The organism is Candidatus Seribacter sulfatis, assembly GCF_964187635.1.
GTDB lineage: Bacteria > Verrucomicrobiota > Verrucomicrobiia > Opitutales > Seribacteraceae > Seribacter > Seribacter sulfatis.
In genome coordinates this window covers 1-57671 of the sequence record NZ_CAXLMO010000015.1, presented here as the reverse complement: position 1 = coordinate 57671, position 57671 = coordinate 1, and the positions used below count along the sequence as shown (strand labels likewise).

Sequence of the window (57671 nt, the reverse complement as noted above, 5' to 3'; positions counted from 1 at the left end):
CATTTTTTAGTTCTTTCCTTTCTTTTATTCGCAGTGGGGTTTTTGGGAGTGGTTATTCGTCGAAATCTGCTCTTAGTTTTAATGTCTCTTGAATTGATGTTGAATGGAGTCAATGTGGCTTTGGTTTCATTTTCCCGTACCAGTCTAAATTTGGACGGCAGCCTGTTTGTATTTTTTATAATGACTGTTGCCGCTACTGAAGTCGCGGTTGGATTAGCTCTGCTTGTTGCCCTTTACAAGAAAAGACAAAGCGTTTTTTCTGAAGATATTTCTCTTTTGAAAAACTAATACTATGGAAACCGTTGCTTTCAGTATTCTTCTTCTCCCGCTTCTTTCCGCGCTGATCACTCTATTGTTTCTTCGTAAGTCAGGAAATATAGCCTCGTTGCTATCTGTCGCCACATCAGGTGGAATTCTTGTATTTGCTCTGTATTTAATTTTTAACGGGGAAAACGAGGTTTTTACATGGCAGACAACTTGGATGAAAATGGCGGGGTGGGAATTGAGCTTTGGCTTCCTGATTGATGCGCCAGCCCGACTTCTTTTATTCGTAGTTTCTTTTGTCGGATTTCTTATTCATGTTTTTAGCTTGGGCTACATGGCGGATGATGAGGCGAAGTCTCGCTACTTTGGAGGGTTATCAATTTTCATGTTTTCAATGATTGGAATTACAGTCGCTGATAATTTGATTATGATTTTTGTGTTTTGGGAATTGGTGGGATTTAGTTCCTATCTTTTAATTGCCCATTACTTAACCACTGATGAAGCTGCTCAGGCATCCAAGAAGGCGTTCATTGTAAACCGAGTGGGTGATTTTGGATTTTTAATCGGAATCGTTCTCACTTATTGGGCCTTTGGTACTGTAAATCTCCTCGAACTTGCCGATTTAGTTGATTTCGACCCGAGCTTGATCTCTACTTTCCTTGGACTTGCACTTGCTTGTGGCTTTATCGGGAAATCCGCACAGTTTCCATTACATGTCTGGCTTCCAGATGCCATGGCTGGTCCCACACCAGTATCTGCACTTATTCATGCGGCCACAATGGTTGCCGCCGGAATTTACCTCTTATTACGGATTGACTTCATGTTTACCGAACATGCCCTTTCACTCTTGGCAATTCTGGGTGCGGGGATGGGACTGTATGCCGGTTTCTGTGCCCTTGTTCAAAGGGATATTAAGAAGATATTAGCCTATTCCACCCTTTCGCAACTGGGGTACATGGCAGCCGCTTTTGGCTTGGGAATGCCTGGGATCGCGCTTTTTCATTTAATGACTCATGCTTTTTTCAAAGCATTGATGTTTTTGGGTTCGGGATCAGTCATTCATGCCTGTCATCACGAACAGGACATTTTTAAATACGGTGGATTACGGAAGAAAATGCCGATTACTGCAATCACCTTCCTGATCGGTGTACTAGCGATTTGCGGAGTTAATTTTCTATCAGGATATTTTAGTAAGGATGCAATCCTTCTTACTGCTTATAATGTGAATATGCCTGTATTTATATTATTATATGCAGGAGCAATTTTGACCGCGCTTTATATGTTCCGCCTTTACTTCATCACATTTGAGGGATTGGCTCGTTCAGATAAGGCAGCACATGCCCATGAGAATGGAGCATTGATGACGGGACCTCTCCTATTACTTTCAATCTTAGCTGTGGTTGGAGGCTATCACTCACTTTACCCGTTTGCCATTGTGGAGTCGATCTTACCAGATATTGAATTGGTTGCGGCGATGCCCAACCATTTATGGATGATTGTACTGGGCACTTTTGCTTGGATTGTAGGAGCAATCACTGCACGAAATTTTTATGGTCGGGTTGGAGATGTGGACCCATTATCCGAAAAGTTCCCCACATTCTTCTCACTCTGCAAGAGCAAGCTCTTTTTTGATCAGATGTATGGTTTTTATATCAAGAAAATTCAGGACCCAATGGCTCGTTTCCTTGAGGTTATGGAATTACTCTTTATTTCCGGGTTAATGGTTCGAGGTTCAGCGGGAGTGGCCGCTCTTCTAGGGATGCTGGGAAAAGTTTGTTATATCGGAAAGATCCATGCCTACACTTTTTGGTTCGTTGCCGGGACGATTGGATTTCTTGCCTACGCATCGGGAATATTTGGAAATTAAGCAATAGATTACAATGACTCTTGATCAAATTTTACTTCTCGGTTCCATAATTGTTCCCGCCCTTACATCCGCATTGTTATTTGCGGGTATTGGAGGAGGAGATGACTGGGCCAAAAAATTAGCATACATTGGCTTTGGATTTCCTTTTATTGCAGGCATCGTACTCTTCTTCAATTTTGACGGTTCAAATGGCGGGTATTGCTTTGAAATTTTCCACCCACGGATGGGATTGCAGGAACTAAAGATTACTTTTCATCTAGGACTAAACGGAGTCTCTTCCCCCTTATTTGCGATGGCCGGTGTGGTTGGACTTGCTGCAGGCTTGACTGCCATTCGCTCCGGGGCTGAAAGACTGCGTTTATACTTGGCATTATTATTGGTCATGCAGTCCGGGCTGATGGGCCTGTTTGCCAGTATTGATTTATTTTTTTACTACCTCTTTCATGAATTTGCATTAATCCCCACCTTTATAATGATCGGATTATGGGGGGGACGAGATCGCAGAAGTATTGCTTTGGAAATTACGATTTATTTAACCTTGGGGGCACTGCTTTCCCTTGGTGGATTGGTCGCCTTAAATGTAATGGTCGACGCGGAAAAATTTGATTTTCCATCACTCTCACATGCTCTTGCCAATACCGAGATGCTCGAGTCTACACAAATTAAGATCTTTGGTCTTCTATTAATTGGGTTTGGTATTTTAGTTGCCTTGTTTCCATTTCACACATGGGCAGCAAAAGGGTATGAAGCTGCCCCGACTTCGGTGTCTATGTTGCATGCCGGGGTTCTGAAGAAGTTTGGACTTTATGGATTGATTCAAATTGCCGCACCTTTGTTACCGGAAGGTGCCCTTGCTTGGAGTCCCTATTTATTATGGCTAGCCTTAGGAAATGTATTACTGGTTGGATTTGTAACGATTGCTCAGACTAATTTAAAAAGCATGGTAGGGTATGGTTCAGTCATGCATATGGGGTATTGCTTTCTTGGCTTAGCAGTATGTTCATCCCTGGGAGCAGGATCTGCCGTGATGCTTATGGTTGCACATGGATTATCGGTGGCCTTGATGTTTTTACTTTCAACATACATACAAAAGAGAAGTGGAACTTTTGAAATGGATGAAATGGGTGGTCTTGCCACCAAGACTCCAGTCCTGGCCTGTTTTTTTGTAGCAGCTTCTTTGGCCACGATCGGTCTACCCGGGTTTGGCAATTTTTGGGGCGAATTTGGAGTATTTTTATCCCTCGGCGAAAATCCAGATCATCGATTGTTTTTAGTTTTAGCAGCCCTGGGTATCATTATTTCTGCCATATTTGGATTGCGAGCAGTAGCTAAAATATTTTTTGGTACCGGTTCAGATGAATTAATTAAGCATGAAAAAGAAAATCCAATCTCAGATTTAAAACCGGCCGAAATTATCCCTGCGGGAATTATTTTATCTGCACTTTTATTTTTGGGATTATGGCCGAGAGGGGTTTCGGACCGAATTGACCAAGAGATTGGAACCCGATACGAAAAAATTGATTTTGCCGCATTGTCTCAATTTACACCCGCATGTTGTTTACCGAATGCGGAAGGTGTTGGTTTAGACAATAACCAGACTTCCTACGATTCATTACAAAAGAGTCTTCCAGTTAAACCGATTTCTGATCATTGAGATGGAACATTATTTAAATTTCTCAAACACAAACATTTGGTCTGAAATTTGGCCTGAATTAGCACTTGCACTTGCTGCAATTGTATTACTGGGAATCGATCTTTTTCGAAAATCAGATAAACCCATTGTTTCGATTGGTAGTCTGGCAATCGTTTTTCAAGCAGGCCTTCTAATTTTTCACCTTTTTGATTACCTCGCTTGGCACCATACTTTTGACCGGGAAACTTTTTCTGGCATGCTTCATCAGGGAATTCAGGGTGATGTGATGAGAACTTTTTTCTTATTATCCTCTCTTCTTGTCTCCGTTCTTGGGCATCAATATTTAAAAAACAAAAAATTACGGGCAGGTGAATTTCATCACCTTACCATGCTTGCTACTGCTGGTTTGATGTTATTGGTTCAGAGTAATCATTTCATAATGCTTTTTGTAGCATTAGAAACGGTTGCGGTTTGTTTTTACACCCTGGTTGCGTATAATCGGGAATCAGCGAAGTCATTAGAAGCGGGTATTAAGTATTTAATCTTTGGCGCGTTGAGTTCCTCCCTACTTCTTTTTGGGATCGTTCTTCTTTATGGTGTCGCAGGAAACCCGGAGGCATGGGGTGCAAACTACATCGGTTATGAAGGGCAGGACCCATTAGGATTTCAATACCTTGGGAATTTATTGGAAGCAAATCCTGACCATTTATTACTTCGTGCGGGAGTGGTTCTTATTATTGCAGGAATTGCGTTTAAGATTGGTGCAGCTCCTTTTCAAATTTGGGTGCCTGATGTTTATCACGGTTCTCCAATGCCCATTACTGCATTTCTTGCCGTGTCATCAAAAGCCGCTGGTTTCTTTGTTCTTCTCAATTTAGTCAATGGGCCATTTTTAGGAATGTCGGAATTTCTAATGCCACTGCTTGGATTTGTGGCAACTTTTACTATTTTCTTTGGGAACTTAGCTGCCTGTACGCAAAGAAATATTAAAAGGATGCTCGGTTTGTCTGGTGTCGCCCATGCGGGTTACCTTTTGGTCGCGATTATGGCTTCCATGCAATTTGCGGGGGATAGCGATCGAGCAGTTTGGGTACTCTTCTTTTACCTCTTCATATACCTACTTGCTTCTTTCGCGGTGTTTGGGGTGATGACTATTGCCCGATTGAATGATGAAACCGAGCATGAATTCTCCCATTATGAGGATTTAGCGAAAAAGCACCCTTGGCTTGGCTTTGTTTTAGTATCTGGGATTGGTTCCCTTGCAGGAATACCTCCCTTTGCGGGATTTGTGGCCAAACTTCTTTTAATCTCAATTGCGTACGAAGCCCAACTGTACTTTTCACTTGCTGCAATGGTAATCGGGGTTGTGATTTCTATTTTCTATTATTTTGGTTGGATGCGAGAAATTACCTTTCATCCCAAACCCTCCTTTTCTGATGAGGAGGAAGAGAAGGAAGACCCATGGTTAAATGTTCCGCGTATGGGCCTGTTTAAATTCTGCATGCTTGCACTTGCTGTATCTTCAATTGTGCTAGGCATTTGGCAGGGCCCCTTTGGGGATGCGTTTTAAACTGTTTTTTTAATGGTGCCCGAGGAGAGACTCGAACTCTCACGCCCTAAGACAATAGATCCTAAATCTATCGCGTCTACCAATTCCGCCACCCGGGCTAAAAACTTGAAAGTAAATGATTATTTCAAGGAACTCAATTCTATATTTATGTTTAACGATTTTTATTATAAATGATTCTGATCATGCTCATAATTTTAAATCAAATCCGGTCTTGCTTCCTGTTTATTGCATCGCATAATTAAATTTATGATATCCACCTGTTTATCCGTATGCAGGCAAGGTTGGTTTGGTGTCCCATTGTTTCTTTTGGGTATTGCCAGTCTTGCTTTCAGTCAACTTGTTCAAGAAGCTGAAACTGAATCACTCCCACCTGATCAACAAGCTCAATACATAGAATCCAAACTGGGTCTGTTAGATGAGCGCCTTAAGGAGGTGAAGAAAGAACAGGGAAGTAATCAATTTAGTGCAAATAGAAGTTCTGCAAATGGAGATTTAAAACAACTTGTCTCTGCCTATGGTGCTAATGATTCTAAGTCCATTTCGATTCGCAATCAATTAGATGTCGCAGATCGGAATTGGAAGGTCCGTTCTGAAGAGATTGCTCAAGGTATTTCATCGGTAGATAGTCGTTTGAACGAAGCAACTCTTATCTTTGATGATTTGAAGGAAAACTTCGCCGGGCGACTTGAAGAAGCAGCTCCGGCCTTGCGAGTACTTCAAGAAAATTTGATGCGAACTGAAACGGAAGTGGATGCGCTCACCAATTTATCCCGAAATGCGGTATCTGAGGCCATTCAATCTTATTCCAATATTCAGGCTGAGAGTAACTTACTCGCTATTCGAGCAGTTCCTACAGCACCTAAAACTAGCAACGGTGGAAGTGCTTACTCACCCAAAGCCCAACAGGTGGCAAATGTAATTAAAGCCAAAGAAGCAGTTGCCTTAGGTTCCTCAGGTCGTTTTTCACCTTCGATTAATACAGATGCAGGGTTCGTACAGGTGAGGAGTGAACAAAATAATGGATATGAGTCATCTGAGATCATTGATCGTTTAAAAACTGAACTTGCGACTTCAAAATCTGTTCAGAGTGAACTTTCTGCCGATACTGCTGATATGCAAGGAGACTTAAGGAAAGCCTATCGCGAAATTGTCTCATTGCAGAATAATTTAAAAGAGACTCAAATGTTAGCGAGAAGTTTAGAGGAGTCTAAAAATTCTCTTTGGGCCACGGAAAATGGCCAAGTACCTACTGCCCGGAGTGTGAGCGGTAAAATTAATAAACTGGAACAAGATTTGCAACTTGCCCGTGAAGATCTTCGGTCTTCCAGGCAAACTTTGCTAGTGGAGCAAGAGCGTTCCAATGCGATGATTCGCTCGGTAACAAATGAGCTCGAAAGAACGCGGTCCGACCTTGATGCTGCCAGAACAGCTACTATGTCATCAGGGAGTGATTCGATACGGCTTGCCTCTCTTGAGCGTGAGCTCAATGAGGCGAGAAGAGCACTACAGATGGCACAAATGGCACCAATGGACTCCACCCAAGAATCTTACTTAACCCTGCAAAACGAATTAAGGAAATCATTGGGGGAAATTACCCGAATGCAAATTGAGCTCAATGAAAAAGACGAGCTTGAAGCTCAACTAGTAAAGCTGAAAAGTTCTATGGAAGGATTTGGTGATTCACCGAACCGAAATAACAGTTCGGAATATGTAAACAAACTTTTGATCGATCTTAATGCAGCAAAACGTGAAGTAGAAAAGGCAAAATCTCTGAATAGGGCAGGTCGGCAGGATCTTGTTGAACGCGTTGCATCGTTAGAAGATGAATTGAAAATTTCTAATCTAAAATTAAAGAAGACACAGACTGAGTTTGAAGCGTCACAGGAAAAGATTGCTCGTCGGGAATTCGAATACGCAACGACAATTCAACGACTGGAAGAAGATGCGCAAGTCGCCCAGGATTCATTGCGAGATGCATCACTCGGTAAATTACCTGCCATTCCATTTGTGGATGAAATGGAAAGAAATCTCGCAGACTCAGAAGCTCGGATTAAAACTTTATCCAACCGTTTTGAATCTGAACAGAGTAAAGCCACAGAATTAATTGATGGATTACAGGTTGAACTCGATTCTGCTGTGGTTCGGCAAAAACGTGCGTTAGATCAATTAGCAAGGAGAGAGCTCGATTTAGAGGGCAAGGATTTGGAGTTAAAACAAGCCCAGGCTGATGCAAAAAAACTCAAGGAAGAACTGGAGGTGGTAAAAGTAATTGCAGGTCAACTCGAAGATTTGAATACTGTGCTAGAGGAGACTAAAAGAACACAAAATTCACAATCTGGTAGTTTAGATCAGGTAGTGGAATCACTACGCGAAGAATTAAATCAAGCGAAAGTCGAGCTTGTCTTTACCAATGAAGACAAGGAAAGATTTATGCAGGATTCAGCAAAAATAATTAGTTCCTTGGAATTACAGCTCGAAAATACCCGTAATCAATTACTTGCTGAGCAAGAAAACCAAGCGGATCAGTCCAATGAATCAAAAGAACTTGTTCTTGATTTAAAAAGTGAACTCGATGTTGCTCGAACCGAAATTTCTCGGATGAAATCGGCTGGATTAGGAGAATCTGTGGAAACTAAGCAAGCAGTTTCCCAACTCCAAGAGGCACTTGGTACGATCAGGATTTTGCAGGAGAGTTTAGAAGAAGCTGAACAGGTAAACTTAGAAGTTGATAATTTACGCACCGAGTTGGCTAATTCGATGGAATCTCAATTATTGTCACTGCAAAGAGCAGATGATGAAAAAAGAATTCTTCGACAACAGGCAGAAGATCTAGAGTCGGAGATTGTTATTTTGCGCAACCAAGGATTAGGTGCAGGGGTTCAATTTCAGAAATCGAATGCTTCCTTAATGGAAGAATTGGAAGTTTCGAACGCTCAAATTGTTGAATTAGAAAAACGATCCGCAATGGTGGAGGATAATGAGGTCTTATCATTGATTGATTTGGAGGAGGAATTAGCCAGTGAGAAACTTCGCAATCAAGAATTACAACAAGAATTGTCCCAAAAATCAATCGGACGGAGCAAGACTATCGAAATTTTAGAAAACGAGTTAGCGAGTGCCTTACAAAAACTCGATAACTTGGAAAACAACGATGTCATTCGAAATAGAAAAATCGCCAGCCTTGAACAAGAAATTATAGAAACTAAAGCAATACTGGATACAGAATCTGAAAAAGGTTCAACCGATGATGAACAGGTTGCCATTGTGACACAACTAGAGGAACAACTAGTCAATGCCCAAAATAGATTAGACCAGATTGAAAAGAGCCCACAACCGCTTGCTTCAGGATCGCAAGATTCCCAAGTATTTGAAAAACTTGAAATGGAACTTTCCCGAGCCGAGCAAACAATTGATGCGTTGCAAGTTTCTTTAGATTCACAAGATGAAAAGCGAATTAATTTGCAAGAGCAGTTGGATGACGCAGTGCAGAAGTTAAATGAGATTGCTCAAAACGGAGATCAATCCCCAAGGAGTCTTCCACAGGGTTCTGAAAAAGATGCGGAAGATTTTATTCGTTTGGAAAATGAACTTCTAGCCGCTCAGAATACGATCAATGATTTACTTGAAAAAACAAATTCAGAAGAAGTTGAAAGAGGAAAGATCGAAGAACAACTAGCTTTGGCAATGGAAAGCATCGAGAAAATTGAGAGCGACTCTATACCAGGTAAACGTACAGATTCTGCACCGGATGACACCGCCCTTGTAAAGGACCTGAATGCTTTATTGGAATCCAAAGATAAAAGACTCAAGGAATTAGAAGAAGAGTTAAGTAATGCCATTGTGGAGATGACTGACAAAGAAGCAGAACTTGAGATCGCATCATCACTTCGAGAGGAGATGGAACTTTTGGCGAGTAAGTTAGAAAGTGCTGAAAAAAAGTTAAATGAAATGAATCTAGAAAATACAAACCTTGATTCAACTCCAGTGATCCCAACCCTGAGCGACTCGGAGAAAAATGATTTATTGAATGAAATCAGTCAGTTAAAAGCAGATCTGGATAAAGCCAAGTCAGAGACTTCCTCAGCACCACAGGATGATCAATTGTTAGCACTCCAGAGCCAGTTGCAGGATGCAGTTTCTGAAACTATAGAAATGCAGACCGAATTAGAGGAAACACAGGCCAGGTTGGCTCAAATGGAATCCAGTGTTGGTAATTCTTCTTCCCCCGAAATTAATCAAGTGATTGAAAATGCCAAGCAGGCCGAAAACCAAGCTCTCCAAAGGATAGGCAATCTAACTGCTGCGCTACGTAATTCCGAGCAATTGAGGAAGGAGATGGAGTCGTTACTTTTGGAGTCAGACCAATCAAATGAAGTGGCACCAGTTCCTAACTTTGCCAGCGATCCACGATTTATCGAGTTACAGAAAGAACTCCTTCTTCTTCAACAAGATTTACTTGCTGCTCGAGGTATTGAAGAACCTCGTTTTCAAGAGTTGCAGTCCGAATTAGAGGCAAGTCAAAATGACAGTTTAAGATTAAATGATGAATTTAAATCTGTTTTTTCGGAATTTGGAAGAATTAAGGAACAGGTGGCGATTTTGGAAGAAGAAAATCGACGCTTGCAGGGCTCAATTTCATCTTCTGGTTCCAATCAGAATCGTGAATTAAAAGCAAACTACCAGACTCGTGTGAATGATTTGTCAAAAGAGAATGCCAATCTTAGAATGCAAATCGGAGAAAGAGATAACCGAGTCACTGGATTAAGAGAGGATTTAGCGAGAGCACAAATGACTGTTCCTGGAATAAAGCCAGATAATGCCGCCCTGAGAGCACAGATTGTCCGTTTGGAAGGAGCAGAGCAAAGTGCTCGAGATTCGGAGGCAAGGGCGAAAATGGAGGCTCAACGATCGATGGCAGATATTGCATCCCTCAATCAAAAAATAAATATATTGGAAGAAAATTTAAGACAGTCCCAATCCCAATCCCGTGGAACGCCTTCAACATTTACCACTTATAACCCACCCCCTGTTGTAGTTACTAATCTATCCAATGCAGCAGATGGTGCAGAAATTCAAAGATTGCGGGAACAAAATCAACGATTACAAACACAACTTCTTTCCAACAATACAATTCCACAAAGGGATCAGTTGGACAGAAAGGTTCGGGACTTAAATCAGAAAAACCTTACCGCCCAAATTCAACTCGATCAAGAGAGGGCACGGGTTGAAGATTTGAGACGACAATTATCAGATGCACGAGATATAAAGCAGGAAGTGGTGGAGAGAGGACAATCAGCCAACATGAAAGTTAATCTATTAAATGGCGAGTTATCAGATGCTCAAAATCGAATTTCTTCTTTAGAAAACGCATTAGTTGCTGCCAGGGAAGCAATTCGTGTCTTGAAAAAGGGAGGCAGTGGTGGAAGTACAATGCAAGTTTCTGTACCCCGAACTTCTAGAAGTTCGAGTAATTATGTAAGTTCTCCGATTCGCTCAACTCCTGCTCCCCGGACCTTAACAAGTACTTACACTCCAAGACCGTTGCCTTCCTCGACATACCGTCCTTCTCCTTCTTCGAGCAACATGTTACCTAATTCTTCACTTACATCTCCCGGTATCCAAAAGATTCCCGACGGTGATTCAAGTATTCAACTCCGCGCTCAAGTCCAGTTTCTTAACAATAAAAACCGACCTGCTGGATTCACTGAGTTCTTCTTGGTAAAAAATGACCTTGAAAGTATTTTAAACTCTTCGAGAGTACGAATCCCGCCTGGCCAGGGGATTGATACTGGAGCAGAGCTTTGGGCAAGATCAGTGCAAAGGGGATACCGTTTTCCAGGTATTGCTTCCGCGATTAGAAATGCATTAGCAACTAACAGTCTTGCCCGGATCAAGACCAATTCAATGGGAGAGGCTAACCTCGAAAATATTGAGGCAGGGAATTACTTTATTGTTGGTTCTTCACCACTTGGACAGGTTGGAGTTGTTTGGTCCAAACCAGTGGAATTAAAGCCCGGAACAAATGGTATTGTTTTAGATTTGAGAGACGCGGCTTGGGCAGAATAATTAATCCATCGATTCATTTTTCGTGTTGTCCAATTTACACTCGTGTAAACTGATTTTGTCTGCTGGTTTTTGATTATTTAATCCAAAATTATACCCCTAGTCCGAGTATTCAACAGCTAGGCTAATTTATACTTTTCCTTACTTCTCTATTACCTAGAAGAGAAGTTCGACTTTTTTGTATTTCTTATGTGATTCTTGTTACCACTCTCAGAAAAAATAGTGTCGCAATCCTAACCTCAAACTAAGGATTGTGGAGTTGGGCTTTTTATATTCCGAGAAGATCTTAATTCGATTGCGACTAAAGAAAGCGAACGAACTTTATATATAAATAGTGTGATCCTAAAATAATGACCAGATTATCTAGCTGTGGTCTAAAGAAACTGCTTCACTATTCTCAGATACCTGGAGGCTTCAAGATCACCGGATTGAGCGGCTTTTGTGAGCCATGAATCTGCTGTGGGATAATCTTGTTCAACTCCTTGGCCAAGAAAAAATAAAATTCCTAAATACCGAAGAGATTCAGGATCCATTTTAAGGGCAGCTTTATCAAACCATTTCTTCGCCGATTTGAAATTATTTTCTTTATAATAAAGGCAACCTAAATGCCTGCATGCAATTGGGTTTCCTTTCGACGCAGGAATTTCAAGTAGTGTCTTTGCTTTTTCGCGGTCTTTATCAATGGTAAGAACTGACATTGCCGCCTCAACGGCATCAAAACCTATTTCATCCTCCTCTGAAATATCGGTCCTGGGGATAGAAATGACAGGACGTGGATTCATCGGAATATTTTTGGAATTCTTATTAATATTAGCCTCCGCTAAATTCGAGACTGATTTTGTTTGATTTTCAGGAATGTAAACTGCAGGAGGATTCCTCAGCCTTTCAAGGTGGTTTTCATATTTTCGTAGTTGAAGTTTTGCTTCCGAAGACCCGCTTATTGATGCCCGGTGAAGCCAGCTTACTGCAGATTCTAAATCTTTTTCCACTCCATCTCCAGTCGCGTATTTCATCCCTAGTGTTAATTGGGCCATAACTAATTCTCGGTCTGCTGCAGTACGAATCCAGCGAAGAGCATAATCTTCATTTTTCTCAAGACTGTCTCCAATCGAGTAAGCCATGCCTAGGTAAAACATACCTAATGGAAGCTTTTCGCGGGCTGCCCGAGAACACCATTTTATTGCGAGGTTTGAGTCTTTTTTAACTCCAATACCAGTAAAGTAAATCATTCCCAATGTTGCTTGTGCAGTGGCATAACCTTTCTCAGCAGCTGATTCTATGTGACGAATTGCTTTAGAGAAATTCCTTGGGGGGTTATCCATTTCAATCATTCCCAAACAATACATTGCAAGTGGATCCTTTGCTTTAGCAAGGGCCAGGAGGTTGGAATGGAGGTATGCTTCGTCATACAAAAAGTGACCACGATTCACTTTTCCATTTTCAAGAGATAGCGAGGCAAGGGTGCATAGTCCTACTGCACCTTCTTTCTCCGCGGCTAATTTTGCCCATCTTTCTGCTTCTTTCAGATCGATGGCTAAACCCCGTTCACCGAATTTGTGAAATAGTGCCAGTACTCCCTGATAATGGGGGTCTCCATTTAATGCTCTAGATTGAATTGTTCCTAGAGATTCTTGTAATGGCGATCTTGCATCGAGGGAAAAAGAACTGAATACACCAAAAATAAAAACGAAGAGAAGTGTTAAATTTTTTGGGCAAAAAAATTTATAATGTATCTTTCTTATAAGGAAGAAAATCATAAGGCGGGCGGTATAGTAATTTCTTGCCACATAATAGACTTTGGGCAAGGAAATTATTGTGGTAAAAAAGAGGGGAGGGGAGTAAATCTTTGAAAATGTTTAAAATTTGTCCAGATTGTGATTTCGAATGGCACTCCAAAGATGGTACTCAATGTCCTGCTTGTCGCGATCGGGAGAGCAACAGCGAGAAGGAGGAATTTACTCAGTACAAAGGGGGGGCATTTGGGACTGGCAAGAACCATTCCCATTTCAAAAATTGGTATAAAGCGATTGGAATAATCGCCTTAGTTTTAATTCTTTACGCTTTTATAATCGGTTGAAATTGGTGCAATCAGTTCAGCTCAGATTTATTTTGATCTTGGGGTAAAAAGGGTAATTCAAATGCATCTTTAAAATTATACCCGCCTTCAAAATCATCCAGTGAGTCATTTTCTGTTCTTCCCAAGATTCCATGGTCCACTAAATTGAAGACAATATCTCCAAAATCTCGACATTTTGAAATATTCCAATGTTCCATCAAGGTCATTGTCATAGGACCGAAACGATCTAATGCATAGTCACGAATTCCATTGAGTAATTCAATTCCAGATACATGGCCCTTGTTTTTCTTGTTCGATTTTTCTAAATTTTTGAGGGTGTGGTCTAGTGCTTCTCGAATAAAGTAGTAGGCACCTTTTCCAAAGCGGTCGTCTTTATGATGAATTTCTTTTATAACTTCAGGGAAATTTTTTTCACTCATGGTAATTGAATTCTTAAGGGTTGAGTAAGAGGCAGTGATAGAGTTTTATAGGAACTTTTCCTGAATTCAATGCTCAAATTAAAATGAAAGTATCCTATTCACTCTCGACTGGGCGAGCATCGCCTCATTGTATAACTTGGACCTATCGTAAAAAAAGATATCGAAAGTATTTTCGTAGTCGGATTGATGCAGTTCGTTTTCGCAATGAAAAGGAACAGGAATTAGGAATACGTAGTCCCCATGAGATTGAGAATGAAATTATTTTTTTAGCATTAAGTGAAATTAAAGATCGTTTAGACTCAATGGATCAAAAAATCGAGGCAATTGAAAGTTCCGTCCGAACACAGGAGGGACATTTAAAAGATCTAAGAAAACCACCCGTGCCCAAGATTCTCCGAATTTCAGAAGCGGCCAAAGTATTACGGATTTCTTCCAGGAAACTTTATTATTTATTAGATAAAGGAGTTTTTAAACGATATAAACTCCCTCATACCAGAACCACTTTTATTAAACTTGATGAAGTGGAAGAAGCTTTAGGATCGGGAGATTTAAGCGAATTACTTACTAAATAATTCAAAATTTAGATAAAAATAATTCATTTCATTATTTTTTTAGTTTTGCCTGTCGAGTCCAGATGTGGGAAAAGAGATAAAATTTTAATTTAATCTAAAATATTATGAGTAAAAAATTCAAGGGTGGAGTAGTTACCGGAGACGATGTGCAGGCAATTTTCGATGATGCTCTAGAAAATCAATATGCACTTCCAGCAGTCAATGTAGTGGGAACCAATTCGGTTAATGCAGTTCTTGAAACAGCAGCGGGTTTGAACTCTCCGGTAATGATTCAATTTTCCAACGGTGGTGGAATATTTTATGCAGGGAAGAGTCTTTCCAATGAAAACCAGAAATCTGCAATTGCTGGATCGGTATCAGGTGCAATGCATGTACACGCAATGGCAGAAGCGTACGATGTACCGGTTATTCTTCACACTGATCATGCCGCGAGAAAGTTACTTCCATGGATCGATGGTTTATTGGATGCAGGAGAGCAGTTTTATGAATCAAGGGGTAAGTCCTTATATAGTTCGCACATGCTCGATCTTTCGGAGGAACCAATTGAAGACAATCTGAGCACATGCCGGGATTATTTCGAAAGGATGAATAAAATTGGAATGACCATTGAAATCGAATTAGGGGTAACCGGAGGGGAGGAAGATGGAGTGGATAATACTGATATTGATACTTCCCGACTTTACACGCAACCCGAAGAGGTAAATCAGGCGTATGAAATTTTATCATCAGTGAGCAATCGATTTACTGTAGCGGCTGCTTTTGGTAATGTTCATGGAGTTTACAAACCAGGCAATGTTGAATTGACTCCCAAAATTCTTTTTAACTCGCAGGAGTATGTGCAAGAGAAACATGGTTTAAAAGACCGTCCCATTCATTTCGTATTTCACGGAGGTTCTGGATCTTCCCGTGAGCAAATTCGTGAGGCGATAGGGTATGGCGTGGTGAAGATGAACCTTGATACTGATATGCAATGGGCATTTTGGGATGGAGTTCATGGATACTATAATACGAACAAAGATTATCTACAGGCACAACTCGGTAACCCGGATGGTGACGACAAACCCAATAAGAAATATTATGACCCACGGGCATGGTTAAGGGGGGGAGAAACTACCTTTGTCGAGCGCCTTACCCGATCTTTTGAGGATTTAAATTGCCTGAACCGGAATTCACTGTAGTCGGGTAGTTTTCTCTTTCCTTTAGACTAATGAGTCAGTCGGTTTTAGAGCAGTTAAAGGAACATACAGTTGTAGTTGCTGACACTGGAGATTTCTCATCCATTGAACAGTATGCTCCCCGAGATGCGACTACGAATCCGAGTTTAATCTTAAAAGCTTCCAGGCAGGCAGATTATTCAAGCTTAGTGGATCAAGTGGTCCGGACTTCAGTCCAGAATGGAAAAAGGGATGTGGATGAAGTAATGGATCAACTTCTTGTTCAGTTTGGCTTGTCTATTCTGAAGGTTGTACCCGGTCGGGTATCCACCGAAGTTGATGCCCGTTTATCATTCGATTTTGATGCCAGTCTGGAAAAAGCCCGAACAATCATATCACTTTATGAAAAGAATGGTATTTCTCGAGACAGAATCTTAATTAAATTAGCAACCACATGGGAAGGAGTTGCTGTTTCAAAGGTATTAGAACAAGAGGGTATTCACACTAATATGACCTTGTTGTTTTCCTTGGTACAAGCAGTCGCCTGTGCGGAAGCTGGTTCTCAATTGATTTCTCCCTTTGTTGGTCGGATTTTAGATTGGCACCGAAAGCAGCACGATAGGGACTATGAGGGAATTGAAGACCCAGGTGTACAATCGGTTATTCAAATTTTTAATTATTATAAAAAATTTGGCTATCCTACCGAAGTCATGGGGGCAAGCTTTCGTAATACAGGAGAGATTAAGGAATTAGTGGGTTGTGATTTACTTACTATCGGACCGAAATTATTGGAACAGATGCAACAGGATTTTTCACCGATTGAAGTGAAGCTAAACGAGCGAAAGGCAAAGGAGTCAAATCTAGAAAAAATTGAAATTAATGAACCGACCTTTCGATTTTTACTCAACGAGGACCCGATGGCGACTGAGAAGCTAGCTGAAGGTATCAGGAAATTCTCTGCTGATGTTCGAAGTCTAGAGGAATTGTTAAAGAATTTAATCTCTGCTTAATCAGAAAAATTTAATTAGGTTAATTAGTGATTTAGAGTATTTATGTTTTACATGGGTTTTATCTTCGGGTAACTCTTAGATCATGGATGCTAAATCAGAAACAAATTTACCAAAAAGAGTAGTGAGAACCATTACTTTAACTCAGGAGGATCTATCTTTGCTCGATGGAATCGAACGCGTGATGTCGCGGACGGGTTTACGAATTAAGACCGATTCAAAGCTTATCCGGGCGGCCATTCAAGTGGCCCATGCTTCGTTGCATGATGAAAAGTACAATATTATGGATATTGCCGAAAAGGTAGTGAAGGAAGACGGTCGCTCATTGAGTCGCTTGCTTGCAAAAGATAAATAATTCCAGGAATTAAGAATATAGCTTTTCGATCAATTGATCGGAATTTTTAATTTCTTCTTTAAAGTCTTGGCCAATTCGAAGAGTTGAATTTTTCCGAGTGTTGTCTTTATGATTTGAAATATGAATTGGTCGGTATGGATTCTGTGATAATTTTTTCACAATTTCCTGCATTTGATTTGTCGGACAGGAAAGAGAACTAATTCCAACCGCTTCTTCTGTGATTGAACTCAGTGCATGACCGATTCCCTGTGGTGCCTGTTTGCATAGATTGGGGTAGCCGGTTTGAGCCTCTTTAAATTCTTTCAACCAAAGTTCTTTCTTGGTTAAATGGTATAAAGTTGAAAACACACGCAGAAGAGATGAATTCGCGGACGGTGTTGCATTATCATACCAAAACTTCTTCCTTACTTGTGCTGGATTATCATTACTTTTTTCGCTAAAATATAATCCACAGTTTTGTTTATCTTTAAATCTTTCAATTGTGGAGAGGGTTATCTTTTCAGCCTGTTCAATGTAGGTAACAGAACTGCCTGGTTTTACCCAATCACTGAGCGAACTGAGGCAAAGTAAACTTTCTGCCCATAGTGCATAATCATCTAGAAAGGAAAGTTCTGACAGTTGATTGTTTTCAAATGAAATCGAAGAAATTTTATTATTTTTAGACAGAAGGTTCTGGGTCATCCAGTCATTCAATTCAATGGCAATTTGTAACCAATCTTTGCGGTTGAAAGCACGAGAGGCGTCGACCAGTCCACGAATTAAAAGCGCGTTCCAAACGGTAATTTTTTTCTTATCACGAGTGGGGGGAATTCTATTTTTTCGATAAGAAAGGAGTTTGTTTTTATATTCTTTGCAGACATCTGTCTCTCCTTTTTCCGTCGAAATTTTGATTGGAAGTAATTTTCCTTCTTCAAAATTCTCTGCTTTGTTCATCTTATAGTGAGAAATGAATTCCTTTATCTCATCGGGCTTTAAGACCTCTGCAAGTTCTGAAAATTCTAATAAATAAAATTGTCCTTCTCCTTCTTCAGTATCTGCATTCACCGAAGAATAAAACCCACCCTTTTTATTTTTCATGTCCGAAAGGAGCCAGTCGATAGTCTGATCAACGATTTCTTTAAATAATGGTGAAGCAAATCGTTGATGCGCCTTGGAATAAGTTGAAAGAAGTAATGCATTATCATAAAGCATTTTTTCAAAGTGTGGAATAAGCCATTGTGTATCCACACTGTAGCGAAAAAATCCACCTCCAATCTGATCGTACATCCCACCACTACCCATTTTTGTCAAAGTTGTTTGAACTGAAAAATCAATTTTTTGTGCAAGTGTTTTATTAAATCGAACCGCTTGTGATTCGCGAATGGCGAGTAAGAAATCAATCTTCATTGGCGAAGGAAATTTAGGAGCGGGAGTAAATCCACCATCTTGGTCGTCATGGCTATCACAAATTGCTTTCGCTGAGTGCAAGAGGAGTTCATTGTTCCATTCATTCTCACCGGAGGAAAGTCCATTATTTGCATGTAGTAAATTACTGACCACATTCGAAGCATTTTCTTCCAATTCTTCTCTTTCTCTTTTGAAATGATCGGCAATTCGCATAAGAACTTGAGGCCAGGGAACGATTCCTTGTCCCTGATCTTCTTTTGGAAAAAAAGTACCTCCCCAGAATGGGCGTCCATCGGGTAAGCAAAATACATTGAGAGGCCAGCCCGCTGACTGATTGAACATGTGAATAGCCTCCAGGTAAGTTTGATCCACATCAGGCCTTTCTTCACGATCTACTTTAATGCAAACAAAGTGGCGATTCATTATTGAAGCAACGTACGAGTCTTCAAAAGACTCTTCTGACATAACATGACACCAATGACAGGCGGAGTATCCGATTGAAATGAGAACGGGTTTATCTAGTTCGCGGGCAAGAGAAAACGCTTCTTCTGACCATGGTACCCAATTGACAGGTTGGTCGGCATGTTGTTGCAAATAAAGGCTGGGTTGATCAGATAATTGATTAGGCATTACTTTATTCCATGTCAGAGAAGGAGGTTTTTCCCAAGCATGAATATAATTTTTTTGTATTTTCCAATTGGCAGAAATGTGGGTTAGCCTTACGAAATGGTAATGTCAAAAATCCGAATACTTCCCGATCGTGTAGCAAATCAAATTGCTGCAGGGGAGGTGGTGGAGAGACCAGCGGCAGTAGCCAAGGAATTAATTGAAAATAGTATAGACGCTGGAGCGAATAAGATTGAAATAGAATTTAGAAATGGAGGGAAGTCTTATTTGAGGGTCGAAGATGACGGGGTAGGTATGGATCCTGACCAGGCACTGCTTTGCTTGGAGAGACACGCAACCAGCAAAATTCGTAAGGCAAGCGATCTCGATGAAATTCAAACGTTTGGCTTTAGGGGAGAAGCATTGCCTTCTATTTCCAGTGTGAGCCGGTTTACTTTAAGGAGTCGTGCAAAAAATAGTTCTGAAGGGAATGAAATTCTCATCAATGGAGGTAAAATGATTCACGTCAAAGAATGTGGAATGCCTCAGGGGACACGGATTGAAGTGGCTCATCTGTTTAACTCCGTTCCGGGTCGGCGAAAATTCCTCAAGACGGAGGTTACCGAATCTTCCCACATTATTCATTTGGCTAAATTATATGCATTAGCACACCCCCAAATTACGTTTTCTCTTATTGAGGGTGCACGCACTTTATTTCGCTCACCTGCCTGTGAGAATTTGATTGATCGAGTGCGAGAGATCTTTGGTAAGTCGTTATCGGAGTGCCTTGCCCCCATCGAAGTGCAGGCAGAGGGTATGAATCTGGGCGGTTTGTTGGGAAAGCCAGGGTACAGTCGCCCCACAAGGAAGGAGATGCTCTTCTATGTGAACCGTCGACCTGTGGAAAGCAAGACGATGTCGTATGCTTTACTGGAAGCTTATCATACCTATGCCCCTAAGGGACGGTTTCCTCCCGCAGTTTTATTTCTTACTATTGATTCAAGTTTAGTGGATGTGAACATACATCCTGCAAAGCGTGAACTTCGCTTTCGAGAAGACATGAAAGTCCGGGGATTTCTGATTGAGTCCATACTCCAATCGATTCAGGAACTCTCGGGGAAAAGATCGAGAGAGATCAAGAAGATCGAACTTGAAAAAGATTCTCTCTCCGGACGGATGGTTCCTAAAATAGACGATCGAATATTCGAGAAGTTTAAACCTTCTTCATTTCCTCAATCTTCCCATATTGTCGAATTAAAACCAGAGTTTGAATTTTTGCCTGGCGCTTTAGCCAGTAATCCATCAATCAAGAAAACTTCAGGTATTGAAGATCGATCAGATACCAATTCGAAAGAACCTGTCAAACCAGTGGTTGGATTACGAGGAGATCCCAATGTAACTTGGCGATTGGTGGATCATAGTCATGGGAGTATGGCTTTATTCATTACCACTCATGGGGTTGTCGTTTTTCATTGTCGATCTGCTTATGAACGAATTCGCTTTGAAGCACTGGAAGATTCATTTGAAAAAAATCAAAAGGTCGGAAGCCAGTCCCTTCTCCTGTCCGAGTCGATTGAATTGGATGGAGTAGAAAGTGCTTTTTTACAAAAATCTCTTCCTCAATTGGTTGAAATTGGATTTGTAATTGAAGAGTTTGGTCGTAATTTCTTCCGATTAGAAGCATGTCCCACTTGGCTTGATCCTGAGAAAGCAGTGTCTTATTTACGAGATTTTTTAGAAATTGCCAGTGAGTCAGGAGGAGAAAGTAAAATTGTGATGTATGCAAAGGAGGCAATGATTAAGCAGGCAACTAAGAACCCTGGAGCGAAAGAAACTTTTTCTGAGAACGAAATTGTACGAATGGCAAATCAACTGCTCTCCTGTCGTAACCCTTACACCTGTCCGCAGGGACGGCCGATCTATTACGAACTTCCGGTTCGTGATTTTGAAACCCGATTTCGAAGAAAAATCTAATTTTTTTCTTTCAAATATACTATTTTGAATACAGAAATAGAGTATGAAAATTATATTCAACCAATCTATATTCATTTCCATAGTAATTTTTCTATCTTTCGGGTGCACAGTATCTGAAATTACTCAGAAAACCAAAGATGGATTCGTAAAAAGTAAATCTTACCTTACGGAAAAAAGTAAATTTGCTTACGAGAAGGGTCGGGAACAATTGGGATTAAGCGAAAATACAAAATCACAAAACAAAGCAATGACAGTCGCAAAGAAAACATTTGGGGAAATGCCGAACGGAGAAAAAGTTAGTTTATTTGTTCTGACCAATGCCAATAAGATGCAGGTTAGCTTACTAGATTACGGTGCAACAGTGAAGGAAATCGTAGTCCCTAATCGAGACGGAAAATTGGAAAATGTTTCTCTCGGTTTTTCGAACCTCAAAGATTATCGTGAAAAAAGCCCCTATTTTGGTTCTACTGCGGGTCGATATGCAAACCGGATCGCAAAGGGGAAGTTTTCTTTAAATGGAAAAGAATACCAATTAGCTGTTAATAATGGAGTGAATCACCTTCATGGAGGTGAGCGTGGATTTGATAAGATCGTTTGGAATGCAAAAATAAAAGATGTAGGTACAGGTGTTGTTTTTACCATGAGAAGTCCGGACGGGGATGAGGGTTATCCCGGAAACTTAGTCTCGAAAGTTACTTATACTTTAACCAATGAGAATGAATTGAAGATTGAATATTCCGCCACTTGCGACAAAGAAACTGTCTTAAATCTTACCAATCATACCTATTTCAATCTGGCAGGGGAGGGTGATTCCACAATTCTTGATCATCAACTCACCTTATTTGCAGATAAATTTGTGGCGACAGATGAGACCAACATACCCACTTCTATCTCGAAGGTTTCTGGAACTCCACTAGATTTCACCAAACCTTTTGTTATTGGTGAACGAATTGAGCAGGAGCACGAACAATTACGATTTGGGAAGGGGTATGATCATACATGGGTAATTCGGAATGAGGGTGGAACAGAAGACAATTTGAGGCATGCCGCGACATTGCGAGACCCTGGTTCGGGCCGAAAAATGGAAATCTATACGGATCAACCTGGCATTCAGTTTTACTCCGGTAATTACCTGGATGGTAGTTATCTCGGACATTCAGGGAAGCCCTATCCTTTTCGTTCCGGTTTATGCCTCGAGACGCAGGTTTTCCCGGACAGTCCCAACCATCAGGGGGAGAAAGGCTGGAAGAGTTGCGTACTAAAGCCAGGTGATACCTACAGGCATACTACCTTACATAAATTTAGCGTTGAGTAAGAGTAGAATTTGAAAAACCCGTAAAATTACCCAACTTTTCTTTGATTCGAAGATTGGCATGGAGACTGCGTTATTGTAATATGAACTATTACAAATGACTCAAAAAACTCTTTCTCGTCCCTTTACAATTCACGCAGATAAAACTGAAGAATCTCTAGTTGCAGAAGTAAAAGATGCGATCAAGCATCAATTACGACTGATTCTTGCTCGTGATTTGGGTAGTGCCACCAAGTCTGAGCTTTGGATGGCCACCTCCCTTGCGGTTAAAGAAATGATGATCGATCGTTTTATCGAGACTCAAAAAGAGCACAGTAAGCAGGATACCCGTCGAGTATACTACCTGAGCTTAGAGTATTTGATGGGCCGCTTGCTGAATGTTAATTTGTCTAATTTGGGACTGAAGCATGCCGTGGAAGAAGCTCTTTCAGAACTAGGCTTCCAATTGGATGTTCTTTCCGAGGAAGAGCATGACATGGGACTGGGGAATGGTGGATTAGGCCGATTAGCCGCATGTTTCCTTGATTCAATGGCGACTATGGACCTGCCTGCGATTGGCTATGGCATTCACTATCAATTTGGTTTGTTTAAACAAGAATTTGATAATGGTAGACAAATTGAAAAACCGGATGATTGGTTAAAAAACGGTAATCCTTGGGAAATTATTCGTCCGCAATATTCGCAAAAGATTCAGCTTTACGGTCAGGTTGAACATTCTTACGACGACCTGGGGAATTATTCTCCCCAGTGGGTGGGTACAAAAGAGGTGGAAGGTATACCCTATGATTTACCAATTGTCGGATACGGTGCAAAGACGGTAAATTTTCTTCGTTTATGGGAATCAAAAGCATCAGAACAACTTGATTTCCAAATTTTCAACCAAGGTGGCTATGTGGAAGCAGTTCGTGAAAAGGCGATGGGCGAAACAATCTCAAAAGTTCTTTACCCGAACGACGAGACAGAAAGCGGTAAAGAATTACGACTTGTTCAGCAGTATTTTTTCGTATCCTGTTCTCTCCAAGATATAATTAGAAGATTTCACAAGAAAGAACGAAATTGGGAAGATTTTCCGAAGCAGGCGGTGATTCAATTAAATGATACCCATCCTGCGGTTGCGATTCTTGAACTGATGAGAATCTTTTTGGATGTGGAACATTTAAGCTGGGATATGTCCTGGGCTCTGGTACAACGAACTTTTGCTTACACCAACCATACGCTTTTACCGGAAGCTTTAGAAACATGGAGTGAGGGACTTTTTGCAAAGGTTCTTCCTCGTCACTTGGATATTGTTCGAGAAATTAATCGAAGGTTTGTGGAAAAGGAATTAGTTCAGAAATGGCCCAATGAACATGACAGACATCACCGGATGGCAATTATTGCAGACGGGCAAATTAGAATGGCTTTCCTTTCGGTTGTGGGCAGTCATTCTGTAAATGGTGTCGCAGCATTACATACAAAATTACTCCAAGAAAGACTTCTTAAGGATTTTGCCGAACTTTACCCCAATCGCTTTAACAATAAAACCAATGGCATCACTCCACGCCGTTGGTTGCTCAGTTGTAATCAGGAGTTGTCAGATTTAGTAACATCAGTTGTGGGAGACGAGTGGGTTACTGATTTGAGCAAATTGAGGGGACTAGAAAAAGTGGCAGATGACCCTTTATTTCAGCAACAATTTCTTGCGATTAAAAAGGCGAGTAAAGATCGTTTGGCAAAAGTGATTAAGGACGAAATAGGATTATCGATCCAATCGGATGCAATTTTTGATACGCAAATTAAACGCCTGCATGAATACAAGCGTCAACATTTGAACCTTTTGCATATTTTAACTTTGTACCGCAGACTTTTGAAAAATCCGGATTTGGATATTCCCTCGAGAGTATTTATTTTCGGTGCAAAAGCGGCACCAGGTTATCATTTAGCAAAAGTAATTATTCATGCCATTAACCTAGTGGGGGACCGGATCAATCAGGATGAGCGAATTAAGAACAAGCTCAAAATTGCATATCTTCCTAACTATGGCGTTTCGATCGCAGAAAAAATAATTCCAGCGACCGATTTATCAGAACAAATTTCTACGGCAGGAAAAGAAGCATCCGGTACAGGAAATATGAAATTTGCCCTTAATGGGGCGGTAACAATGGGAACACTAGATGGTGCCAATGTTGAGATTCATGAAGAGGTAGGAGATGATAATATTTTCATTTTTGGAAAAACGGTGGAAGGAATTGAAGAGTTAAAACAGCAGGGATATGATCCCAAGAAATTTTATGAAGAGGATGAAGAATTAAAAGCAGTTCTCGATTGGCTGGCCTCTGATTTCTTTTCTCCCCAAGAAGGGTGCGTACTTTCTGACCTGCCCAATAGCTTGCTGCAGTGGGGTGATCCGTTTTTTGTATTAGCAGACTATCGAGCCTATGTTGATGCACAGGATCTTGCTGGTAAAGCATTTCAGGACGAAAAAAGATGGGCAGCAATGGCGATTCGAAATATTGCCGGTTCAGGGAAGTTTTCTTCGGATCGAACAATTGGAGAATATGCCGATGAGGTTTGGCAACTAAGCCCCGTCGAAGTGCCGCTCTCTTCATGATGGTAAAGTTCTTTTTTTTATTATTCTCCTTTATTTCTTTTGTCCAGTATTCACTTGCAGATAAAAACTCTACTCTTCCATTTCAAGTAGGCGAGCGACTCGAATATGATCTAAGCTGGGGTTTTTTCCCCGTTGGTTCAGCTATTATGCAAGTTGAATCTCTGACAGAAGTGGAAGGAGAATTATGCTATCTCGTGAAATTCTCCGTCCGAACTAATTCTTTTGCCGATCGATTTTATAAAGTAAGGACCAGTATCGAGAGCACAGTTTCATCCGATTTCTCTCGTTCCATTATTTATCGGAAATCACAAGAGGAGGGGAGTACGAAACGAAAGATTGTTGTCCGTTATGACTATGGGCAAAAAAAAGCGGTCTACTCGGAAGGAGGAAAGGTACAGTCTACTGTAGCAATCCCGAATAAAGTACTGGATCCTTTATCAATTGCCTACTTTTTCAGGACTGATGACATTCAATCTGGTCAACAAAAGACATTGCCCACTTGTGATGGAAAAAGATTTCGGGAAATTATAGTAAGAGCTGGAAAAAAGGAAAAGATTTCTGTACCTGCAGGGAAATTTTATGCAATTGAGACCAGACCAGAAATGCAAAACCTACGGGGTGTATTTAAGAAAAGTCCGGATGGAATATTACGGGTTTGGTACTCTGCAGACAGCCGAAGAATCCCTGTGAAAATCAGCAGTAAAGTAATCGTGGGAAGTTTTAATGCTAACCTTCGAAAAACGAGTGGTTTAAAATAGTTTTAAACTATTCCTCCTTATGAGAAGGAGAGTGTAGCATTGTTTCGATAAAGGATCGAAGGGCGGGAGTTAGCATACGTGTCTTTTTGTGAATGAGAGAGAGTGGTCGGATATGCTTACCTTCATCCAACTGGCAAGTAACCAATTGCTTTCGATCGGTTTCATTAGCAACGGTATTTTTGGGAATGATCGCGACTCCGGCATTGATTTCCAATGCCCGCTTTACAGTTTCTACATTATCAAATTCCATTACGATGGAGACTTCTACCTCCGCGTTTCTGAGAATTTGATCAGTCGCTTTTCGAGTGGGAATATCTTTTTCAAATGCAATGAATTCAACCTCTTTCAGTTCCTCAATGGATAGACTGTCCTTCGCCGCTAATGGATGACTTGGATTCATTGCCACAATTAATTCATCGGTGGCAAATGGAATAATCGTGAGTTCTTTATGCTTCACGGGGAAGGCGACCAAGCCAATATCTGCAGTCCCATGTAATACATCTTCATAAACTAAGTTTGCCCGCCTGTATTCAACCCTTGCGTTTACCGACGGAAATTCCTTCATGAATGACTTTAAGTAAGGCGGTAATTCATGGAGTCCGATACTGTTAACAGTCGAGATTTGGATCGAACCACTCACCACATTTCTCATTTCCTGAATTTCACAACTTAAGCGTTCATAGAGGGTGAGGATTTCCTTAAAGGTTTTATAAAGAGTGGTTCCCTGCTGAGTGAGACGAAATTTCTTCTGGTTTCGATCGATTATCAGCATGTCATAATAATTCTCCATCGCTTTTAATTGCTGACTTACTGCAGATTGTGTGACTTCGTTGAGTCGTGCTGCCTTTGAAAAACTTTGTGTTTCAACCAAATCGCAAAATGTTTTGAAGTTTTGTATATGCATGTATAATAGATATTAATTGATCTTATGATTATCAAACCTAATATTCAAAAAACTAATAATTAAGATGATATCGGAAGCAGAATTCAGGCAAAACTTGGAACTTTTACAAGAGCAGCTTGCTAATGCATGTGGCTCTGCCAATCGATCCATTGAAGAGGTTCAAATTCTTCCAGTCACTAAAAATTGGCCAATTGAAGCGGTTCACTACGCACAGAGAGCCGGTTTTTCGCGGGTTGGTGAAAATCGAGTCCAGGAAGCAATTGAAAAGCAAGTTGGAATTGAAGGAATCAATTGGGATTTAATTGGGCATTTGCAGAGTAATAAAGCCAAGCTGGTTGCCGGTCGATTTTCTCGGGTTCAAACGGTGGATTCGAGCAAAGTTTTGAACAAGTTGAATCAAGCGTTAGAAAAATCGAATGATCAATTGGGTATTTTTATTCAGGTCAATACCGGTAAAGACCCTGCTAAGGCTGGACTTGCAGAAGAGGAATGTAAGAGCCTACTGGAAGAAGCCATGGGTTTTTCTACGATTAGAATTGAGGGTTTAATGACAATTGCTCCTTTTGCACCCAATGAACCTACTATTGCGAGGGATGCGTTTTCAAAATTACGAATTTTAAGAGATCGATTGTCTTCTCAATTCAACCTTCCTTTAACCGAACTTTCAATGGGAATGAGCGGAGATTTACAGGAAGCAGTAATGGAAGGTAGTACCATGATTCGTGTGGGTTCGGGGCTTTTTGGGCATAGGTCTTGAATCTTTTGGATATAGAACTAGGCTTGCCCCGATTCATGGAAGGCGCAAATATTGGCACTTAAATGAAGAAAGGTTTAAAAGTAAAAAACGATGATAGCTGGAATCAAGTTCGTCGATTATTGGATGATGAAAGCCCGGTCGTTCGTAAAGGTTTGATTGATTATCTTACCAAATGTCCGAATGAGGGGATTCGCTTCTTAGAACAAGTAATGCGGGAACCGGACAATCTTTTAGCTAAGCATGCTCATAGTCTCCTCGTTCAACTGGGATGGGTTGATGGGGTAGGCGATTTTCTTAGCTTTATACGTTCATTACGGTACGAGCTTGAATCTGGTTGGTTCTTATTGGATCGAACTATTTTTCCAGGTTTGGACATTTCTTCTTCCACTCTCTTTTTAGATCGTTTAGCTGATCGTGCCAGAGAGCTTTTGCTTCCTCCCCATAGTTCGAAGGAAATTTGCTCGGTTTTGAACCGGGTCCTTTTTCATGAGTTTAATTTTCGTGCGGCAAGTAAGGACTTTTCGGATCCTCAAAACAGTTTTTTGCATTGTGTCTTGGAAAGAAGAAGGGGCTTACCCATTACCCTCTCCATGGTGTACCTTTTGGTGGCCAGGCGAATTGGGCTGGAACTCGAACCTATTGGCTTACCCGGACGTTTTATGGTGGGTTGTTTTTCAGATAATAAGCCTTTTTATATCGATGCCTGGTCGGGTGGTAAATTCTTGGAAATCGAACAAATGGAAGACTTCCTTGATGATTCTTCTATCGAAAATTCAGGCTCCTATCTTTTACCGGTAACCGTAGCAGAAACATTAACGAGAGGGTGCCGAAATCTCGTTCAACAATACGCTAAATTGGGAGATGAGGAAAACTCGATTCTGTTTCAAAATTTTGTAAATGAATTTGAGCGGGTTCATCAAAGAGAGACTAATGCCTGAGGCACCTTTATTGATTGAGGATCTCGTTCCCCTCCCTCGCGGACAAGTGGGCTTGGCAGTTTTAGGCTCGCCAATTGCGCATTCGATCAGTCCTCAACTACATAAAGCGGCTCTCGCCGAACTGTGTACTCGCTTTCCTTCCTTTTCAAATTGGGTCTACCATAAAGTAGAAGTTGAATCCAAGAATCTAGGTCCCGCGTTAGAATGTCTAAGGGAGTGCGGGTATCGGGGATTAAACCTTACCATTCCACATAAGGTAGAGGTCTTTTCATTGCTTGATACAATCAACGAGGAGGCTCGAAGTATCGGAGCCGTCAACACCTTGATGCTCAATGGGCAGGAATGGCAGGGCTTTAATTCGGATGGATATGGTATCGAGAATGCGTTGGCTGGAGAATTGGCAGTTTCTTTAGAATCAACTCCTGTTCTAATTCTTGGTGCCGGTGGAGCAGCACGAGCGGCCGCCGCTCAGGCCTTATCTCGGGGATGTCCTACAATATGGATTGGAAACCGTTCCTCTAATCGGCTTGGTGAACTGGTAGAGAATTTGAGTAAGTCATTTGATGTAAAAAATGTGATTCCCTTTGAAATCAGTCAAATAGCCCCCGAAATTTATAATCATGAAAAAATCGTCATCATCAATGCAACTTCACTTGGTTTAAATGAAGGTGACCCTTCTCCCCTGTCCCTTGCCCATTTTTCAGAATCCACACGGGTATATGATATGATATATAATCCTGCCGAAACCCCTCTGCTTAGAGATGCAAAAGCACGGGGAATGGCACACGAGAATGGATTGTCAATGCTGGTACATCAGGCGGTTCGGTCGTTGGAAATATGGACCGGGAAGGAGATTTCTGTAACTGCGATGTATTCAGGGGCTCATGCCGCAATTACTCATTAAATCTGGTGCCTGAAATTTTTCTAACCCCCTTGGTTTTACCTTACTTCGGTTTTGTACTGGGTACCGTTTTGGGTAGTTTCCTCAATGTGTGCGCCCATCGAATACCGATGGGGAAGTCCATTATCTTACCTTCTTCCCACTGCCCGGGCTGCGGGACAAGTATACCGTGGTTTAGAAATATACCGATAATTACATGGCTTTACCAAAAGGGGCAGGCTGGTTGTTGTGCTTTTTCGATCCCTTTACGTTATTGGTTAATCGAAGTTTCAGTGGGACTTGTCTTTGCCTATTTTGCCTACCTATACTCGCTCGACTTAGATCTGGTCTCTTTACTCGCCCGGCTCCTTTTTTCTTGGATTATGATCGTGGTGATTGTGATTGATTATGAAACCATGCTTATACCCGATCGGTTTAGCGTGGGGGGGGCGGTTTTGGGCGTTTTATTCTGTTTCACATTCCCAGAACTTAATGAAATGGGATTTGATCAAACCTGGCTTTCCCATTTTGCGAGTGGTTTCAATTCGTTACTAGGCCTCCTGATTGGCTCCTCTTTACTTTATTGGATTGGTACCCTTGCCCATATTGGATTTGGGAGAGAAGCACTGGGCGAAGGAGATGTTAAATTGTTGGGATGTATTGGTGCGTTTTGTGGTTGGAAAGGTGCAATATTTGCAATTTTTGGCGGTGCATTATTGGGAACTCTTTTATTACTTCCATTAATGATTTTTCAAAAATGTTTTAGTAAAAGTACCGAAAATGAAAATTCAGACAAGAATTTACAATGGGGAGCCGAGGTTCCGTTTGGCCCTTATTTAGCGATAGGTGGAATTATTTATCTTGGGGGGGCATCCGAAGTAATTGATTCTTGGTTTGATCCTATTTTGTGGTTTTTTGATAATACTTCCTTACTCAAAGCTTTTTAATATTGAAAAAACCTTTAGTTTTATGCATTGGATAAGGTTTGGATTACTAACCCCATCCTTTATTTTATGAAGAAACTCCTAGTCGCCAATCGTAGCGAAATTGCAGTGCGTATTTTTCGTTCAGCAACCGAATTAAACCTGCGCACTGTTGCAATTTACGCGGAGGAAGATCGTTTTGGAGTTCATCGCTTCAAGGCAGACGAAGCTTATCTAGTGGGGAAGGGAAAAGGTCCGGTCGCCGCTTATCTTGACATCGATTCGATCATTACCCTCGCGAAGGATAAAGGTGTCGATATGATTCACCCTGGCTACGGTTTCTTATCCGAAAATGCTCATTTTGCCCGTGCATGTGAGGATGCGGGAATTACCTTTATTGGACCGCGTCCGGAATTACTTGAAAATATGGGAGATAAAGTGGCCGCCAAGAAAGCTGCCGATGCGGCGGGGGTTCCTACTCTACCAGCTACTCCGAGTGCGGTTTCAAAACCTGCAGATGCTCTCAAGTGGGGTCGTAAAATTGGCTTTCCATTAATTATCAAAGCCGCCTTTGGAGGCGGTGGTCGTGGAATGCGAGTGGTAAATAAAGAAGAGGATTTAAAAGCAATGCTCGAAGAAGCCCAGGGAGAGGCGGAACGTGCTTTTGGGAATTCATCCGTTTTTCTCGAGAGGTATGTTGGACGTGCGAAGCATTTAGAAGTTCAAATATTAGGAGATCGAAAGGGAAATATTGTTCATTTGCATGAGCGAGATTGTTCCGTGCAAAGAAGGTACCAAAAGGTGGTCGAAGTTGCTCCGTCTATTGGTTTGCCCAAGGAGGTCGTGGATAATCTTTGTGATGCGGGAGTTGAACTTGCGCGAAAAATCGGCTATGACAATGCAGGAACGGTAGAATTCCTTCTGGATCAAGACACCAACGAATGGTTCTTCATCGAGATGAATCCACGGATTCAGGTTGAACATACTGTAACTGAACAGATTACAGGAATCGATATTGTCCGCTCCCAAATCCTTGTGGCAATGAACAAGTCTTTACATGGGAAAGACATAGGAATTCCTTCCCAGGAAAATATTCCACGTAATGGATGTGCCATTCAGTGTCGAGTTACCACTGAGGATCCAGAGAAAGACTTTGCTCCCGATTATGGTAAGATTTTGAGTTACCGTTCAGCCGCTGGTTTTGGTGTGCGCTTGGATGGAGCAATGGGGGATACGGGTGCCATAATTACTCCCTTTTACGATTCTCTGTTAGTTAAGCTTACGACCTCGGGATCCAACTTATCTCAAGCACTGGCCCGAATGCATCGGGCCCTCAGGGAAATGCGTATTCGTGGAGTAAAAACCAATATTCCATTTCTTGAAAATGTAATCAATCATAAGGATTTCGTAGAGGGAAATGCGACCACTCGAATGATCGATGTTACCCCCGATCTCTTTCGCTTTAAAGCACGCAGGGACCGGGCTTCCAAATTACTCAGTTACCTTGGGGAAATTATTGTGAACGGGAACCCTCAAGTGAAGGGGAGGGAACGCATAGAGGCACCGCTTCCATTGATCGAACCTGAATATGATGCCAAGGTTTCTCCTCCCCGGGGAACTCGTGACTTACTACTTGAAAAAGGTCCTCAGAAGTTTTCAAAATGGATGAGGGATCAAAAGTCTCTTTTGGTGACCGACACCACTTTAAGGGATGCTCATCAGTCTCTTTTTGCGGCGAGAATGAGAACCTATGATATGACCGCAGTATCTGACTTTATCGCACGCCGGGCCTCCGGACTCTTTAGTTTGGAGATGTGGGGGGGAGCTACTTTCGATACCTGTATGCGTTTTCTTGGGGAATCTCCGTATGAACGCCTCAGGCATCTGCGTGAAAAAATTCCCAATGTTCTCTTTCAGATGCTACTTCGTGGCTCGAATGCAGTTGGTTATGCCAATTATCCAGATAATGTGGTGCGTGAATTTATCATCCATTCATCCGAAGCGGGAATGGATATTTTTAGAATTTTTGATTCCTTAAATTATTTGCCCAATTTAAAAGTGGCAATGGAGACGGTGAGCGAAAAGACAAATTCACTATGTGAGGCATCTCTTTGTTTTACAGGAGATTTCACTGACTCAACTGAAGAAAAGTATGCGCTCAAATATTATGTCGATCTCGCGAAAGAATTAGAAAAAATGGGTGCCCATATTCTTGCCATTAAGGATATGGCCGGACTTTGTCACCCCATTGCAGCTTACCGGTTAGTAAAAGCGCTGAAGAACGAAGTTTCATTACCGATCCATTTTCACACGCATGATTCAAGTGGTATTGCTGCTGCTTCTGTCTTAAAAGCCAGTGAAGCGGGAGTGGATGTGGTGGACTTGGCTATTTCCTCACTTTCTGGCTGCACCAGTCAGCCGAATCTAAATTCGATTGTTCACTCGTTACGTAATTCACCTCGTTCTACTGGGTTGGATGTGGATGCATTGAACCAGTTATCAATTTATTGGGAAGCGGTCAGGCAATATTACTCTCCTTTTGACAGCTCGCCCCCCTTTGGAAGTGCAGAAGTTTTCCAACATCAGATGCCAGGTGGTCAATACACCAACTTACGTGAACAAGCGAGTGCGCTTGGACTGGGTAAAAGATGGCCTGATGTGGTTAAAACTTATCAAGAGGTAAACAAAATGCTGGGAGATATCGTGAAAGTGACACCAAGCAGTAAGAGTGTTGGTGACTTAGCTATTTTCCTAATTACTAAAGGAGTAAAGCCGGAAGATTTACTAAACTTACCGCCTGAGACTGGTTTCCCTGAGTCTGTAATTGATCTATTGTCAGGAAACCTTGGTCAACCTAAGGGAGGTTGGCCCAAAGCCATTCAAAAAGTTATCTTGGGAAAGAGAAAAGCACTCCGGGGTCGTCCCGGTGCATCTGCACCTAAGATTGACCTCAAAAAAGAGGCAACAGCGTTGACCAAGAAGCTGGGAAGAAAAGCTTCTCAAGATGACTTGTTTTCAAGTGTGATGTACCCAAAAGTTTTTGAAGATTTTCAAAATTTCAGGTCCTTGTACGGAGATGTTTCAGTCCTTCCCACCACCGCTTATTTTCATGGACTTGAGCCAGGGGAAGAGATTGCAATTAAGATTGAGGAAGGAAAAACCTTATTTATTAAATTGCTTCATATTGGAGATCCCGATGAAAAGGGAGAAAGAACATTGTCGTTCGAATTAAATGGAAAAGCACGAAGCACAATAGTGCAGGATAAATCTGTTAAAGCTGAAACGAGAGCTCGGGAAAAGGCAGACCCCGCTAATCCTAAGCATGTGGCGGCACCAATCCCTGCAATGGTCAGCAGTATTTCCACAAGCGTGGGGAAGACGATTGCAAAAGGAGAAAAAATCGCGGTGTTAGAGGCCATGAAAATGCAAACTACACTCTACGCCTCGGCAACCGGTACGGTAGACGAACTTTTAGTCAAGGTAGGGGATTCGGTTGAATCAAAAGATTTGATTGCTCGATTGCGTTAAAGAATTCAATTGACCGGTCGATTATTAAACAGGTGCAAATAACTTGTTTTTTTAACACAGCCATGTCTTTCCTTTTCAAGGTAGGGATTTCCCTTCTTTTATTCCCTCTTGCTATACTTGCAGAGCCACTTTTTGTGCCAGAACCTCTACTTGAAAAGGCTCTGGCAAAAGCCTTGCGAGTGGACCGGGATTCGCTGACATCCGAATTAGTCGCCGAAAAGTTAGAATATTTTGAACTCAGTAATGCCCAAATTAGGGATTTAACTGGACTGCAGGCAGCTAAGAATTTGAAGGTTTTAGTTCTTCGCGATAATTTAATCCAAGATCTTTCCCCGATAACGGATTTACCTCATTTGCGAAAGCTTGATCTTTCTGGAAATAAAATAGCAGACTTATCTCCATTTGTGGGCTTATCAATCCGCAAAATGCAGGATGAAATTAGCCAAATTAAACTCAAGTTATCCGATTATAAAACTCCCAAGAGCGAGGTTGCTTCGTTAATTCTGACTTTATCAGAGTTGATGGAACGTTTAAAAAGGGGACCCTGGCAACTTCAGGAGTTATCACTTGCTAATAATCGATTGCTGGGTCTCTCGGGAATCTCACACCTTAGTCAATTACGTCACTTAGATGTGTCAGGGAATTCATTAATTGATTTGGAGGGAGTAAGCACACTTGCGAATCTGACTAGTTTCTATGCGCAAGGAAATCAATTGGGAAGAATTGAGGGATATGTGGATGAAAATAAGAACAAAATTTATGATATTGGTGAACCCATTTCGGATGAAAGTGGAAATGGAAAAAGGGATACTGATCCATTAACTGAATTACAATCAATCCCAACATTAGTAAATTTGTATCTTTATGATAATCTTTTGAAATCAATTAATTCTCTGAATGATTTACCACGACTACAGATCCTTCTTTTATCAGGAAACCAATTAGAAAGTGTTGGGAATCTGAGAAATTTCGAAAATATTAGTAGGCTTTCTCTCTCTGACAATCGCATCAACAGTCTCCACGGTCTCGAGGTTTTACCAAGAATTGAACATTTGTACCTCGCGGAAAACCGAATCTGTGATTTGAGAGCAATTCAGGGACTCACTTCATTGAAAGAACTTCGTTTACAAAGAAACCAAATTGTTACTCTTCAAGCACTCGCAGAATTCGATAAATTACAAGTTTTATCCCTATCCAATAATTTCATACACTCGGCAAAACCTTTGCTCGCACTTAACAATTTAAAACGCCTTTCACTTTCTGGAAATTGTCTGGACCTAGAAAGTCAGGTTGTTCAGGATCGACTCAACCAAATTCGTTCGTCTGGCGTATTCTTAGTCGCTGGTAATCAAAAGAAAAGAGTTATTGAAGCCGAACAATTGGTTTTTTCAATGATAGGCCATCCCCGTTCGAATAGTACTCTTGGGCACTACCTCCAAGAAAATGGTTATTTAAGATTGATTGATTTTGCGGAAGATTCTTCTTTAGATGAATCGGAGAAGGCAAAAGCGTATCAAACTTGGCAGAAATCTTTGATGAATGGTTCTTTTCGAAACGACTTACCTTTTCTCAAAAAATAAAATTTTGATTACGAGTTAAGATATAATAGTGAGGCAAGAATCACAGTCGTAATAAAACAGATTAAATATACTAGCCTCATTAAATTTTTTTGTATCGCATGAGATCGAACAATACCGTCCACCATTCGGTAATATTCTTTCTTCCATCGCTTTGACAAAGTCTGTTTTTTCATAGGATAGAATGTCGTTTATCTACATTTTTTAGATTTTCGCAAGCATCGAAAATATGTTCCTTCTTTACAGAAAGTCAGGCTTGTTTTAGAAATTCCACTCTATATGCCTGCAAAACAAAGAACTATCCGAAATGAGCGTTCAATAAAGGGAAAATCTCTTCACACTGGAGAAGAAGTTAATCTTACCATTAAACCGGCGGAAGAAAACCAAGGTTTTGTCTTTCGACGAGTTGATCTATTTGGAAAGCCTGAAATTATTCCATTGTCCTGTAATGTTACTGAACTGGTTAGAAGTACGACAATTTCAAATGGAAATGCAAAGGTCCATACAATAGAGCATGTTTTGAGTGCCCTTGCAGGTTGTGGAGTAGATAATGCAATCATTGAACTAGATGCAAGTGAACCCCCTATATTGGACGGTTCATGCCGTCCCTTTGTCAATCTTGTCTTAGAAGCAGAACCAGTAGAGCAAAATGCGGAAAGGGAGTATTATACCTTACCTGAACCGCTTTCTGTGACCTCAGGGAATCGTTCAATGATTGCTCTTCCTTATGACGGTTTTCGTATTACATGTACCTCTGCGGATGATCGTGGCAGTCACGTACAGCATCTATCGATTGATTTGGATCCTGAGACCTTTGTTGCTCAGATTGCACCTGCCCGAACATTTACCGTCTACGAAGATATAGAAGAATTACTTAAATTGGGGAAAATTCGTGGGGGAAGTCTTGACAGTGCAATTGTAATCAAGGGAGATAAGATTCTTTCGAAGGAACCCCTTCGATTTGAGGATGAATTTGTCCGTCATAAAATTTTAGATATTGTTGGCGATCTCGCTTTATTAGGAAAACCTATTAAAGCTCATATAATTGCGGTTCGGCCGGGCCATTCTCTGAATTCAGATTTAACAAAAAAGATCGGGGAAAGGATGGAGCGAGAAGGGAAAGTTGTTTCTGAAAAGAAAAATAATAAATCCGTGGTTCTTCCAGAAGAGACCGAATTAGATATTCGACGTATCCTCGATGTTTTGCCCCATCGTTTTCCTTTTGTAATGATTGACCGGGTAATTTCAATTGAAGGTAATGAAGTTTTGGTTGGAATCAAAAATGTGAGTATCAATGAGCCCTTTTTTACCGGACATTTCCCTGGGCATCCTGTGATGCCTGGAGTACTTCAATTAGAAGCAATGGCACAAGCTGCTGGCATTTTACTATTACGTCGAAGTTCTTCGGAAGGTAAAGTGGCGTTTTTCATGAGTGCAGATAAGGTTAAATTTAGAAAACCGGTTGTCCCGGGAGATCAACTTGTCATAACCGCTACTTTAGAAAAGGTAAGGGGGAACAAATTGGCAACTGCAAGCGTTGAATGTAAAGTGAATGAGAAGGCAGTTTCATCCGCAAAGCTTATGTTTTCAATTGTAGATGCGGGGGAAGGAAGTTAAATGGCCACATTGGTTCATCCACTTGCTATCGTTGAAGAAGGAGCTCAGCTCGGTCAGGATGTGATCGTGGAAGCATTTGCATTAATTGGTAAATCCGCAGTTGTGGGAGATGGTACGATTATTCGGCATCATGCAACAGTTGAGGGTAAAGCGACATTGGGTAAGAATAATGAAGTTTATCCTTATGCATTAATTGGAGGATTAACTCATGATTTAAAGTACACCGGTGGGGAACCTGAGTTAGTGGTTGGAGATAATAATATCTTCCGTGAATATGTAACAGCCCATGTTGCTACAGGTAGTCAAGATTGTACTGTGATTGGTTCTGAAAATGTGTTTCTTGCTTACAGTCATATTGCCCACGATTGTAAAGTCGGTAACCACCTAGTAATGAGTAGTCAATCTGCCCTTGGTGGGCATGTTGAGGTAGACGATCATGTTACTATTGGTTGGGGCGTGGGCGTACATCAATTCTGTCGATTGGGGAGGCATTGTATGATTTCCGCTTGTTCGAAACTGGTGCAGGATGTTCCTCCTTTCATGCTCGCCGATGGATCTCCGGCAGAAGTTCGCTCAATAAATAAAGTAGGGATGGAACGCTCTGGCTTTGCAAAGACTGACTTGGATGTTGCGAAGGGAGTATTCAAAGTTCTCTACCGCGGTGATTTGAACCGAAGGCAGGCAGTTAAGCATTTGCAGAATGGATCTAATTTAGCCGAAGAAAAAATCACCCAAGAAATTATACAATTTACCGAGAAAAGTAATAGGGGACTTGCTTAATATTCTCTGTTCGCCCTGCTAATTTTTTTATGGGCTAATATAATCAGGAATTGTGACTAAGACTTGCTAATTTTTGGAGGTATTCCCAGGAATAGATTCCGGTAGAATGACCATCAGAAAATAGTATTCGAATGGCGTAATTTCCGATGGTTGAGACTTTTATAATCTTAATGTTCGGGTATTCAGTTTTTACTTGGCCACCACTAACCTGTCCAAAAATATCAGTCTCTCCTTTGTTTTCTGCACTGGGTGATTGAGTGCGCAGGAGAGGTGCCTCAATGAAGCTTTCTTCTCCGTTAGGCCATTGGAGAGCAAGAGTATTTCCAATTACATCAATCCGACTAGGGGATGAATGCATTTTAAATAAAGGAGTCTAGGCTATTTCCAGCAGAAGGGGGTTCTGAGGAGTCGGAACCGCTTTGGTAGTAAGGATCGAGTACTTCATTCGAATTGGGTCTGCTAAAATCTTCGCCTCTCTCGGCTGCCTTATTAAAGTCTTCCATTTCCTGATCAATCAATTCCTGCTGTAGGTCTTTATCTTGAAGTTCACGATCCAGGCTTCTTTCATCCCAGTATCGATCATTGTGAAATTGGCTTGGTTTTGGTTCGTTGGGTAAATCAGTTGGTTTAACCACTTCCCAATCGGGATTCCTTGTGCTGTCAAGACCGGCATCGTCCACATTATCTACACTTTCAAGAGGGATGCCTGGGTGAGAGGTTTGTGTTTGTTGTTCAAGAGTTTCATCCTGTGCCAACGACCCCGAGAGATGAATTGGGTCAGGTGCTTTTGTGACTTTCTCAGAGCTTTCATTTCCAACTTCGGGGACTTCAAGAGAAGATTCATTTTCACGCCGAAGTTGCATTTCTCGGTGTAAATTTTCAGAATTCACATGATCGCTTGATGAAGTTTCCATTAGCAAAGGATGGTTATTCTAGGCTGAATTTGCAAATCCTAAAAATTTTTTTTCAGCAATTTGTAATTCATAAACCTTAAATTTTTCATTGCCACCCTCGGTTATTTAGACATGATCTTCAACACTATGGCAAGAGATACTATCATACTTGAATGCACAGTTGCACGTAAAGAGGGTAAACAACCTTCCCGATACATGGCTTCCCGTAATAAGAAGCTACAAAGCGATCCGGTTGAGAAAATGAAATACAACCGTTTTATGCGGAAGCATACTTTGCACAAAGAAATTAAGAGCTAATCCTCCTCTTCTAGCTGTTTTCTCGCTCAGTTTAAAATCGAGAGTATTTCTTTCGCCACAATCGTAATTGCTTTGCTTGCAAAGTGATCGGGGTTAGAAACGACAATAGGAAGCCCGTGATCCCCCCCCATTCTTATTTCTTCGTGTAGGGGAACTTCTCCAAGAAATGCAGTTGAAAGTGCTTGTGCTGTCATAGGGCCCCCTCCCTTACCAAATAGATAGGACTTCTCTTTGCTTTCTTCGTTGAGAAGAAAACTCATATTTTCAATCACTCCGAGAATGGGAACATTTACTTTTTCAAACATTCTTGCACCTCTTCGGGCAACATCTACCGCCGCTTTTTGTGGGGTAGTAATGATGACCACTCCATCGAGTGGCATCACCTGAGCGATGGAAAGTTGTGCATCTCCCGTGCCGGGAGGTAAATCGATTAAGAGTAAGTCGAGTTCTCCCCAATCTACATTAGCGGCAAATTGTTGAATTGTCTTCATTACCATGGGTCCGCGCCAGACAACGGGTGTTTCTTCATCCACGAGTAATCCCATCGACATTACCTTAATTCCATAACTTTCGATGGGAGCAATTAAGTTATCTCCCAAAGCCTTTGGTTGTCCTGAGGCTCCAATCAGGAGTGGAATTGACGGTCCATAAACATCACAATCCATTAAGCCTATTTTAATTGGTGCAGAGGAGTCTTTGGATAAAATTTGTTCAATAGAGCAGGCCAAGTTGACTGCCATAGTTGATTTTCCAACGCCGCCTTTACCGCTCGCTATTGCAACAATTTTTTTAACCCCTGGGAGTACTGCACTTTCCTTATTCTCTGCATTTGTTGATCGATCAACAGCAGGTTTCTTAACTATAATCTGAATATCTACTCCCTGTATTGACTCTTCCTGGATGAGCTTGTTTTCAATCTCGCCTTTAAGGACTTTTGGCAGGGTTGGATCCGCGGTACTGATTTCAACCTTCACAAAGGCTTGTCCATCTTCGAAACGCGTTTCCTGGATGAGACCAAAAGAGACGATATCCCTGCTAAATCCAGGATAATTAACTTGCTTGAGAAGGTCGGTAATAAGTTGTTCGGACATAATTCAAAAGAACCTATAATGGAGTAAGTGTTTGTTCGAGTAAATGAAAAGTTATTTAAAAGTGAGCATTTATTCTTTCTCACAATCAAAATTATAGTCAAAATACTCTTTTGAACTTGCTGAGAGTAAGAATTTTATTGAATCATAGAATCATGAATGTGGATATGGATGATTGGATAAATAATTTGCGAAGAACTTCTTTTTCTTCTTTGGTAATTTTAATGTTGAGTGCGATGGTTTGCACATCTTCTTCTTTGTCTGCACAGAGTGGAAACAAGATACTCCTTCCCGGTATCGAATCAGATCTCGCTCGGAAGCAAATAGCAGTCGATCTCGGATCGACCTCTTCCACCTTGGTTCCGCTCATCCAAAAAGCCTTTTCTTTGCATGGTGGGTTTCGGTTAAGTCATCCAAAAGAAAGTCAATACAGTATTACATTTTCGGCAAAAGGAGGGAATCAAGTTGGCATTACCATTCAGTCCGGCAGTCCTCCGAGAATAATGAAAACTTTAGCTTCAGGGGGAGATTCAATCGATGATGCTTTACTTAGAGGATGTGATAAGGTGGTAAACCTTTTATTAAAAACCCCAGGCTTTTTTGCCGGAAAAATTTCTTATTTATCCAACTTATCTGGATATAAGGAAATATTTGTTTCCAATGCGCTGATGTCTACGAGTCGACCTAATACTAATTTTAAAAAAATTACTTTTAACGCGAGTTGGGGTAATAAAGGGCAAGGCATTTTTTTTACCAGTAATCGTCAGTTGTTTAACAATATTTTTTATCTTGATTTGGAATCTCGAAAAATTCGTACAATTGCGAATTATCGTGGCAGTAATTTAAGTGCGGTACAAAACCCTAAAAACTCGCAAGTTGCATTGATTCTCTCGAGCACCGGTAACCCGGAGGTTTGGATTGCACCTAATCCTGGATCAAAGCCAAAAAGATTGACCAAGAATAAGAGTAATGAATCCGGACCTTGCTGGTCTTCGGACGGGCGCCGTATGATTGTGACATCAGATAGCCGAGGAAAACCTCAACTATATGAACTCTCTCTTTCCACAGGTTCCCTCACTCGGATCTCAACTAATGTGAGTTCTCATTGTACCGAAGCTTCTTGGAATCCCATCGATTCCTCCAAAATTAGTTTTACAGCAGCAGTGGGGGGTGGGTTTCAAATATTTGAATACAGTTTTAATTCTAGAAAAAGTAGACAACTGACCAAAGGAGTGAGCCATGGACTACAATCGGTTTGGTTAAATGATGGAAGGCATATTATTTATACGGAACGATCTTCTAAAGGGAAAATGCGTTTGATGATTCTTGATACCGAATTAGAGGGCGCAAAACCAAAGGCGTTACACGGGGCAAACTTTGGAAATTGTTCACAGGCCAGTTTTCATTATCCTAATTAATTGATTGTGCCATTCTGCAGTATTGATGCTTATCTTGGAGAAGAGAAAGAGTGGCGAATTCTTGAAGTATTATCTATCCGCCCTGGTTTTTCTCTTTTAATTGCAGCGATTGCTTGATGGAAAAGGTCACAGTATTTAAAATTATGTTTGGTAGACTAATCTCAAGCTTTATAATTGAGCACTCAATATTGCATATCTAGTATGAGAAAATATATATTCTTTCTGACCCATCTGTTCATTTTTACGTTTTTCTGTACCGCTGAGAAAATCAAGGTTGAATTACAAAATGGAAGTTCAATTTCTGGGGAATTAATTAAGGAAAATGCTGATTACTGGATTGTAGACTTGGGCTTTGACTTGATTAAAATTCCAGCAAGGGAATGTTTACAAGTTACCCGCAATCTTTCTGAAGAGAGCCAGCAGGTTTCAGGAGCAGGAAATCATCTGTATAGGCAAAATCCCCGAGCTTCAGTTCAACCGTTGGGTGCGTTAGTTGAAAGACTTGGGGAAGCGGTGGTAATGATTCGAACTCCGGTCGGGTTGGGCTCTGGTTTCATTGTTCATCCGGATGGGTATGTGGTAACTAATGATCATGTGGTTGCAGGGGAGCGAATAATTTCGATCACTCGGTTTCGAAAAGGAAAAAATGAATTAATCAAAGAAAATTATGATAATGTAAGGATCGTGGCGACTGGTGGTAACATTGATCTCGCTCTGTTGAAAATTGAGGGCCAATCCGGTCGAAAAACTTTTCCGACCGTACCACTGGGGAATTCGAATGATCTCAAGCAGGGAGAGAGAGTATTTGCAATCGGAAGTCCACTCGGATTGGAACGCAGTGTCTCGGAGGGAATTGTAAGTTTAAGGAATCGTATTATCCAGTCTCGTCTGCATGTGCAAACAACTGCTGAAATTAGCCCGGGGAATTCAGGTGGTCCCTTATTTAATTATCGCGGACAGGTTGTCGGGGTGAACAATATGAAAGTGGTAAGCAGTGGGGCGGAAGGACTTGGATTTTCAATTCCGGTCCGCCAATTAAAGACTTTTCTGGAAAACCGTGACGCCTTTGCATTTGACCCCCGGAATCCCAATGCCGGATTCCGTTATGTTTCCCCACCTCAATGATTTTATTATGAATACCTCGATTCGCTCCCTTCTAATTTCTATTCACTGCGTACTTTTTTGTCTGCATTCAAAAGCGGAATCCGGACTGTTGCACATGCTTCCCGAAAATACCGTTTTTCTTTTGGAGGTGGATGACTGGAATGGATTGGGAAAATCGATTGAATCTGGTCCACTCGGAGAGTTTTCAGAATCCAAGGCATGGAAGAAAATGTGGGAATGGACCGAGAATAAAATGCAAAGTGATTCCGCAAATAGTTCGGAAAAAGTCGGGTTTATGTTTGAGCGAATGGAGGAGTGGGTTGATTCAATGTCAGGCGGTGCAATTCTGGCAGTGGGTAACCTCGAGAAATTATTATCCAAGGAAATCCCGGAGATGACACTGCTCGTTGAAACTGATTTCACTCAAAAAAAGTGGGAAGGCACCTTGAAATGGATGAAAAAAGAAGTGACATCTTCGGACGGAAGTTTTTCTTGGGAAAGAGAAACAATCGCGGGTGAAGAGGTTTATTGGATTGGGCCCGATAATGGGAAAGAAAAAAAGCAAAGCTTTGCAGTAGTTCTGATTGATCAAACTCTTGGAGTTTTCCTTGGTGGAGAAGATCATGTCAGGGATTCTCTCCTCAGAGTCACCGGGAAATCGCCGTCTGCATCTATGGAGAAAAATGATAATTACTTGGATTTATTTGATGAGATCGACCGCGGGGCAGCCCGAATGTTTATTGATTTTGAACAACTCCAGGGATTAATTGAAGAAGCGGAATCTGTTCCGGACATGCAAATTCCGGAAAACCCCTTTGGAGTGACCACATCCAAGTTGATTTCTGCCATGGGGCTCGATTCAATGGAATGCCTTGGTATGCAAATAGAGCCGACTGACAAAAATTTAGTTCTGTCGACTGCTGCTTTTTTTAGTAAATACGAAGGAATTTTTTCTTTCGTTCAAAACGAGGAAAAAAAGGAAGCGGTTCAGTACGAGTTTTTTCCCACGCAGGCATTTACTGCCACCTCGGTTAGATACGACTTCGCACGGATTTGGCCAACAATAGAAGAAATAATTACCGGACTCAGTCCTCAACTCTTGCTCCTCGTCAATTCACAGATACAGGCATTTGAGGAAAAAGCGGGAGTGGCTTTTCGGCGTGATGTTCTGGGAACACTCGGAGACGAAGCGTTTAGCTTTTCTCTTCTGCCCGCCAAGATTGAATCGATTGAGGACTTTGGAAAGAGTAGTGATTTTTTTGGAATTTCTCTTACTGATCCAAAATTGTTTGACCGATCTTTGCGGACGATGATTGATTCAGTCGCTCCGGGTAATGATCTTTTTTCGGAGCGTGTGCATAAGGGAGTCACCATAAGGAAACTTCGTGGATTGGAAGAGAGCGGAAGTTCGCTGAGCTATGCAGTTACTGAAAAATGGTTATTGCTGGCGTTTGGACAGAACAATCAACTCAATCAAGTTATTAACCGATTGCAAGGTAAGGGAAATTCTTTATGGAAGAAAAAAGAAATCAAACAAGCAATAGTGGATTTGCCTGATGATTTGAATCAGTTAGACTTCGTCGACCTTGAAAAATTGGTAAGTTTTTTATCTTCGGTGGCTACAACTACCCTTGAATCTGAAGAAGAAATCGAACTCAAATCAAGTGATTTCCCCAGTTTTCCTTACTTCCTGCTCGCTTGGTCGAAGAATATTCAGCGGGGAATAGTAGGGAAAGGAAAATTATATCCCAAAACTGGCCAATGAATTTCTTATCCGTTTCAATGAGGGGATGTACCTGTGCATTTCTTTTCTTTTTTGCATTCACTAATGTCGGGGCGGTTTCTTTTCGCCTCTCTTCTCCGGAGGTAATTAAGGCCAGCTGGAATGCACGGACTTTTCTTTGTGAGGATTTGAATGCGGACGGTCTTAACGACCTCCTCTTTTTTAATCTAGACCGTTCGCGAATTGAAATTCTCTACCGTACTGCGAACGGAAAAACTCCTCCCCGAGTTAGCCCAGTTCAGGCGGATCGTTGGAATCCCGACCTGGAGGATGCTCCTTATAAAAAGGAATATATTTTTGTACCTGAAAAAATAACTGTATTGGCAGTAGGTGATCTCAATGGGGATGGTCTACTAGATGTGATCCAGGGTAGTCCTGAAAACGGTGTGCAAGTTTATTTCCGTACCGAAAATTTAAAGTGGGAAGATCCCTATGAGGTAGAATCTGGAAAGCTCCGTTCTGGTATGTTTTCGATCAAGATTAAAAACGGAAAAGAGCCAGGTCGTTCTACACTTTATCTTTTCACTGAACCGGGACTTGAAGTCATTAATTTTAAAAAAGGCGAACCAAAATACCCTTCAAAACTTTTTCGGGAAGGAAGTAAAAGTGCACGCGGACTGCATTTGGCCGACTTCGACCACGATGGAGTGGATGACTGGCTTTACTTAGACCCCACAAAGGACAGGTCCATTCGTGTGCGCTACGGAGTAAAGGACGGCTATGGCCCCGAGCATTCTTTTGATCTTTCTCTTCTTTCCTTTAATCCAGTCGAGCATGTCCAAGGGAATAAAGAATCTAAATTCGTGGGTATCGACCGGACGTCCAGTGAGGTCACCGTCTTTTCGATTAGCCCACAAGAGGGCGAGGCTGACTTGTCTGATTATGGTGCGGTGAGTCATGACCTTTTTCCCGGAGATGAAAAAAAAGCCGCCTGGGTGATGGAAGATTTTAATTCTGATGGGAATGTCGACCTGATTGCAGCTTCGCCCAAACTCGGTGAATTCCTTTTTTTACCCGGTGGCACAAACGAGCAGTTTGGTTTACCTCAAAAAAATCCTTCCCTTAAGGGAATTAGCTCACTCTCGGCCTGCCGGTTTTCTTCCACCAAAAATCCAGGGCTTCTTATTTTGAGTCCGGAAGAGAAAATTGTCGGACTCTCAGAATTCACAGATAACAAAAGATTTTCTTTTCCCGTTCCTCTCTCCGTGGACGGCGATGCAATTCTCTCCCACTGTGCTGACCTAGATGGAAATGATCGTGATGAGATTTTGATCGTGGTCGAGAAAAGATCAGATTTTGTTCTACAAATATGGTCAAAGGAAAATGGAAAGGATTATCAAGTCTCGTCGGAGATTGAATTGGATGAATGGAAACGCGAACCATCCGCTATCTTTCCCTGTTATTTAAACGAAGATGATCACATCGACCTGGTATTATTGTCCGATCGAGAAGCGGGTCAACTTCTGCTCAATAACGGGAAGGGTAAGCTTGAATTAGTGGGAATGGATTCAGCCATTCGTAAGAGTGTGCTTTTTGGAAAAAATCGTTCTCATATAGGCAGTGGGGAGGTCAATGGCGATCAATCTCCTGAATTGCTTGTTGCCGGCGAGGGCATGGTACGTGCACTCAAGTGGAGGGACGGAAATCTGCAAGTGATCGAACAATTCAACTCAGTTGATCCAAAGGCTGAACTTGCGTGCCCAATTTTACATGATATCGACGGGGACGGGGAAAAGGAATTGGCTTATTATTCTGGTAAAAATTGGGTAATTTTAAAGAGACTATCAGATGGAGTTTTTGAAAAGTCTGAAGAAATTGAGGAGGAAACACGTTCCCCTTTGGTTGTCTATTCATTCCCATCAAAAAATAAAAAAGGTTTTTACTCATTAAGTACAAGTGGGATTGATGTAATTGGGCAATCACTATCGAATCAGGAATGTCACTTGGAGGTTCATTCGCGTTATCTGACCGATCTTCCTAAAATTATTCATGGCGGAGTAGATTGGGGAGATTTTAATAATGATGGAAACCTCGACTTGTTATGTATGGACGGTAGGAAGAATGTGCTCGAGTTTTTGTCTTTTTCCGAGAAAGAAAAAGATTGGGAGAGCGTGCTTCACTTTCAGGTTTTCGAAAAAGACCTTCACTATCGCGGTAAAAAGGGGGGTGTGAACGAGCCCCGTGATGGATTGATTGCGGACTTGGATGGAGACGGGCGAGATGATCTGGTTCTCTTAGTTCACGATCGTTTTCTATGTTATTATCAAAGCAAGGAAGCTGGAAATTGAAAATTCTTATTTTAGGAGATATTGTTGGAAGGCCGGGGAGGAAATTTTTGAATGATCAGTTGGCCGGATATAAAAAAGACAATCAAATTGATCTTATCATTGCCAACGGTGAAAATGCGGCGGGTGGTGCAGGCATCACAGCAAAGACCGCAACGGAAATTCTTGGATCGGGGGTAAATGCAATCACACTTGGAGATCATGTTTGGGATCAAATGAATTTTAATCGCGAGATCGATCAATTAGATAGAGTTTGTCGTCCGGCAAATTTACCTTCTTCTAATCCAGGTCGGGATCGACTCGTTATTTCTGTTAATAATCAACGGATTGGTTTGTTCACCGTACTGGGTAGAACCTTTATGGGACCAAAAGTCAGTTGTCCTTTCCAAACGGCAGGTCGCTTGGTCGAAGAAATGAAGGCCGATACAGATGCAATCATTGTTGAAATTCATGCCGAAACGACTTCCGAAAAAGAAGCAATGGGATGGCACCTCGATGGAAAAGTAAGTCTAGTCTTTGGTACCCATACTCATGTTCCGACCGCGGATGGAAGAATTTTAAAAGGGGGTACTGCTTATCAATCTGATATAGGAATGACTGGGCCAAGAGAATCGGTCTTGGGCCGAGATATTGAGGCGTGCCTCGGAAGGTTTATAGATGGAATGCCCAGGAAGTGTCCAGTCGCAGATGGCGATGTTGGGATGCAGGGTTGCTTGGTAGAACTGGATATGGACCGCGGATTTCCCCGTTCAATTGAAATCGTTAATTACCGGGTTGTAATTTAAGTACCGAGCTTTTTGCGGTCTGGAAATTATTCATCCTGCGGCGCAGCAAAAGGATCTGGTTCACTAATTAAGTTACTTTTTTCTTCCTTTTCCGATTCGCTCGGTTTCACGCTGTCCTGTTGAATCTTTTCTACATCTGTTGGTGGAATAAATCGGTCCAAGTTTTTGTAAACCAGAAACCCGACCACACTTAGGGTCGATAGAAATACAAGAATAGCAACTAAAACCATCAGCTTTCCCACTATTCCCATTCCTGCCTTTCCGCCCTTTTTTTCTTCAAAAGACTGAGACGAGGAAATTACGCTTTTAGCTGGGCTACTCCTTGGATTGATCTTTTTCGAGTTAGCCGGACTTGCATGGTTGGTGATATTTTTAAGTGCAGAACCATCCTCAATATTATCCTTCTCAGGAGCCAACGAGGGTAGGGGAGTTTTATTTATTTGTGACCACTCGGGAAGTTGTTTTAACGGTACCCATCCGGATACTCCCTGATGCCAAGAAAGGTCGTCGGGTTTGAATTCTCCACTACCTACTCTTTTTGCAGCCTCTTCTAAAGACAAGGGACCATGGTCCACCCCATTGGAGGTGACATATAAAGTAAGGGAGGGATTCATTGTGTTTTACTCTACTTCTTTTTTCCTTCGTAGGCTTTATGAAAAGATAAGATAGATGCTTTAAGTGAAGCTGAAGACTGCGGATCAATTGTTTGTTTACATTTCATTGCCGCTACTATTACCGAATGTGCCTTGCTTAACTTTTCTTGATATTTCGGATCGGAAGCCTTAATCCGCTGAGCCATAAAATAATCCGCAATTGTATTCTGTATGGCAGTTGCGTGTGCCTCCTTAGTCGTAATCCAACGGGTTAACTGATTCTGAGATTGAGGATCTTTTTTTCCGGAAAGCTCATTGATTACCTTTGATGCCTTCTCAATAGTCGATTGATCCTCGAGCATTTGTTCAAAACGATTTTGATCACCATAAATTCCACAAGGTACTTGGCAATGCCCTCGCACATAATGAGAAGTAATTGCGGAGAAAAATAGTAAAAGAGAGAAATTTAGTTTCTTCATAGTTTATTGTGGGTTTTAGTATTATTAAAATTAAACATCAAAATACCAGGCTTGGGTTCTGCCAAGCAAAACTAACTACTATTATTCAATTTATTTCAGTATTTAAGTCGATCGAAGAAAAAATGAAGTCTTTGAACTTGCGAATTTATCGAATTTTGAAGTATAAGCTAATTCATATTTAAGCATCTTTGTGTGCTTAATTAGTGTGCGGGAGTAGCTCAGCTGGATAGAGCATCGGTCTTCTAAACCGAGGGTCCTGGGTTCGAATCCCAGTTCCCGCGCCACTTTGTATTTGCTGTTAAGTACATCAAAGTAATGAATAAAATTCATTTTATTTGAATTATAATTTTTTTCTGAAACAAAAAGTTTCTTTTCAACGAATTGGCATGTTCTATGCAAACATTGTATTAAACATCAATTATTGAGGAGAAATCAAATATGCCAGAAACAAAATCTTATGATAAAGTATCAAGTGATGCTTCCCATTTATTCATCGGCTTAACGGTTGGATTCGTAGTGACTGTACTCGCAGTTTTTATCATTGGGATATACTCATTGTAGCCTCTCACTATTTGTTCAGTTTTCGTTCTGTAATCAGAAATTTCAAAACGAAAGATTATATTTAATTTAAAAACTCTCAGTTTTGAGTAAAACCTTCGCTTGCCAGATGCCAAGGAAGAGTCTAGACCCTTCGCACTCATGAGTGCACCATCAATTACTTCAGACAAGATCCGAAACATCGCAATTATTGCTCACGTCGACCATGGAAAAACGACTTTAGTCGACCAAATGCTGAGGCAATCCGGAGCTTTTCGCGATAATCAAGTCGTGGAAGAACGTGCCATGGATTCGATGGATCAGGAAAAAGAACGTGGTATTACGATTAAGGCGAAAAATACATCGGTTCAATGGAATGAATTTCTAATCAATATTGTAGATACACCAGGCCACGCTGATTTTGGTGGTGAGGTGGAGCGTGTAATGAAAATGGTAGATGGAGTAATGCTCGTAGTGGATGCTTATGAGGGCCCGCAGGCACAAACTCGTTTTGTACTACAAAAAGCACTCGCTGCTGGTTTAAATCCAGTTGTGTTTATTAATAAGGTGGACCGGCCCAATGCCCGACCTAAGGAAATGCAGGACCTAGTCCTCGAGCTTTTTCTTGAATTAGAAGCGAGTGATGATCAGTTCAATGCTCCTTTTCTTTTTGGCAGTGCGAAGGATGGTTATGCGGTAAGAGAGTTAGGAGACGAACAGGATGGAATGACACCTTTATTTGAAGTTTTGGCAGACAAGATTCCTCCCCCCACAATTGAAGAAGGCGATGGTTTTAAAATGCTTGTTTCTAATGTCGATTGGTCTGATTATGTAGGCAGAATTGCGGTGGGTAAAGTAATCTCTGGAACTGCGAAAATCGGAGATTCAGTTTGGCGCTTGCGATCTGATGCCTCTCCGGAAAGATCGAAGGTTTCGAAAATTTTTGAATATTCTGCTTTATCTACTAATGACTCAGCGGAAGGCGTGGCGGGAAATATTATCGGCTTATCGGGCTTTGAAGAAGTGGATATCGGAGAAACTCTTTCGTGTGACCCAGAAGTCGAACTTATTCCTTTTGTAGAAATCGACCCACCTACCGTGATGATGTCCTTTTCTGTGAATGATGGACCGATGGCAGGACGGGAAGGTGACCGCGTAACCTCTCGTGAAATTCGGGATCGATTACTGAGAGAAGCCCGCACCAATATTTCGATTAAACTGGAAGATATGGACGGATCTGCTGATTTTAAGGTCAATGCACGTGGTGCAATGCAGGTTGCGGTGGTGGTCGAGGAAATGAGAAGAGAAGGCTTTGAGATTTTGGTTAGCCGACCCACTGTCATTAAAAAAATGATCGATGGTCGCTCGCACGAACCTTTTGAGACCCTGTACCTGGAAGTACCGGATGAAGCGGTAGGGGGTTGCATGCAATCTCTTGCCAATCGTAAGGGACAGGTTGAATCGATGTCTGCCAACAAAGGTCGAACTACCTTGCAAGCCACTATTCCCACACGAGGCTTGATTGGTTTTGAATTCGAACTCTTGAACCTGACTAGTGGAGAAGGGATAATGTCGCATTTATTTAAGGAATATCGTCCGGATTCGGGAGATATTCGAACTCGAAGAACAGGCACACTAGTTTCGATGGAAAAAGGGGAGGCGAATACTTACGCCCTTCGTAATATTGAAACTCGGGGTAAATTATTCGTTGGGGCAGGTGAGGAAGTGTATGAAGGGATGGTCGTGGGAGAAAACCCAAGGACTGAGGACCTTCCGGTTAATCCGACCAAGGCAAAACATGTAACCAATCACAGAGCGGCTGGCAGCGATAGAACAGAAGCTTTGACGCCCGCGATCAAGTTTTCATTGGAGCGTGCCATTGAATATATTGCACCAGATGAATTAGTAGAAGTGACTCCCCAAAATATTAGACTACGCAAGAGAATTCTCGATTTCAATCTTCGTAAGCGAGAGTCCAAGAAAACAAGTTCTTAAGTCTGCTTGTCCTATATTCCAACCTGAATTAGGATATATAGTGTGAGATTAGTTCATAACCTTTTACTTCTTTCGTTCCTTTGTGGGGTTGTCGGTTGTGGAGTAGGGAGTATTTACAATCCATCTTATTACTCTGAAACTGCTTTAGAGAAAGGTTTATACCGAGTTACTTTTCAGGGTGGCACTGCTCCGATGACGGGTGATTTATGTCTTTTGCGGTGTGCGGAAGTAACCTTATCACAAGGTAATAAATTTTTCCAAGTAGTTGACTCAGAATCTGGGAGTTCATTTCGAAGTTTTCCTTCTAGTTATCCTTTTGACCGTCATCAAATTCATGAAGGCCCTTTCGTGGATGATCTTGCTTTTGTGACTAAGACGATTCGCCTTACTTCGAAAGAACCAGTTTCTGGTTTTGCTTACGAAGCAGAAGCTATTGTTCGTTCCCTCAGGCGAAAGTATAACTTAACCAAGAATCAATAGCATTGGTTTTCGGAGAAATTCTCACATCATTGATTGACCCTTTAGTGTAAAGTCTATGTTATAAATACCTTATGTCTCAACCAACAGAAATTCGCATCCCTGATTTTTTCCGTAAAGGAATTATTATTTGGGTCGTTATAATTATCGGAGTACTAGTCGCTTTGATTACTTCAATTTATACAGTTCCTGCAGAGTCGCAGGGAGTAGTTTTGAGATTTGGTAAGTACCTTAAAACTGTTGAACCCGGGCTTAGCTACAAATTACCTTTCGGTTTAGAACGGGTTTATGTACTGCCAGTACGCCGCCAGTTAAAACAAGAATATGGCTTTAGTACTCCAGGTGGAACGAATCCTACCCAGTTCGCTGATCGTCGTGCCCGTGATATTGAAAAAAGTATGATGACGGGCGATTTAAATGCAGCAGTGGTTGAATGGATTGTCCAGTATCGGATCAATGACCCAGAACTTTACTTATTTAAAGTCCTCGATCCTGAGGGAACTCTTCGCCATATTTCAGAATCGGTTATGAGAACAGTAGTAGGGGATCGAACTGTGGATGAAGTCATTACCATTGGCCGGCAGGAGATTGAGGAAGAGGCACGTGAACGACTAGCTAAACTGGTAAAAAAATATGAATTAGGAATTAGTATTGACCAAATACAACTCCAGAATGTAAATCCTCCACCTCCCGTTCAAGCATCTTTTAACGAGGTGAATCAAGCTCAACAGGAGCGCGAGCGTATGATTAACGAAGCCAACGGAGAATATAATAAAGAAATTCCCCGTTCCCGTGGAGTAGCCGATCAAAAAATACAGGCAGCGGAAGGTTATGCATTGAAGCGGGTAAATGAGGCAATGGGGGATGTAGCTCGTTTTAACTATCGTTTTGAAGAATACGAAAAAGCACCCGAAGTTACTCGGACTAGACTTTATTTGGAAACGATGAAGGAAGTGATTCCGCAAATGGGAAAGAAAATAATTTTAGATGAAGATGCTTCCCAAGTTTTACCATTTCTTAAATTGGATGCTGGATCAAAAGGAGAACTTTAAAGATGAAATTACAATTAGCACTTATTCCAATCATTCTTTTATTCTGGGCAGTATATGTTTGTTCGTATGTTGTCGAAGAAACCGACCAAGTCATAATCACTCAATTTGGCAAACCGATTGGTGATCCACAGACGGAAGCAGGTTTGCACTGGAAGGTGCCATTTATTCAAGAAATCAACCGAATTGAAAAACGTTTTTTACCTTGGGATGGACCTTCCAATGAAATGTCGACCAAAGATAAAACTTATTTGATTATAGATACTTTTGCTCGTTGGAGAATTAATGATCCAATGCAATATTTTCTTCGCTTGCGCGATGAACGGAGTGCACTGTCTCGCTTGGATGATATTCTCGGAAGTGAAATCAGAAATGCGGTGGCAAAACACGAGCTAATTGAAATTGTTCGTACCGATAAAGATCGTAAGGCTAGAATTGATGAGTCTTTGGTCCAAGGGGTTGGTAAGGTCGGTGTGCTTTACCCAATCAAAATAGGTCGCGAATTAGTGGAGCAACAAATTTTAGAAAAAGCGGCTGCTAAACTTCAAGGATTTGGGATTGAATTATTAGATGTTCGTTTCAAGAGAATAAACTATAACGAAACCGTACGTCGTCGTATCTACGAGCGCATGGTGAGTGAAAGAAACCAAATCGCAGATCGGTTTCGTTCAGAAGGTGCCGGTGAGGCAGCAAAGATCATGGGTAAGAAAGAAAAAGATCTCGCAGAGATTGAGTCTGAGGCATACAGAAGTGTAGAGCAAATTTATGGTGAGGCGGATGCGAATGCATCTGCAATTTATGCTGAATCTTATAATAAAAGCCCAGGTGCGGTTGAATTTTACAGTTTTATTAAAACCTTAGATACTTACAAAGAAGTTTTAAATTCTGATATTTCTTTATTTATCACTACCAAAAATCCGCTTTTCAAATTATTTAAAACCTTGGATAGCGGTAATTAAGATAAATAATTAGATCCGCTCCATTGTTATAGCTTCGATTACATAAGCCTTTACTTCGTCCGTTTAAATTAAAGGTAAATCCTTATTACTGTCACGAACTTTGGAATGTGAATTAAGGGGAAGTTATTTATTTTTCAACTGGTGTTGATTTGGACTGACGGTGGGGCATTGGTTGTACCTTTTAGCAGAACTTGAAATATCGATCGGTTTGTTTGGTAATACATATAGTGAGTTGAAAGGGTACATTACAGAACTCAGAACGAAGGTATCGAGCTGTAAGGTAACTTTTTTCAGTGCCGATAGACGGCCCTCATTCGAAATCCTTCTTTCCTCTCGAAGGTGAACTACCAATTCGTTCTATTTTGGTCTGGTTTTTTTGTGATTTCGTCTATCTCTACTTGATTGTGCCCGCTCATTAGAAGGTTGGGCTCAATCGGAGTAACTGTTTTTAGTATATCTAGTTATAAAAATACAAATCAAACCCCCTATTAAAAGATAAGTGCTTAAATTAGTCATGCTAAGTGATGTTGCCCTGACGACATTATGTTGGGGTATTGTGTGTAATACCTTTAGGTAAATTGCATGAAGTTCTTCATCGACGATCTTGGTTTGTTGGAAAAAAAGTTCAAAGTTACTTTTTACTATCGCGTCTAAAAGGGCATTAGGAATTAAATATTCCTCATCTTTTATTTCCTTTAAACACTTAGAGTTCTCCCATGAGAAAACAGAGTGATTGAAACGATTTGCCGGTTGTTCGAAGCTCAAGTTAATACCGGGTAAAATTGAGATTGTTTGAAGGGCTTCTTTTTCTTCCAATTGGATTGGAAAAACTTCTTCAGGTTGCCACATCGAAACTAACCATTTGGCTGTTTTGTCTTTTCTTGTGGATAAGGGGTGATTGAGTTGCATCTCCTCTGTGTTCGGGGGGCGGACTGTTTTTATCCGACTGATATTTCTAACTCCATTTGCAAATGGCAGGTAGGCAAAACCATCCTCGGGGGAATTGAGCTCAGCAAATCCTAAGTCACTCCAAAAGGATAGGCGGTCGGAGAGAAAAAGATTAAGTTTATCAAATTCAAAGCGATTTCGAAATTCTTCACTTGTAGGTGTATTGATTAATTCATCCGAAAATAGCCTGGCAGATACATTCTCCGTTCTTCCGTCACAGACGGATAGTACGGCCATTTGAGATGCTAGAATTAAAAATAAATTAAAAAAATAAGTACCCATCAACTAAAAAAATAAAGAAGAATTCCACTACAGATCGACGCCAATCGTTAACTCTTCAAAATAGAAATCATAATATGAATCATTAAAGAATACGATGCTATTAGCATACATTAAGAAAAAAATACATCGTCTACCGAATTTTTTAAAATTAGGTTCTATTAGGATTCAAACCGGGTAGAATACTAGTCTCGGAATTACTTTATAATAATGAATAAATAACCGTTTTTTATTTCAAAGGAATCCTTTTTTGTAAAATTGTTCTTTCCTTTTTCCCCACATGGTTTTTTTCTTGGATAATTCTAATTCCATTCTACATTATTTCATATGGCTTGGTACATCATTAAAATAGCAATCACCGCGTTGATTATCGTGATTGTGTCTGAGATTTCCAAACGACTCCCTTTACTCGGAAGTTTAATTGCTTCCCTTCCGTTAATCTCCGTTCTTGGAATGATATGGATTTTTCAGGAAACCAAGGATGCACAAAAATTGATCACGCATGCAGAAGGAACTTTTTGGTATGTCCTTCCCTCCCTTCCCATGTTTTTGGTTATGCCATGGATGATGAAAAAAGGGATATCCTTTTATTTGTCCCTGGGATGTGGAATTTTGTTAACGGTTATTCTTTATTTGGTGATGACAAAGCTGCTAGCCAGGTTGGGGATGAATCTTTAGCCAATTAATCAAACCATTCGTCGTGTATATCAAACGCGGGAATGGGCACATTGATCAAAGTTAGATTGCCAATTGCCCGGTGCCGGCATCCAGGCTTAATCAAAACAGAGATTCCTTTTTTAAGTTTTATTTTCTCGTGATCGATTTCCAAAATTCCATTCCCCTCCAAAACATAATAAATTTCAGTCATTTTTTTATGGTAATGCATTCTGCTCTTTTCGGAAATAGTCACGATGTGAATAGAAGCGGTTTGTTCGGGATCATCTAGAAATGCTCTTTTTGTTTCTCCACACGGGCAAGGTTGTGATGGGATTGCAGAAAAGTCTGCAACTTTGTAGTTCTTTACTTCGTTCATATGCTTTAGTTAAGATCATTGTTAGCATTGAGCGAATGGAAATAATATGAAAGGTAATAATTGGTTATGGTTCTTCCTCTTCTTGGGGGGACTGCTGGGCGGCACTTCAGTTCTTCTCAGTGCATGGGGAGCGCATGGTTTAGAGGATTTGTTTGTTGCATCACCTCGGGATCGATTTTCTTTTAATTATGCCACCCACTTTCAACTGTTTCATGCTCTCTTTTTGATACTGCTGGTGCTTTTTATGGTCTCGAGTGGAACTCGTCCGGTTTTACTTGTGGTATCGGCAATATTTTTAGTTCTTGGAATTTTTCTTTTTTCATTCCCAATCTATTTTCGAATTATAGGAGGATATTCCGAATTTTCCGGCTTAACCCCAATCGGTGGAATCTGTTTTTTTCTCGCTTGGAGCTTGATTTCGGTGCTTTCCGTTTTCAGAATCATATCTACTCACAAAACCGGGCAAAATTAGAATTATGAATAAACTACTACTCGCATTTGTATGGCTTTTTACCATAGCAATTTCTTATTGGTATGGACTGAGTCAGAAAATGGAAAGCGATCGTTTATCTGTAAATCGATCTGAAGTGACTAATCCGAACAAGACGACTACAAAACCGGATACTTCAGTACCGGGCACCTCTTCAAAAATAGGAAAGGCTTCGGTTTCCAATGAAGGTCCAGTTCAGGAGAACAATATTGTTCCCGATCAAGAAGTTGAGACCGAATCACGAGATTCGATTGCTGAACGACTGGCATCCGGAAACCCTGTTGTTCGAATGCAGGCATTTGCCGAGCTGCTTAAAAACCCGACCGAGGATAATATTGCCAGTGCCATAGAAGCGTATGACAAACTCCCCGAAGGACCGAGTCGTTTCAGCGAATTGAGACTGCTTACATATAGCTGGGCACAGGTTAATCCACAGGGTGCGATGAAATGGGTAAAAAGTTTGGATGGTTTTGAGCAAAGGATTGGGTCTGGTTCAATTATGGACTCATGGGCCAGAAAGAATTCAGATGAGGCAATTGCATGGGCAAGGGAGAACTTTGACGGTGGGGAAGGGAGTGAAAACCCTTATTTTGTGGGAATAATAAGTGGAATGGCAGAAAATAATTTAGTCGGTGCCACGGATTTAATGTCTGAATTACCCTACGGTCGGGTTCGCGGTCGTGCCGCATCTATTTTATTTGAGCAGACTTGGAAAAAAGGAGAGGATATTTCCATGACCTGGGCGGAAAACTTGCCGGAAGGATCTTTGCAAAATTTCGCGTACCGGGAAATTGGGGAAAAGATTGCCCGTGAGGATCTCGGACGTGCAGTCGAGTGGGTTGATAACATGGAGGAAAATCAAGTCAAGGCTGCTGTGAGTGAAGATGTGGCCGAGATTTGGGCCCGTAAAAACCCTGTCGATGCAGCCCAGTGGGTTGCCAATATGCCCGAGGGAGAGGCACGGTCCGAAAGTATGGAGGAGGTAGTAACCCAGTGGGCACGGAAGGACCCGACAGCCACCGCTGATTGGCTGAATCAATTTCCATCCGGCGAACTAATGGATGAACCCATTCAAAGATTTGTTCGCGAGGTGGTTCGTAAGGATCCTGAGATTGCTATGACCTGGGCGGAAGCAATTGTAAATGAGGAGCGGAAGGAAAAAACAGTTACTGAAGTAAAAAGAGTTGCTGAACGGGTTGCACAGCAGAAGGAAGCGGAAGCAAGTGGTCAGCCTCAGCAGAATGGAAATCCGGGTGACGGGGGTAGTCGTCGTCCAAGAGGCGGTCCTCCTGGTTCTTCTCCTAAATAAGTTTATTTCTTCCCTCATGTTTTTTTGGAAATAATTTAGCTTCCCGAGACATCGTATATTGATGAACTTTAAACAAAGTTGGTTTGTTTTCCTATTCTTTGCCTCCTTGCTGTCGGCAAAAATTGACTTTAATCGGCAAATCCGTCCGATCTTATCTGAACATTGTTTTGCCTGTCACGGGTTGGATGATCCACAGGGCGGTTTACGATTAGACTTTGCTGAATTTGCCTACAAGGGAGGGAAATCTGGGTTTCCAGCCATCGTCCCTAATGACTTGGAAGAAAGTGAGATTCTCCATCGGGTGGTTTCTACGGATTTGGATGATAGAATGCCTCCTG

At 41.3% G+C, this 57671-nt stretch carries 47 protein-coding genes and 2 tRNA genes (1 of these 49 running past the window's edge); 37 read left to right on the top strand and 12 right to left on the bottom strand.

What is annotated here, in order from left to right:
• The 4 genes in view from nuoK to ACKPQ5_RS02075 are tightly spaced (at most 13 nt apart) and all read left to right on the top strand, a layout consistent with a single transcriptional unit that may run on beyond the window.
• A protein-coding gene (gene nuoK / locus ACKPQ5_RS02090) for an NADH-quinone oxidoreductase subunit NuoK (protein ID WP_407677437.1) crosses the window boundary here: on the top strand, nucleotides 1-288 show its 3' portion. Its footprint begins 21 nt before the window's first position; the window shows 288 of its 309 coding nt (coding positions 22-309); its start codon lies beyond the left edge, outside the window; its stop codon occupies nucleotides 286-288.
• Nucleotides 289-292: 4 nt separating this feature from the next.
• Nucleotides 293-2131, top strand: coding sequence for an NADH-quinone oxidoreductase subunit L (gene nuoL / locus ACKPQ5_RS02085; protein ID WP_407677436.1), 1839 nt, complete (start codon nucleotides 293-295; stop codon nucleotides 2129-2131).
• Between the two features lie 13 nt (nucleotides 2132-2144).
• Nucleotides 2145-3785, top strand: a complete 1641-nt coding sequence (locus ACKPQ5_RS02080; RefSeq protein ID WP_407677435.1) for a complex I subunit 4 family protein — start codon at nucleotides 2145-2147, stop codon at nucleotides 3783-3785.
• Nucleotide 3786: 1 nt separating this feature from the next.
• Complete coding sequence (locus ACKPQ5_RS02075) at nucleotides 3787-5334, top strand: NADH-quinone oxidoreductase subunit N (protein ID WP_407677434.1); 1548 nt, start codon at nucleotides 3787-3789, stop codon at nucleotides 5332-5334.
• 13 nt (nucleotides 5335-5347) lie between these two features.
• On the opposite strand, the gene ACKPQ5_RS02070 is transcribed toward ACKPQ5_RS02075, so the two are convergent.
• Nucleotides 5348-5432: transfer RNA gene (locus ACKPQ5_RS02070), tRNA-Leu, on the bottom strand.
• A 148-nt stretch (nucleotides 5433-5580) separates the two neighbouring features.
• Here ACKPQ5_RS02070 and ACKPQ5_RS02065 point away from each other — a divergent pair.
• Nucleotides 5581-11400: a hypothetical protein gene (locus ACKPQ5_RS02065; protein ID WP_407677433.1), complete on the top strand. Its 5820-nt coding sequence runs from the start codon at nucleotides 5581-5583 to the stop codon at nucleotides 11398-11400.
• Nucleotides 11401-11771: 371 nt separating this feature from the next.
• Here ACKPQ5_RS02065 and ACKPQ5_RS02060 read toward each other — a convergent pair whose 3' ends face one another.
• The gene (locus ACKPQ5_RS02060) at nucleotides 11772-13154 is read right to left on the bottom strand and encodes a tetratricopeptide repeat protein (protein WP_407677432.1); all 1383 of its coding nucleotides are present in this window, start codon (nucleotides 13152-13154) and stop codon (nucleotides 11772-11774) included.
• Nucleotides 13155-13249: 95 nt separating this feature from the next.
• Between ACKPQ5_RS02060 and ACKPQ5_RS02055 the strand changes: the two genes are divergently transcribed.
• Complete coding sequence (locus tag ACKPQ5_RS02055; protein ID WP_407677431.1) at nucleotides 13250-13474, top strand: hypothetical protein; 225 nt, start codon at nucleotides 13250-13252, stop codon at nucleotides 13472-13474.
• Between the two features lie 11 nt (nucleotides 13475-13485).
• Here the strand turns inward: ACKPQ5_RS02055 and ACKPQ5_RS02050 are convergent, their stop codons facing one another.
• A complete protein-coding gene (locus ACKPQ5_RS02050) occupies nucleotides 13486-13893 on the bottom strand; it encodes a Minf_1886 family protein (RefSeq protein WP_407677430.1) in 408 nt (135 codons plus the stop codon).
• Nucleotides 13894-13976: 83 nt separating this feature from the next.
• On the opposite strand from ACKPQ5_RS02050, the gene ACKPQ5_RS02045 reads away from it, so the two are divergent.
• The 4 genes from ACKPQ5_RS02045 (at nucleotide 13977) to ACKPQ5_RS02030 (ending at nucleotide 16981) form a co-directional block, all read left to right on the top strand.
• Nucleotides 13977-14465 carry a helix-turn-helix domain-containing protein gene (locus tag ACKPQ5_RS02045; protein WP_407677429.1) on the top strand — a complete coding sequence of 163 codons (489 nt, stop codon included), beginning with the start codon at nucleotides 13977-13979 and terminating at the stop codon, nucleotides 14463-14465.
• Between the two features lie 104 nt (nucleotides 14466-14569).
• Nucleotides 14570-15643 (top strand): class II fructose-bisphosphate aldolase, encoded by a 1074-nt coding sequence (gene fbaA, locus ACKPQ5_RS02040; RefSeq protein ID WP_407677428.1) that lies wholly within the window; start codon nucleotides 14570-14572, stop codon nucleotides 15641-15643.
• 29 nt (nucleotides 15644-15672) lie between these two features.
• Entirely contained in the window at nucleotides 15673-16629 is a 957-nt protein-coding gene (gene tal / locus ACKPQ5_RS02035; RefSeq protein ID WP_407677427.1) for a transaldolase, read from the top strand.
• A gap of 82 nt (nucleotides 16630-16711) precedes the next feature.
• Nucleotides 16712-16981: a hypothetical protein gene (locus tag ACKPQ5_RS02030; protein ID WP_407677426.1), complete on the top strand. Its 270-nt coding sequence runs from the start codon at nucleotides 16712-16714 to the stop codon at nucleotides 16979-16981.
• A gap of 9 nt (nucleotides 16982-16990) precedes the next feature.
• On the opposite strand, the gene ACKPQ5_RS02025 is transcribed toward ACKPQ5_RS02030, so the two are convergent.
• Complete coding sequence (locus ACKPQ5_RS02025) at nucleotides 16991-18997, bottom strand: thioredoxin domain-containing protein (protein WP_407677425.1); 2007 nt, start codon at nucleotides 18995-18997, stop codon at nucleotides 16991-16993.
• Between the two features lie 102 nt (nucleotides 18998-19099).
• Between ACKPQ5_RS02025 and mutL the strand changes: the two genes are divergently transcribed.
• The 4 genes from mutL (at nucleotide 19100) to ACKPQ5_RS02005 (ending at nucleotide 25607) form a co-directional block, all read left to right on the top strand.
• Nucleotides 19100-20947: a DNA mismatch repair endonuclease MutL gene (gene mutL / locus ACKPQ5_RS02020; protein WP_407677424.1), complete on the top strand. Its 1848-nt coding sequence runs from the start codon at nucleotides 19100-19102 to the stop codon at nucleotides 20945-20947.
• A gap of 43 nt (nucleotides 20948-20990) precedes the next feature.
• Nucleotides 20991-22262 carry an aldose epimerase family protein gene (locus ACKPQ5_RS02015; RefSeq protein WP_407677423.1) on the top strand — a complete coding sequence of 424 codons (1272 nt, stop codon included), beginning with the start codon at nucleotides 20991-20993 and terminating at the stop codon, nucleotides 22260-22262.
• Between the two features lie 94 nt (nucleotides 22263-22356).
• Nucleotides 22357-24849: a glycogen/starch/alpha-glucan phosphorylase gene (locus ACKPQ5_RS02010; protein WP_407677422.1), complete on the top strand. Its 2493-nt coding sequence runs from the start codon at nucleotides 22357-22359 to the stop codon at nucleotides 24847-24849.
• On the top strand, nucleotides 24810-25607 hold the full coding sequence (locus ACKPQ5_RS02005; RefSeq protein ID WP_407677421.1) for a DUF3108 domain-containing protein: 798 nt from the start codon (nucleotides 24810-24812) through the stop codon (nucleotides 25605-25607). The genes ACKPQ5_RS02010 and ACKPQ5_RS02005 overlap by 40 nt, the downstream gene beginning before the upstream one ends.
• A gap of 7 nt (nucleotides 25608-25614) precedes the next feature.
• On the opposite strand, the gene ACKPQ5_RS02000 is transcribed toward ACKPQ5_RS02005, so the two are convergent.
• Complete coding sequence (locus tag ACKPQ5_RS02000; RefSeq protein ID WP_407677420.1) at nucleotides 25615-26511, bottom strand: LysR family transcriptional regulator; 897 nt, start codon at nucleotides 26509-26511, stop codon at nucleotides 25615-25617.
• 64 nt (nucleotides 26512-26575) lie between these two features.
• On the opposite strand from ACKPQ5_RS02000, the gene ACKPQ5_RS01995 reads away from it, so the two are divergent.
• From ACKPQ5_RS01995 to lpxA, 8 genes are all read left to right on the top strand, one after another.
• Complete coding sequence (locus ACKPQ5_RS01995; protein ID WP_407677419.1) at nucleotides 26576-27268, top strand: YggS family pyridoxal phosphate-dependent enzyme; 693 nt, start codon at nucleotides 26576-26578, stop codon at nucleotides 27266-27268.
• Nucleotides 27269-27330: 62 nt separating this feature from the next.
• Entirely contained in the window at nucleotides 27331-28206 is an 876-nt protein-coding gene (locus ACKPQ5_RS01990) for a transglutaminase-like domain-containing protein (protein WP_407677418.1), read from the top strand.
• Nucleotides 28199-29110, top strand: a complete 912-nt coding sequence (gene aroE / locus ACKPQ5_RS01985; protein ID WP_407677417.1) for a shikimate dehydrogenase — start codon at nucleotides 28199-28201, stop codon at nucleotides 29108-29110. The genes ACKPQ5_RS01990 and aroE overlap by 8 nt, the downstream gene beginning before the upstream one ends.
• A 5-nt stretch (nucleotides 29111-29115) precedes the next feature.
• The gene (locus tag ACKPQ5_RS01980) at nucleotides 29116-30033 is read left to right on the top strand and encodes a prepilin peptidase (protein WP_407677416.1); all 918 of its coding nucleotides are present in this window, start codon (nucleotides 29116-29118) and stop codon (nucleotides 30031-30033) included.
• 66 nt (nucleotides 30034-30099) lie between these two features.
• The gene (locus tag ACKPQ5_RS01975; protein WP_407677415.1) at nucleotides 30100-33537 is read left to right on the top strand and encodes a pyruvate carboxylase; all 3438 of its coding nucleotides are present in this window, start codon (nucleotides 30100-30102) and stop codon (nucleotides 33535-33537) included.
• Between the two features lie 62 nt (nucleotides 33538-33599).
• The gene (locus tag ACKPQ5_RS01970; protein ID WP_407677414.1) at nucleotides 33600-35117 is read left to right on the top strand and encodes a leucine-rich repeat protein; all 1518 of its coding nucleotides are present in this window, start codon (nucleotides 33600-33602) and stop codon (nucleotides 35115-35117) included.
• A gap of 276 nt (nucleotides 35118-35393) precedes the next feature.
• A complete protein-coding gene (locus ACKPQ5_RS01965) occupies nucleotides 35394-36731 on the top strand; it encodes a bifunctional UDP-3-O-[3-hydroxymyristoyl] N-acetylglucosamine deacetylase/3-hydroxyacyl-ACP dehydratase (protein ID WP_407677413.1) in 1338 nt (445 codons plus the stop codon).
• On the top strand, nucleotides 36732-37511 hold the full coding sequence (gene lpxA, locus ACKPQ5_RS01960) for an acyl-ACP--UDP-N-acetylglucosamine O-acyltransferase (protein ID WP_407677412.1): 780 nt from the start codon (nucleotides 36732-36734) through the stop codon (nucleotides 37509-37511).
• Nucleotides 37512-37554: 43 nt separating this feature from the next.
• Here lpxA and ACKPQ5_RS01955 read toward each other — a convergent pair whose 3' ends face one another.
• Nucleotides 37555-37869, bottom strand: a complete 315-nt coding sequence (locus ACKPQ5_RS01955; protein WP_407677411.1) for a gamma-butyrobetaine hydroxylase-like domain-containing protein — start codon at nucleotides 37867-37869, stop codon at nucleotides 37555-37557.
• Nucleotide 37870: 1 nt separating this feature from the next.
• Nucleotides 37871-38425 (bottom strand): hypothetical protein, encoded by a 555-nt coding sequence (locus ACKPQ5_RS01950; RefSeq protein ID WP_407677410.1) that lies wholly within the window; start codon nucleotides 38423-38425, stop codon nucleotides 37871-37873.
• 126 nt (nucleotides 38426-38551) lie between these two features.
• On the opposite strand from ACKPQ5_RS01950, the gene rpmG reads away from it, so the two are divergent.
• Nucleotides 38552-38722, top strand: a complete 171-nt coding sequence (gene rpmG, locus ACKPQ5_RS01945) for a 50S ribosomal protein L33 (protein WP_407677409.1) — start codon at nucleotides 38552-38554, stop codon at nucleotides 38720-38722.
• 26 nt (nucleotides 38723-38748) lie between these two features.
• On the opposite strand, the gene ACKPQ5_RS01940 is transcribed toward rpmG, so the two are convergent.
• Nucleotides 38749-39813 (bottom strand): Mrp/NBP35 family ATP-binding protein, encoded by a 1065-nt coding sequence (locus ACKPQ5_RS01940; protein ID WP_407677408.1) that lies wholly within the window; start codon nucleotides 39811-39813, stop codon nucleotides 38749-38751.
• A gap of 137 nt (nucleotides 39814-39950) precedes the next feature.
• Here ACKPQ5_RS01940 and ACKPQ5_RS01935 point away from each other — a divergent pair, with 137 nt between their 5' ends.
• The 5 genes from ACKPQ5_RS01935 to ACKPQ5_RS01915 all read left to right on the top strand — a co-directional run bounded on the left by ACKPQ5_RS01935 (nucleotide 39951) and on the right by ACKPQ5_RS01915 (nucleotide 47185).
• Entirely contained in the window at nucleotides 39951-41228 is a 1278-nt protein-coding gene (locus tag ACKPQ5_RS01935; RefSeq protein WP_407677407.1) for a hypothetical protein, read from the top strand.
• 201 nt (nucleotides 41229-41429) lie between these two features.
• Nucleotides 41430-42353, top strand: coding sequence for a S1C family serine protease (locus ACKPQ5_RS01930; RefSeq protein WP_407677406.1), 924 nt, complete (start codon nucleotides 41430-41432; stop codon nucleotides 42351-42353).
• Between the two features lie 7 nt (nucleotides 42354-42360).
• A complete protein-coding gene (locus tag ACKPQ5_RS01925; protein ID WP_407677405.1) occupies nucleotides 42361-44097 on the top strand; it encodes a hypothetical protein in 1737 nt (578 codons plus the stop codon).
• A complete protein-coding gene (locus ACKPQ5_RS01920; protein WP_407677404.1) occupies nucleotides 44094-46403 on the top strand; it encodes an FG-GAP repeat domain-containing protein in 2310 nt (769 codons plus the stop codon). The genes ACKPQ5_RS01925 and ACKPQ5_RS01920 overlap by 4 nt, the downstream gene beginning before the upstream one ends.
• Nucleotides 46400-47185 carry a TIGR00282 family metallophosphoesterase gene (locus tag ACKPQ5_RS01915; RefSeq protein WP_407677403.1) on the top strand — a complete coding sequence of 262 codons (786 nt, stop codon included), beginning with the start codon at nucleotides 46400-46402 and terminating at the stop codon, nucleotides 47183-47185. The genes ACKPQ5_RS01920 and ACKPQ5_RS01915 overlap by 4 nt, the downstream gene beginning before the upstream one ends.
• A 26-nt stretch (nucleotides 47186-47211) precedes the next feature.
• Here ACKPQ5_RS01915 and ACKPQ5_RS01910 read toward each other — a convergent pair whose 3' ends face one another.
• Both ACKPQ5_RS01910 and ACKPQ5_RS01905 read right to left on the bottom strand, forming a co-directional pair.
• On the bottom strand, nucleotides 47212-47799 hold the full coding sequence (locus ACKPQ5_RS01910; protein ID WP_407677402.1) for a DUF4339 domain-containing protein: 588 nt from the start codon (nucleotides 47797-47799) through the stop codon (nucleotides 47212-47214).
• Between the two features lie 11 nt (nucleotides 47800-47810).
• Nucleotides 47811-48257: a superoxide dismutase [Ni] gene (locus ACKPQ5_RS01905; protein WP_407677401.1), complete on the bottom strand. Its 447-nt coding sequence runs from the start codon at nucleotides 48255-48257 to the stop codon at nucleotides 47811-47813.
• Between the two features lie 207 nt (nucleotides 48258-48464).
• Between ACKPQ5_RS01905 and ACKPQ5_RS01900 the strand changes: the two genes are divergently transcribed.
• The 5 genes from ACKPQ5_RS01900 to hflC all read left to right on the top strand — a co-directional run bounded on the left by ACKPQ5_RS01900 (nucleotide 48465) and on the right by hflC (nucleotide 53274).
• A tRNA-Arg gene (locus ACKPQ5_RS01900) sits at nucleotides 48465-48541 on the top strand.
• 415 nt (nucleotides 48542-48956) lie between these two features.
• A complete protein-coding gene (gene typA, locus ACKPQ5_RS01895; RefSeq protein ID WP_407677400.1) occupies nucleotides 48957-50789 on the top strand; it encodes a translational GTPase TypA in 1833 nt (610 codons plus the stop codon).
• A 42-nt stretch (nucleotides 50790-50831) separates the two neighbouring features.
• Entirely contained in the window at nucleotides 50832-51269 is a 438-nt protein-coding gene (locus ACKPQ5_RS01890; RefSeq protein WP_407677399.1) for a CC0125/CC1285 family lipoprotein, read from the top strand.
• Between the two features lie 71 nt (nucleotides 51270-51340).
• The gene (hflK, locus tag ACKPQ5_RS01885) at nucleotides 51341-52318 is read left to right on the top strand and encodes an FtsH protease activity modulator HflK (RefSeq protein ID WP_407677398.1); all 978 of its coding nucleotides are present in this window, start codon (nucleotides 51341-51343) and stop codon (nucleotides 52316-52318) included.
• Nucleotides 52319-52320: 2 nt separating this feature from the next.
• Entirely contained in the window at nucleotides 52321-53274 is a 954-nt protein-coding gene (hflC, locus tag ACKPQ5_RS01880; protein ID WP_407677397.1) for a protease modulator HflC, read from the top strand.
• 429 nt (nucleotides 53275-53703) lie between these two features.
• On the opposite strand, the gene ACKPQ5_RS01875 is transcribed toward hflC, so the two are convergent.
• Complete coding sequence (locus ACKPQ5_RS01875; RefSeq protein ID WP_407677396.1) at nucleotides 53704-54459, bottom strand: hypothetical protein; 756 nt, start codon at nucleotides 54457-54459, stop codon at nucleotides 53704-53706.
• 369 nt (nucleotides 54460-54828) lie between these two features.
• Here ACKPQ5_RS01875 and ACKPQ5_RS01870 point away from each other — a divergent pair, with 369 nt between their 5' ends.
• Complete coding sequence (locus ACKPQ5_RS01870; protein WP_407677395.1) at nucleotides 54829-55179, top strand: DUF3147 family protein; 351 nt, start codon at nucleotides 54829-54831, stop codon at nucleotides 55177-55179.
• Between the two features lie 4 nt (nucleotides 55180-55183).
• On the opposite strand, the gene ACKPQ5_RS01865 is transcribed toward ACKPQ5_RS01870, so the two are convergent.
• Complete coding sequence (locus tag ACKPQ5_RS01865; protein ID WP_407677394.1) at nucleotides 55184-55534, bottom strand: cupin domain-containing protein; 351 nt, start codon at nucleotides 55532-55534, stop codon at nucleotides 55184-55186.
• A 46-nt stretch (nucleotides 55535-55580) separates the two neighbouring features.
• Between ACKPQ5_RS01865 and ACKPQ5_RS01860 the strand changes: the two genes are divergently transcribed.
• From ACKPQ5_RS01860 to ACKPQ5_RS01850, 3 genes are all read left to right on the top strand, one after another.
• Nucleotides 55581-56006, top strand: a complete 426-nt coding sequence (locus ACKPQ5_RS01860; RefSeq protein ID WP_407677393.1) for a DUF423 domain-containing protein — start codon at nucleotides 55581-55583, stop codon at nucleotides 56004-56006.
• A gap of 4 nt (nucleotides 56007-56010) precedes the next feature.
• Entirely contained in the window at nucleotides 56011-57333 is a 1323-nt protein-coding gene (locus ACKPQ5_RS01855; RefSeq protein WP_407677392.1) for a hypothetical protein, read from the top strand.
• A gap of 61 nt (nucleotides 57334-57394) precedes the next feature.
• A partial coding sequence (locus tag ACKPQ5_RS01850; protein WP_407677391.1) for a c-type cytochrome domain-containing protein occupies nucleotides 57395-57671 on the top strand: 277 nt, incomplete at its 3' end.

Excerpts from the sequence above, each read along its gene's own strand:
- ACKPQ5_RS02080 (WP_407677435.1), top strand. The coding sequence starts at position 2,145 with ATGACTCTTGATCAAATTTTACTTCTCGGTTCCATAATTGTTCCCGCC.
- ACKPQ5_RS01975 (WP_407677415.1), top strand. The coding sequence starts at position 30,100 with ATGAAGAAACTCCTAGTCGCCAATCGTAGCGAAATTGCAGTGCGTATT.
- hflC (WP_407677397.1), top strand. The coding sequence starts at position 52,321 with ATGAAATTACAATTAGCACTTATTCCAATCATTCTTTTATTCTGGGCA.
- ACKPQ5_RS02010 (WP_407677422.1), top strand. The coding sequence starts at position 22,357 with ATGACTCAAAAAACTCTTTCTCGTCCCTTTACAATTCACGCAGATAAA.
- aroE (WP_407677417.1), top strand. The coding sequence starts at position 28,199 with ATGCCTGAGGCACCTTTATTGATTGAGGATCTCGTTCCCCTCCCTCGC.
- ACKPQ5_RS01860 (WP_407677393.1), top strand. The coding sequence starts at position 55,581 with ATGAAAGGTAATAATTGGTTATGGTTCTTCCTCTTCTTGGGGGGACTG.
- ACKPQ5_RS02025 (WP_407677425.1), bottom strand. The coding sequence starts at position 18,997 with ATGCCTAATCAATTATCTGATCAACCCAGCCTTTATTTGCAACAACAT.
- lpxA (WP_407677412.1), top strand. The coding sequence starts at position 36,732 with ATGGCCACATTGGTTCATCCACTTGCTATCGTTGAAGAAGGAGCTCAG.
- ACKPQ5_RS02045 (WP_407677429.1), top strand. The coding sequence starts at position 13,977 with ATGAAAGTATCCTATTCACTCTCGACTGGGCGAGCATCGCCTCATTGT.
- ACKPQ5_RS02015 (WP_407677423.1), top strand. The coding sequence starts at position 20,991 with ATGAAAATTATATTCAACCAATCTATATTCATTTCCATAGTAATTTTT.
- hflK (WP_407677398.1), top strand. The coding sequence starts at position 51,341 with ATGTCTCAACCAACAGAAATTCGCATCCCTGATTTTTTCCGTAAAGGA.
- tal (WP_407677427.1), top strand. The coding sequence starts at position 15,673 with ATGAGTCAGTCGGTTTTAGAGCAGTTAAAGGAACATACAGTTGTAGTT.
- ACKPQ5_RS01930 (WP_407677406.1), top strand. The coding sequence starts at position 41,430 with ATGAGAAAATATATATTCTTTCTGACCCATCTGTTCATTTTTACGTTT.
- ACKPQ5_RS02030 (WP_407677426.1), top strand. The coding sequence starts at position 16,712 with ATGGATGCTAAATCAGAAACAAATTTACCAAAAAGAGTAGTGAGAACC.
- ACKPQ5_RS01970 (WP_407677414.1), top strand. The coding sequence starts at position 33,600 with ATGTCTTTCCTTTTCAAGGTAGGGATTTCCCTTCTTTTATTCCCTCTT.
- ACKPQ5_RS02075 (WP_407677434.1), top strand. The coding sequence starts at position 3,787 with ATGGAACATTATTTAAATTTCTCAAACACAAACATTTGGTCTGAAATT.
- ACKPQ5_RS01955 (WP_407677411.1), bottom strand. The coding sequence starts at position 37,869 with ATGCATTCATCCCCTAGTCGGATTGATGTAATTGGAAATACTCTTGCT.
- ACKPQ5_RS02000 (WP_407677420.1), bottom strand. The coding sequence starts at position 26,511 with ATGCATATACAAAACTTCAAAACATTTTGCGATTTGGTTGAAACACAA.
- ACKPQ5_RS02050 (WP_407677430.1), bottom strand. The coding sequence starts at position 13,893 with ATGAGTGAAAAAAATTTCCCTGAAGTTATAAAAGAAATTCATCATAAA.
- ACKPQ5_RS01940 (WP_407677408.1), bottom strand. The coding sequence starts at position 39,813 with ATGTCCGAACAACTTATTACCGACCTTCTCAAGCAAGTTAATTATCCT.
- ACKPQ5_RS01870 (WP_407677395.1), top strand. The coding sequence starts at position 54,829 with ATGGCTTGGTACATCATTAAAATAGCAATCACCGCGTTGATTATCGTG.
- nuoL (WP_407677436.1), top strand. The coding sequence starts at position 293 with ATGGAAACCGTTGCTTTCAGTATTCTTCTTCTCCCGCTTCTTTCCGCG.
- ACKPQ5_RS01990 (WP_407677418.1), top strand. The coding sequence starts at position 27,331 with ATGAAGAAAGGTTTAAAAGTAAAAAACGATGATAGCTGGAATCAAGTT.
- ACKPQ5_RS01920 (WP_407677404.1), top strand. The coding sequence starts at position 44,094 with ATGAATTTCTTATCCGTTTCAATGAGGGGATGTACCTGTGCATTTCTT.
- ACKPQ5_RS01995 (WP_407677419.1), top strand. The coding sequence starts at position 26,576 with ATGATATCGGAAGCAGAATTCAGGCAAAACTTGGAACTTTTACAAGAG.
- rpmG (WP_407677409.1), top strand. The coding sequence starts at position 38,552 with ATGGCAAGAGATACTATCATACTTGAATGCACAGTTGCACGTAAAGAG.
- ACKPQ5_RS02055 (WP_407677431.1), top strand. The coding sequence starts at position 13,250 with ATGTTTAAAATTTGTCCAGATTGTGATTTCGAATGGCACTCCAAAGAT.
- typA (WP_407677400.1), top strand. The coding sequence starts at position 48,957 with ATGAGTGCACCATCAATTACTTCAGACAAGATCCGAAACATCGCAATT.
- fbaA (WP_407677428.1), top strand. The coding sequence starts at position 14,570 with ATGAGTAAAAAATTCAAGGGTGGAGTAGTTACCGGAGACGATGTGCAG.
- ACKPQ5_RS01965 (WP_407677413.1), top strand. The coding sequence starts at position 35,394 with ATGCCTGCAAAACAAAGAACTATCCGAAATGAGCGTTCAATAAAGGGA.
- ACKPQ5_RS02060 (WP_407677432.1), bottom strand. The coding sequence starts at position 13,154 with ATGATTTTCTTCCTTATAAGAAAGATACATTATAAATTTTTTTGCCCA.
- ACKPQ5_RS02065 (WP_407677433.1), top strand. The coding sequence starts at position 5,581 with ATGATATCCACCTGTTTATCCGTATGCAGGCAAGGTTGGTTTGGTGTC.
- ACKPQ5_RS01905 (WP_407677401.1), bottom strand. The coding sequence starts at position 48,257 with ATGAAGAAACTAAATTTCTCTCTTTTACTATTTTTCTCCGCAATTACT.
- ACKPQ5_RS01950 (WP_407677410.1), bottom strand. The coding sequence starts at position 38,425 with ATGGAAACTTCATCAAGCGATCATGTGAATTCTGAAAATTTACACCGA.
- ACKPQ5_RS01925 (WP_407677405.1), top strand. The coding sequence starts at position 42,361 with ATGAATACCTCGATTCGCTCCCTTCTAATTTCTATTCACTGCGTACTT.
- ACKPQ5_RS01875 (WP_407677396.1), bottom strand. The coding sequence starts at position 54,459 with ATGGCCGTACTATCCGTCTGTGACGGAAGAACGGAGAATGTATCTGCC.
- ACKPQ5_RS01865 (WP_407677394.1), bottom strand. The coding sequence starts at position 55,534 with ATGAACGAAGTAAAGAACTACAAAGTTGCAGACTTTTCTGCAATCCCA.
- mutL (WP_407677424.1), top strand. The coding sequence starts at position 19,100 with ATGTCAAAAATCCGAATACTTCCCGATCGTGTAGCAAATCAAATTGCT.
- ACKPQ5_RS01910 (WP_407677402.1), bottom strand. The coding sequence starts at position 47,799 with ATGAATCCCTCCCTTACTTTATATGTCACCTCCAATGGGGTGGACCAT.
- ACKPQ5_RS01855 (WP_407677392.1), top strand. The coding sequence starts at position 56,011 with ATGAATAAACTACTACTCGCATTTGTATGGCTTTTTACCATAGCAATT.